The sequence below is a fragment of the Sporolactobacillus spathodeae genome, assembly GCF_016908935.1.
GTDB classification, from domain to species: Bacteria; Bacillota; Bacilli; order Bacillales; family Sporolactobacillaceae; genus Sporolactobacillus; species Sporolactobacillus spathodeae.
Genome location: NZ_JAFBEV010000012.1, coordinates 1 through 57671, shown reverse-complemented (window position 1 = coordinate 57671; position 57671 = coordinate 1). Strand labels below are relative to the sequence as shown.

At 46.8% G+C, this 57671-nt stretch carries 49 protein-coding genes (1 of these 49 running past the window's edge); 31 read left to right on the top strand and 18 right to left on the bottom strand.

Translation table 11 applies throughout. The features are described 5' to 3' along the window. The 15 genes from JOC27_RS07720 to JOC27_RS07650 form a co-directional block, all read left to right on the top strand. Positions 1-360 carry the end of an SDR family NAD(P)-dependent oxidoreductase gene (locus JOC27_RS07720; protein WP_205006705.1) on the top strand. The gene continues 396 nt to the left of window position 1, outside the view, so only the last 360 of its 756 coding nucleotides appear in the window; its start codon lies off the left edge, out of view; the stop codon is at positions 358-360. A gap of 181 nt (positions 361-541) precedes the next feature. Continuing rightward, a complete protein-coding gene (locus tag JOC27_RS13685) occupies positions 542-700 on the top strand; it encodes a Rossmann-fold NAD(P)-binding domain-containing protein (protein ID WP_205006703.1) in 159 nt (52 codons plus the stop codon). Between the two features lie 30 nt (positions 701-730). After that, complete coding sequence (hisD, locus tag JOC27_RS07710; protein WP_205006702.1) at positions 731-1993, top strand: histidinol dehydrogenase; 1263 nt, start codon at positions 731-733, stop codon at positions 1991-1993. A gap of 626 nt (positions 1994-2619) precedes the next feature. Beyond that, the gene (locus tag JOC27_RS07705; RefSeq protein WP_205006700.1) at positions 2620-3507 is read left to right on the top strand and encodes an SIS domain-containing protein; all 888 of its coding nucleotides are present in this window, start codon (positions 2620-2622) and stop codon (positions 3505-3507) included. Beyond that, the gene (locus tag JOC27_RS07700) at positions 3504-4832 is read left to right on the top strand and encodes a hydantoinase/carbamoylase family amidase (RefSeq protein WP_205006698.1); all 1329 of its coding nucleotides are present in this window, start codon (positions 3504-3506) and stop codon (positions 4830-4832) included. The genes JOC27_RS07705 and JOC27_RS07700 overlap by 4 nt, the downstream gene beginning before the upstream one ends. A gap of 2 nt (positions 4833-4834) precedes the next feature. Beyond that, positions 4835-6175: an amidohydrolase family protein gene (locus JOC27_RS07695; protein WP_415641058.1), complete on the top strand. Its 1341-nt coding sequence runs from the start codon at positions 4835-4837 to the stop codon at positions 6173-6175. 18 nt (positions 6176-6193) lie between these two features. Then, a complete protein-coding gene (locus JOC27_RS07690; RefSeq protein WP_205006695.1) occupies positions 6194-7396 on the top strand; it encodes an aconitase X in 1203 nt (400 codons plus the stop codon). Then, a complete protein-coding gene (locus tag JOC27_RS07685; RefSeq protein WP_205006693.1) occupies positions 7396-7800 on the top strand; it encodes an aconitase X swivel domain-containing protein in 405 nt (134 codons plus the stop codon). The genes JOC27_RS07690 and JOC27_RS07685 overlap by 1 nt, the downstream gene beginning before the upstream one ends. 24 nt (positions 7801-7824) lie before the next feature. Next, positions 7825-8790, top strand: coding sequence for an NAD(P)-dependent oxidoreductase (locus tag JOC27_RS07680; RefSeq protein ID WP_205006691.1), 966 nt, complete (start codon positions 7825-7827; stop codon positions 8788-8790). A 42-nt stretch (positions 8791-8832) separates the two neighbouring features. Next, positions 8833-9843, top strand: coding sequence for an ABC transporter substrate-binding protein (locus JOC27_RS07675; protein WP_205006689.1), 1011 nt, complete (start codon positions 8833-8835; stop codon positions 9841-9843). A 336-nt stretch (positions 9844-10179) separates the two neighbouring features. Next, positions 10180-12201, top strand: coding sequence for a urocanate hydratase (locus tag JOC27_RS07670; protein ID WP_239530039.1), 2022 nt, complete (start codon positions 10180-10182; stop codon positions 12199-12201). A 4-nt stretch (positions 12202-12205) separates the two neighbouring features. Next, positions 12206-13450 (top strand): imidazolonepropionase, encoded by a 1245-nt coding sequence (gene hutI, locus JOC27_RS07665; protein ID WP_205006688.1) that lies wholly within the window; start codon positions 12206-12208, stop codon positions 13448-13450. A gap of 21 nt (positions 13451-13471) precedes the next feature. Further along, on the top strand, positions 13472-14299 hold the full coding sequence (locus tag JOC27_RS07660) for an ABC transporter permease (protein WP_205006686.1): 828 nt from the start codon (positions 13472-13474) through the stop codon (positions 14297-14299). A 15-nt stretch (positions 14300-14314) separates the two neighbouring features. Next, complete coding sequence (locus JOC27_RS07655; RefSeq protein ID WP_205006684.1) at positions 14315-15127, top strand: ABC transporter ATP-binding protein; 813 nt, start codon at positions 14315-14317, stop codon at positions 15125-15127. A gap of 553 nt (positions 15128-15680) precedes the next feature. Next, positions 15681-16439 carry a DUF6904 family protein gene (locus JOC27_RS07650; RefSeq protein WP_205006682.1) on the top strand — a complete coding sequence of 253 codons (759 nt, stop codon included), beginning with the start codon at positions 15681-15683 and terminating at the stop codon, positions 16437-16439. Between the two features lie 535 nt (positions 16440-16974). Here JOC27_RS07650 and JOC27_RS07645 read toward each other — a convergent pair. Together JOC27_RS07645 and JOC27_RS07640 are read right to left on the bottom strand one after the other, a co-directional pair. Then, entirely contained in the window at positions 16975-17244 is a 270-nt protein-coding gene (locus tag JOC27_RS07645) for a ferredoxin (RefSeq protein WP_239530038.1), read from the bottom strand. A 5-nt stretch (positions 17245-17249) separates the two neighbouring features. Next, a complete protein-coding gene (locus JOC27_RS07640; protein ID WP_205006678.1) occupies positions 17250-17543 on the bottom strand; it encodes a cupin domain-containing protein in 294 nt (97 codons plus the stop codon). A 162-nt stretch (positions 17544-17705) separates the two neighbouring features. On the opposite strand from JOC27_RS07640, the gene JOC27_RS07635 reads away from it, so the two are divergent. Then, entirely contained in the window at positions 17706-18356 is a 651-nt protein-coding gene (locus tag JOC27_RS07635; protein WP_205006676.1) for a Crp/Fnr family transcriptional regulator, read from the top strand. 55 nt (positions 18357-18411) lie between these two features. Here the strand turns inward: JOC27_RS07635 and JOC27_RS07630 are convergent, their stop codons facing one another. Further along, on the bottom strand, positions 18412-19842 hold the full coding sequence (locus JOC27_RS07630) for a C69 family dipeptidase (protein ID WP_205006674.1): 1431 nt from the start codon (positions 19840-19842) through the stop codon (positions 18412-18414). 446 nt (positions 19843-20288) lie between these two features. Between JOC27_RS07630 and JOC27_RS07625 the strand changes: the two genes are divergently transcribed. Together JOC27_RS07625 and JOC27_RS07620 are read left to right on the top strand one after the other, a co-directional pair. Further along, positions 20289-21626: a GH25 family lysozyme gene (locus tag JOC27_RS07625; protein ID WP_205006673.1), complete on the top strand. Its 1338-nt coding sequence runs from the start codon at positions 20289-20291 to the stop codon at positions 21624-21626. A gap of 460 nt (positions 21627-22086) precedes the next feature. Further along, entirely contained in the window at positions 22087-22743 is a 657-nt protein-coding gene (locus JOC27_RS07620; RefSeq protein ID WP_205006671.1) for a Crp/Fnr family transcriptional regulator, read from the top strand. Between the two features lie 54 nt (positions 22744-22797). Here JOC27_RS07620 and larC read toward each other — a convergent pair whose 3' ends face one another. The 4 genes from larC to larA are packed head-to-tail and all read right to left on the bottom strand — an operon-like array spanning position 22798 to position 26910. Further along, the gene (gene larC, locus JOC27_RS07615; RefSeq protein WP_205006670.1) at positions 22798-24009 is read right to left on the bottom strand and encodes a nickel pincer cofactor biosynthesis protein LarC; all 1212 of its coding nucleotides are present in this window, start codon (positions 24007-24009) and stop codon (positions 22798-22800) included. After that, complete coding sequence (larB, locus tag JOC27_RS07610; RefSeq protein WP_205006662.1) at positions 24006-24773, bottom strand: nickel pincer cofactor biosynthesis protein LarB; 768 nt, start codon at positions 24771-24773, stop codon at positions 24006-24008. The genes larC and larB overlap by 4 nt, the downstream gene beginning before the upstream one ends. Continuing rightward, positions 24760-25620 (bottom strand): ATP-dependent sacrificial sulfur transferase LarE, encoded by an 861-nt coding sequence (larE, locus tag JOC27_RS07605; protein ID WP_205006655.1) that lies wholly within the window; start codon positions 25618-25620, stop codon positions 24760-24762. The genes larB and larE overlap by 14 nt, the downstream gene beginning before the upstream one ends. 18 nt (positions 25621-25638) lie before the next feature. Next, positions 25639-26910: a nickel-dependent lactate racemase gene (larA, locus tag JOC27_RS07600; protein ID WP_205006650.1), complete on the bottom strand. Its 1272-nt coding sequence runs from the start codon at positions 26908-26910 to the stop codon at positions 25639-25641. A gap of 332 nt (positions 26911-27242) precedes the next feature. Here larA and JOC27_RS07595 point away from each other — a divergent pair, with 332 nt between their 5' ends. After that, a complete protein-coding gene (locus tag JOC27_RS07595; protein WP_205006648.1) occupies positions 27243-28523 on the top strand; it encodes an aspartate aminotransferase family protein in 1281 nt (426 codons plus the stop codon). Between the two features lie 22 nt (positions 28524-28545). Continuing rightward, entirely contained in the window at positions 28546-29517 is a 972-nt protein-coding gene (locus tag JOC27_RS07590; RefSeq protein WP_205006646.1) for a C-terminal binding protein, read from the top strand. Here the strand turns inward: JOC27_RS07590 and JOC27_RS07585 are convergent. Continuing rightward, complete coding sequence (locus JOC27_RS07585; RefSeq protein ID WP_205006644.1) at positions 29495-29758, bottom strand: hypothetical protein; 264 nt, start codon at positions 29756-29758, stop codon at positions 29495-29497. The two genes, JOC27_RS07590 and JOC27_RS07585, sit on opposite strands and share 23 nt — an antisense overlap. A gap of 350 nt (positions 29759-30108) precedes the next feature. On the opposite strand from JOC27_RS07585, the gene JOC27_RS07580 reads away from it, so the two are divergent. Both JOC27_RS07580 and JOC27_RS07575 read left to right on the top strand, forming a co-directional pair. Next, positions 30109-30849: a YdcF family protein gene (locus JOC27_RS07580; RefSeq protein WP_205006643.1), complete on the top strand. Its 741-nt coding sequence runs from the start codon at positions 30109-30111 to the stop codon at positions 30847-30849. Positions 30850-31311: 462 nt separating this feature from the next. Next, positions 31312-31533: a hypothetical protein gene (locus JOC27_RS07575; protein WP_205006641.1), complete on the top strand. Its 222-nt coding sequence runs from the start codon at positions 31312-31314 to the stop codon at positions 31531-31533. A gap of 83 nt (positions 31534-31616) precedes the next feature. Here JOC27_RS07575 and JOC27_RS07570 read toward each other — a convergent pair whose 3' ends face one another. The 3 genes from JOC27_RS07570 to JOC27_RS07560 form a co-directional block, all read right to left on the bottom strand. Next, a complete protein-coding gene (locus tag JOC27_RS07570) occupies positions 31617-32627 on the bottom strand; it encodes an LCP family protein (protein WP_205006639.1) in 1011 nt (336 codons plus the stop codon). Between the two features lie 344 nt (positions 32628-32971). After that, positions 32972-34333, bottom strand: coding sequence for a methyl-accepting chemotaxis protein (locus JOC27_RS07565; protein WP_205006637.1), 1362 nt, complete (start codon positions 34331-34333; stop codon positions 32972-32974). Between the two features lie 311 nt (positions 34334-34644). Then, positions 34645-35223, bottom strand: coding sequence for a hypothetical protein (locus JOC27_RS07560; RefSeq protein ID WP_205006635.1), 579 nt, complete (start codon positions 35221-35223; stop codon positions 34645-34647). A gap of 321 nt (positions 35224-35544) precedes the next feature. On the opposite strand from JOC27_RS07560, the gene JOC27_RS07555 reads away from it, so the two are divergent. Further along, on the top strand, positions 35545-37545 hold the full coding sequence (locus JOC27_RS07555; RefSeq protein WP_205006633.1) for a methyl-accepting chemotaxis protein: 2001 nt from the start codon (positions 35545-35547) through the stop codon (positions 37543-37545). Positions 37546-37748: 203 nt separating this feature from the next. Then, entirely contained in the window at positions 37749-38126 is a 378-nt protein-coding gene (locus JOC27_RS07550) for an OsmC family protein (protein WP_205006631.1), read from the top strand. A 212-nt stretch (positions 38127-38338) separates the two neighbouring features. Here JOC27_RS07550 and JOC27_RS07545 read toward each other — a convergent pair whose 3' ends face one another. Continuing rightward, positions 38339-39460 (bottom strand): amidohydrolase, encoded by a 1122-nt coding sequence (locus tag JOC27_RS07545; protein ID WP_205006629.1) that lies wholly within the window; start codon positions 39458-39460, stop codon positions 38339-38341. Between the two features lie 426 nt (positions 39461-39886). Here JOC27_RS07545 and JOC27_RS07540 point away from each other — a divergent pair, with 426 nt between their 5' ends. Beyond that, on the top strand, positions 39887-40861 hold the full coding sequence (locus JOC27_RS07540; protein WP_205006620.1) for an NAD(P)-dependent oxidoreductase: 975 nt from the start codon (positions 39887-39889) through the stop codon (positions 40859-40861). Positions 40862-40871: 10 nt separating this feature from the next. Here the strand turns inward: JOC27_RS07540 and JOC27_RS07535 are convergent, their stop codons facing one another. Further along, complete coding sequence (locus JOC27_RS07535; RefSeq protein WP_239530036.1) at positions 40872-41408, bottom strand: pyridoxamine 5'-phosphate oxidase family protein; 537 nt, start codon at positions 41406-41408, stop codon at positions 40872-40874. Between the two features lie 191 nt (positions 41409-41599). Between JOC27_RS07535 and JOC27_RS07530 the strand changes: the two genes are divergently transcribed. Beyond that, on the top strand, positions 41600-43069 hold the full coding sequence (locus JOC27_RS07530; protein WP_415641062.1) for an NAD-dependent succinate-semialdehyde dehydrogenase: 1470 nt from the start codon (positions 41600-41602) through the stop codon (positions 43067-43069). A 184-nt stretch (positions 43070-43253) separates the two neighbouring features. On the opposite strand, the gene gabR is transcribed toward JOC27_RS07530, so the two are convergent. Continuing rightward, on the bottom strand, positions 43254-44669 hold the full coding sequence (gene gabR / locus JOC27_RS07525) for a MocR-like transcriptional regulator GabR (RefSeq protein WP_205006615.1): 1416 nt from the start codon (positions 44667-44669) through the stop codon (positions 43254-43256). Positions 44670-44769: 100 nt separating this feature from the next. Between gabR and gabT the strand changes: the two genes are divergently transcribed. The 5 genes from gabT (at position 44770) to JOC27_RS07500 (ending at position 50471) form a co-directional block, all read left to right on the top strand. Continuing rightward, positions 44770-46095 (top strand): 4-aminobutyrate--2-oxoglutarate transaminase, encoded by a 1326-nt coding sequence (gene gabT / locus JOC27_RS07520; RefSeq protein ID WP_415641061.1) that lies wholly within the window; start codon positions 44770-44772, stop codon positions 46093-46095. A 56-nt stretch (positions 46096-46151) separates the two neighbouring features. Then, positions 46152-46994, top strand: coding sequence for a substrate-binding periplasmic protein (locus JOC27_RS07515; RefSeq protein ID WP_205006611.1), 843 nt, complete (start codon positions 46152-46154; stop codon positions 46992-46994). A gap of 43 nt (positions 46995-47037) precedes the next feature. Continuing rightward, complete coding sequence (locus JOC27_RS07510; protein WP_205006609.1) at positions 47038-47745, top strand: amino acid ABC transporter permease; 708 nt, start codon at positions 47038-47040, stop codon at positions 47743-47745. Between the two features lie 4 nt (positions 47746-47749). Next, positions 47750-48514 (top strand): amino acid ABC transporter ATP-binding protein, encoded by a 765-nt coding sequence (locus JOC27_RS07505; RefSeq protein ID WP_205006727.1) that lies wholly within the window; start codon positions 47750-47752, stop codon positions 48512-48514. A gap of 631 nt (positions 48515-49145) precedes the next feature. After that, on the top strand, positions 49146-50471 hold the full coding sequence (locus JOC27_RS07500) for an aspartate aminotransferase family protein (protein ID WP_205006607.1): 1326 nt from the start codon (positions 49146-49148) through the stop codon (positions 50469-50471). Positions 50472-50743: 272 nt separating this feature from the next. Here JOC27_RS07500 and JOC27_RS07495 read toward each other — a convergent pair whose 3' ends face one another. The 4 genes from JOC27_RS07495 to JOC27_RS07480 all read right to left on the bottom strand — a co-directional run bounded on the left by JOC27_RS07495 (position 50744) and on the right by JOC27_RS07480 (position 55950). Beyond that, positions 50744-52318 (bottom strand): glycosyltransferase family 2 protein, encoded by a 1575-nt coding sequence (locus tag JOC27_RS07495; protein WP_205006605.1) that lies wholly within the window; start codon positions 52316-52318, stop codon positions 50744-50746. A 180-nt stretch (positions 52319-52498) separates the two neighbouring features. Next, complete coding sequence (locus JOC27_RS07490; protein ID WP_205006604.1) at positions 52499-53671, bottom strand: glycosyltransferase family 4 protein; 1173 nt, start codon at positions 53669-53671, stop codon at positions 52499-52501. Then, entirely contained in the window at positions 53668-55077 is a 1410-nt protein-coding gene (locus tag JOC27_RS07485; protein WP_239530034.1) for a lipopolysaccharide biosynthesis protein, read from the bottom strand. The genes JOC27_RS07490 and JOC27_RS07485 overlap by 4 nt, the downstream gene beginning before the upstream one ends. Positions 55078-55164: 87 nt before the next feature. Next, positions 55165-55950, bottom strand: coding sequence for a glycoside hydrolase domain-containing protein (locus tag JOC27_RS07480; RefSeq protein WP_205006602.1), 786 nt, complete (start codon positions 55948-55950; stop codon positions 55165-55167). Between the last annotated feature and the right edge of the window lie 1721 nt (positions 55951-57671).

Below are 57671 nucleotides of genomic sequence, written 5' to 3'. Positions count from 1 at the left end.
CAGGGACATGGGAAAATCATCAATATTGCCTCGCTTGGCAGCTATCTCGGACTTGCGGCGTCATCCGTTTATTGCGCGTCAAAAGGGGCGATTGTGCAGCTGACCAAGACGATGGCGATTGAACTTGCTTCGGACAATATACAGGTGAACGCCATTGCGCCGGGTTATTTTCTGACCCAGATGACGCAGCCGTTTTTCGATGATCCGGCGCATAAGTCTTGGATAGAAACGCGGATTCCAGCAGGCCGAATTGGCGATCCAGAGGATTTGTCCGGCGCGTTGGTTTTCCTTTCAAGCCACGCTTCGGATTATGTGACAGGCCAGACGATCGCCGTGGACGGTGGCTGGCTAGCGGGATAAACCTTGGAAATGATCCGGCACATAGGGCCTAGGTAGATACGTGGATTTTGAGTAGGTTGAAATGGCAAGCCGTGGGATTTGTTCAAAGTAAAAAAAGCAAAAGATTTTTGGTGGAAAATGGAGCGAAGGAGCGAGACGCCTGCGGGAAAAGCGAGCCAAGTGAGAACCCGCAGATGCTAGCTTGTTTGAGGAGACGCGCGGCGCCCCCGGCAAGCGAGCAGCCGAAGCGCAATTGTTAAAAAAGGATTTGTCCGGCGCGTTGGTTTTCCTTTCAAGCCACGCTTCGGATTATGTGACAGGCCAGACGATTGCCGTGGACGGTGGCTGGTTGGCCGGATAAATTGTAGAGAAGAAGGAGGAACCCAGGAAAATGGAAGTTGTCAAGCAAGCAGTGAAAAAGACCTATGAACGTGATCAGAACTTGACCGAACTGGTTAGCGGCATTATCGAACAAGTGAAAGCGGAAGGTGATAAGAAGCTGCTCGAACTCTCGGAAAAATTTGATCGTGTGGTATTGGACAAGGTTCGCGTCAGCAAGGAGACCATTGCCGCGGCCTATGAACAGATCGACCCGAAAACGGTAGACGCGTTGCGTTTCGCCGCTTCCAATATTTCTTTTTACGCGAAAAAGCAGTATGAATGCCTGCAAGCAATGAAGGTGAGTAGCCCGGTGCCCGGCGTGACGCTGGGACATAAATTGATTCCGATTGAACGCTGCGGCGCCTATATTCCGGGTGGGCGCTATCCGCTGCCAAGTTCTGCCCTGATGTCGATTTTGACCGCGAAGATTGCCGGTGTAAAATCCGTTTGCGCTTGTTGCCCGCCTTCGCGCGAGCATGGCACGATTCATCCAGCAGTGCTGGTTGCCATGGATATCGCGGGCGCCGATGAAATCTATTGCGTCGGCGGGGCTCAGGCGATTGCGGCAATGGCTTATGGCACGGAGTCGATCGGAAAAGTCAATCTGGTCGTCGGCCCGGGCAATCGCTTTGTCGCAGAAGCGAAGCGTCAAGTGCTCGGTGACGTCGGTATCGACAGTATTGCCGGTCCGAGCGAAGTGCTAATCATTGCCGATGAAAGTGCCAATCCGTCGTATGTCGCCATCGATTTACTGGCACAGGCGGAGCATGATCCGAATACGAAGACGATTCTAGTCGCAACCGATCGTGCGATGATTGCACAGGTAGAAGCCAAAATCGACGAATATCTTGGTGATTTGGAAACAAGTGCGATTGCCCGCGAGTCTTGGCAGAATAATGGACAAATTTATCTCGTTGACAGCGAGGATGAAGCGGTTCGTTTCTCGGATGAGGTGGCGCCGGAGCATCTTGAAGTGCAGACAAAAGATGCGCATGCGCTCAGCGAGAAGCTGAGCAACTATGGCTCGCTATTTATTGGTCAATACGCCCCGGTCGCGTTCGGCGACTATGTATCGGGCACCAATCACATTCTGCCAACCATGGGCACGGCCAAATACTCCAACGGTGTTTGGGTCGGCACCTTTATCAAAACCTCGTTTTTCCAGGAGATTACGGAAGAGGGCTGCCAAAATTTATCCGCTGCCTGCATGCACCTGGCTAACGTCGAAGGATTGTTTGCCCATAAGAAATCCGTCGCCATGCGCGTCGAATAAATCAGAAAGAACTTTCCCAAGGAAGATGGAGGGAAAGTTCTTTCTATATTATATGAATGTAAGCGCTTCGAAATTATTAGGATCAAAGTTTTGGCCTTCGATAGAAGTCTACTTGCTGCTGACCTGGCCAACGAAAAGTTAGACCGAACCTCGAAAAAGTTAGACCAAAGCCGTGAAAAGTTAGACCGAACCTCGAAAGTTAGACCGAATCCACGAAAAGTTAGACCGAACCTCGAAAAAGTTAGACCGAATCCACGAAAAGTTAGACCGAACCTATGAAAAGTTAGGCCGAAGCCGTAAAAATTTTGACCTATCCAAAAAAGCTACTTCCGGATTAAGCAAAAATCCGTCCGAAATCGGTCAATCGGCCGAAGTCGGTTGCTCCGAAAAACTTTCTGCTTCACTCCTCTCAAATTGTACCGCTAATACACTGCTTCAGTTGAATTAGAGCAAACTTCTCTTTCGCAAACCTGGCAATTTTTAGATGATTAGCAAAATAGACACTTATAATAATATGCCGTAAAAATTTATTTTACTAAATTTATTGACAATAACAAAAATATAAATATAATTATTCATAAATAATAGTTTATGAATAGAACCATCAAAAAGTTGTGGTGAGCGTTGTGAAGGAACAGTCGGAAATAAAGAAGCTCGATGATTTGTGGGTGCGGATTGCTCAGGTAGCTCAGGGGTCACCGACCTACGAAAAACTGGCGCACTACATTGAGAAGAATTATATGCAGGTGATTTTCATGACCGCGTCCGAAGTTGCGGAAAAGACCGAGGTGAGCCAGGGGAGCGTTTCGCGGTTTTGTATTGGGCTTGGTTACAAAGGGTATAACGATTTTCTGCATAGCCTTCAACGCTTTGCGAAAAAGGAGATGACCGCACCGCAACGACTGCAGTATACGAGCAATTCCGATGAGAATATTGCTAGCATTCTCAGGATGGAGTACGAGAATATGGATCAGCTGACGACGATCCTTCATCAGCCCGCCTATCAGAAGCTGGTTGCGCAGCTAGTCGACGCGGAGCAGGTGCTGCTTGTTTCCGCCCGCATGTCGGCAACTTTGCTCTCTTATACCAGTTATATTCTGAATAAAATCAGAAATAACGTGCGGCGCCTCACACCGCAAAGTCCGGAATGGGACACGATTGATTTGCTCGATCCGAAAAAGGTTCAGGTGCTCGCCATGGTTTTTCCCAGGTATCCGAAGGCGCTGCTTGAAAAATTGAATGAGCTAGATCAGAAGGGCTTTCCGATCGCCGCGATCACGGATAGTATCACATCGCCAGTATACAGCTTGGCCAATCCAGTGCTCAGCGTTCCGATTACCACATCATCAATTTTTGATATTTATAGCACGCCGATTCTGTTTCTTAATTTGCTCTTGCGTGATGTTGCCAGAAAGACGCAAGGGCTGGATAAACGAATGCAGGAAATTGAGCAGCTGGATCGGATGCACAATACCTATTACGAGATTCATAGAAGTGGCCCGAAAGCAACATGAGTGATGAGCCATTTTTCAGGTTTCAAGAAACGAAGGTGCTGAATTTGGAAATTCCCGAGAAGAAAGAGAAAACAAATATTCGCGTGAACGCGGCGCGCATCAGTGAACGGCTGAATCAACTGGCTGCGTTTGGGTTAAATGCTGAAGGCGGCATCGATCGTTCTTTTGGCAGCGATCAGGATATCCGGGCGCGCAAGTGGCTGAGCCAATTATGGACACACGTGTTTGAAGCGCCAGTTAAAATCGATCCGATTGCAAATCTTTGGGTGCGCTACGATAAAGGACAGACGCTAAAGCCAATTGTTCTTGGATCGCATCATGACGCGGTTGCTAATGGTGGAAAATTTGACGGCGCGATGGGGGTACTGCTTGCTACTGAGGTTCTGCAGACATTGAAAGAAGCGGGTTATCCGCTCCGGCATCCGCTGATGGCTGTTTCCTTTTCAGCAGAGGAACCGAATCCCTATAATATTTCAACACTCGGCAGTCGCTCAATCACCGGTGTCCTGACTAAAGAAGATTTGCAGTCCGCGGTTCATGGGAAGACCAATGAAAAGATAACCGAAACAATCCACCGTCTTGGCGGCGATGTCGATCAATTAGCCAGCCACCTGCTTCAGTCCGATGAATTGGCGGCATTTATCGAATGCCATATCGAGCAGGGGAGGAATCTTATCGACTCTGGCAAATCACTGGCTGTTGTTTCGGGAATCACCGGTATTTATCGTGAAAAGCTAACCCTCTCCGGCGAAGCCAATCATGCGGGAACCACTTTAATGCCGGACCGGCATGACGCGCTTCTTGCCGGGGCTGAGATCAGCTTAGGCTTGGAAGAGATCGTGACCGATTTGAATCGCAATGATGTTGTCGCAACGGTTGGCCATTTTGATGTTTATCCGGATTCGGCCAATATCATTCCTGGAAAAGTCGAATTGATTGCTGAAATCAGGACGTCGGACAGAAACGTATTACAAGGCATTATTCAAGCCTTTTCGACAGTCATCGATCAGGCGTCAAAGAAAAGGCAAGTCGGGGTGCAGCGCGATGTGATTCTTGATCAAAATGGCGTGCCAATGGATGCGCATGTTCAGGAAGCGTTGCGGCAGGCGATTGAGACACTCAGCGAGTCGTATCTGACGCTGCCGAGCTTGGCCGGTCACGATTCGGCGCATATGGCGCCGATAACACCGACCGGTATGTTGTTTGTGCCGAGTATTAATGGCAAAAGCCACTGCCCGGACGAAGAAACAAAGATCGACGATATCGTCAAGGCTGGCAATGCGCTGGTTCAGGCAGTTATCGTTTTAGACAAGGAGTTGAATTGACGGTGCTGAAATTGTTTAAGCCGCGTCTTCTATATTGTGCTGGTAAATTTCTGGAAGGTTACGCGGCAGCTGTGGTGGACGGACAAATTAAAGAAACCGGACCCTATGAAGCACTGAAAGAAAAGTATCCAAACGCGGCGGTCATCGACTGGCCAGATGACGTGTTGATTCCGGGAACGGTCAATGCGCATAACCATTCGTTTCAAAGCTTGCTGCGCGGCATTGCCGTCGATCGTCCATTTCTCGAATGGCGTGATCAGTCGCTATATAAATTTTCTCCCTACCTGAAGGCGAAAGATGTCTATACCGGAGCGGTTTTCGCTTTCGGCGAAATGATGAAATACGGTGTCACCACCGTCTGCGATTATTTCTATGTGCATAACGAAGGCGTCGAAAGCGACGAAGCGATCATCCAGGCGGCAAAAGATGTCGGTATCCGCTTGGTGCTCGCAAGAACGATGTATGACTGGGACGGCGCGCCGGCCGGCTATGTCGAAACGATTGCGGACGCGGTAAACAATGTGCGGGCGCTTGCTAAGAAATATCAAGCAGACCCGATGACGACGATTGTTCCGGCGCCGCACAGCTTACATGCCGCTTCAGTTGAAATGGTGCAGGCTGGGCACCGGCTCGCGCAAGAGCTTGACACCTGTTTCCATATTCATGTTGCCGAAGAACCGTTTGAAGTCGATCAAGTGAAAAAGGAACACGGCATCCGTCCGGTTGAATTATTGAAAAAAATCGGCGTCATGGATGATCAGCGGATGGTTGCGATTCACTGCGTCTGGCTGAATGATGAGGAAAAGAAGCTGATGGGCGAGAACAAAGCGCAACTCGTCTACTGCCCATCCAGCAATATGTTTCTGGCTGACGGCGTCACTGATATTCCAGCTTTGATGGATAACGGCGTGCGGATCGGTCTTGGTTCGGACGGCGCTTGTAGCAATAACCGGATCAGTGTATTTGAAGAAATGCGGATGTGCGCGATGCTGCAAAAGGTGCATCAGTTGAATGGTCTCGCGGTCAATTATCAGCAGGTTTTTGATATGGGTACGAAAGATGGCGCTGATTTGCTGCAGCTGCCGGTCGGACGAATTGAAGCAGGATGCCAAGCCGATTTTGTTGGCTTGAATTTGAAAGACATTTCACTGCAGCCAATTTTTCAATCCAAGGAACAAATTTTACCAAATATTGTTTATGCGATGCAGCCGAATGCGATTGCCCATGTGGTTGTCGACGGTAAAGTCACAGTTGACAACGGAAAAATCCTGACTATTCCGGAAGATCGGATTGTCAGCAATGTGCAAACATTGATGAATCGTTTGGAAGATCAATTATCCTAATTTAAAGAGGTGGCAGCAGTGAAACTGACTCAAGAAGAGCAGGAAATGCTCGATGGCAAGTATGGCGAAGGCGCGAAAATCGCCTTGAAAATTCAGGTGGCACTCGGTGATGTATTCAAAGCGGAACGCATGGTTCCAGTTAGTCGCACACATGTTGCGCTCAGCAATCAGGATGCGGATATCTGGTTCGCAGAGAAAATGGTCGAAGCAGGCGCTAAATGCCGTGTTTCGCCGACTGTCAACCCAGGCTTCAATCTTGAATATTTCCAGTGCATCACAACAATTTCTAAAAAAGATGAAGAGCAGATTCGGCGGACAAGAAAGGCTTATAAAGAACTCGGCGCGACGCTAACTTTTGACTGCACGCCTTATCAAGAGAAGAACGTCCCTCGCTTCGGTGAAATCACGGCTTATTCGGAATCCAGCGCCACCCCATTTATCAATTCGGTCTACGGCGCGCGGACGAACCGCGAATCGGCGCAAAGCGCACTGTGCGCGGCCATTACCGGAAGAACACCGCTTTACGGTTTCCTTTTGGATGAAAACCGCAAAGGTGAAGTGCTGGTTGATGTTCAGGCGAAGATCAGAAATGATTTCGACTATCAGCTACTTGGCTACGCGGTTCCGAAAAAATTGAAATTCAAAACGCCTGTCTTTGTCAATGTGCCAACGAATCCGTCGCCGGCTGCTTTGATGAATCTTGGCGCGCAGCTGAATACAGCTGGCAATGTGCCAATGTATCATATTGTCGGCGTGACGCCTGAAGCACCGACGTTAGAAGCCGCTTTCCATGGGGAAGAGCCAAAGAAAATCATTACAATAACTCAGGAAGACCTTGAGAAAGTGCATGAAGAAATCACCGATCCGGGTGGCAAGATTGATTTCGCTTTATTCGGTTGTCCGCATTTCAATATTGATCAGGTGAAACAGGTCGCTGATCTTGTTAAAGGCAAGCAACTGAAAGTGAAATTATGGATTATGACGTCTGCGCTAACAAAGAATCTCGCCACGAAAATGGGGCTGCTTGAAACATTGCAGGCTGCCGGCGGTGATATTGTTGATGATACGTGCATGGATCAGCCATGTTGGGAATTCCTTTATGGCAAGAAAGGCGTGACCGATTCGCCGAAATGCGCGTACTACACGAAACGAAGAAATATGCAATTTGTGATTCGCGAAGTGGACGAATGTATCGAAGCTTGCATGAGAGGTGAAATCTGATGGCTGAAACTTTTTCCTGTCACAAAGTATCAGAAGGTGTGATTGAAGGCGAAGTACTCGTGTCGACGGATGATCTATGTTTCTATCTAGTTGATCCGGAAACGGGCAAGGTGATTGAAAAAAATCACGCGCTCGAAGGTCAGTCGGTCGCGGATAAGATTTTGATTTTTCCGAGCGGGAAAGGCAGTTCAGTCGTTCAGGCGGATGGCATGTATCAACTGAAAATGACTGGAAAAGGACCGAAAGCGTTGATTATTCGCTATCCGGATACCGTTCTTGTAGCGAGCTCGATTATCATGGAACTGCCTGTTGTCGACAAAGTTGATGAAGCGTTTTATGAAAAAATCAAAAACGGCGATCATGTGCTTCTTGACGCGGATAAGGGTCAGGTAACGATTCAGTAAAAGCGTGCAGTTGGAGGTAACAAAGTGAAACCATTGATTTGGATTATTGATGAAGAATGGTCGGATTATCAGACCGAAACAAGCATTTTGAAGGATGCTTTTCCAGATTGTGAGATTCGCCATTCTGGAAATGATTATTTAAAGGATTTAGACGATTTCGGGAAAGACGCCGATGCCATCCTCTGTCAGGTTTATATAGATATGCCGAAAGAAACAATTGAAAAGCTGACACGATGTCAAATTATTGCCGTTTACGGAGGTGGATACGACCGAATAGCGATTGATGCGGCCAAGGAAAAGGCGATTACCGTCACTTTTGTCCCAGGGTATTGCGTGGAAGATGTTTCTGATTATGTCATTGCCGCCATTTATTTCTTTAATAAAAATCTTTCCTATTATTTTGCGGCTGCGGACAAGGGTCCTTGGGGTGCGCAGGCAGCCGGCAGGCTGAATCCGCGCATTCAATCGTCAACATTGTTGATCATCGGGCTTGGCCGAATTGGCCGAACAGTAGCTCAGAAGGCCTTGCGTATGGGGATGACGGTCCTTGCCTGCGACCCGCGGATTGATGCGGCAGCTGAAGCGAAGCAGGGCATTCGCCAAGTTAGTCTTGACGAAGGGTTAGCCCTTGCGGATTTCATCACCATTCATACGAAATATGACGAAAATGTCCATCACTTGATTGCGGCGGAACAATTCCGCCAGATGAAGCAATCGGCACACATCATCAACACGTCTCGCGGCAAGGTCATTAATGAGGCGGACTTAATTGAGGCTGTTCAGGCGAAGACGATTTCCGGCGCGATGCTCGATGTCATCTCGGAAGAGCCGCCAATGGGCAATGAACCGATTTTCCATGTGCCCGGCATCCATGTGACGCCGCATGTTTCTTATCTATCCACTGAATCATTGGAAACCTTGAAGCGGCGCGCGGCAGGGAATGTCGTGAGGATTTTGCAAGGTGAAAAATCAGAAGATGCTGTTTTTTAAAGAAACAATCATAAATAATCCGACAATAAGGGAGGCTTTTCAATGAAAAAACTGTTTGCTCTTGTTATCGCCAGTGTACTTTGCCTGTCACTCCTACTCTCCGGCTGTTCTTCTTCTAGCAGCTCAGACAAATCGAGTGCTAAAAACACATTTAAGGGTCCTGTAAAACTCGGCATTTCCTCATGGATTGGTTTCGCACCGATGTATTTGGCAGAACAAAAAGGTCTTTTCAAGAAAAATGGCGTCAATGTCAAGCTGCAAACCATTCAGAGCGCGTCAGACCGGCGGACGGCGATGGCAGCAAACCGTATTCAGGGCTTCATGACAACGGTCGATACCCACGTGATGACGTCGGCAGCTAATATTCCGGTTTCTCAGATCCTTGCACTTGATACGTCGAGCGGCGGTGACGGAATTGTCGCCAAGAAGTCGATTAAAACATTCCAGGATCTGAAAGGAAAAACAGTTGCAATTGATACAAGCGGCGGTGCTAGCTATTTCTGGTTCATGTACATGCTCGATCAAAAGGGCATGAAATTGAGCGATGTCAAAGTCGTTAATATGAGTGCTGGTGATGCAGGCGCGGCGTTTGTCGGTGGCAAAGTTGACGCTGCAGTAACTTGGCAGCCATGGCTGACCAAAGCGGAAAAAACATCATTTGGTCATGTGCTTCTCTCAAGTGATAAGACACCAGGTCTGATTGTTGATTCGCTTGGTCTGCGCCAGGACTTCATCAAGCAGAATCCGAAACTGGTACAAGGCATTGTCAATGCTTGGTTTGACGCTTTGAGCTACGCGAAAAAGCATCCGGCTGAAGCCAATAAAATCATGGCAAAGAGCATGGGCCAGACGGTCAGTGATTTCACGGCTGAAGAACCAGATGTTACGTTCTACGACAAAGCAGGCAATGAAAAATATTTCGGAACGAAAGCTAAGCCAGGCTTAATCTATGATGTAACCAATAAGGCAGCAACATTCTGGAAAAAGGTTGGTCTGATTAAAAAGCAGCCAAAAGCGACGGACTTGATTGACGGCCAGTTCGTGAATAAATAAACCGAATCTTGACAATCTCATTCTTTCCGCTTGCACGGACACGGATTTTTCGGTAAGCGGAATTTTTTATTCTCAAGTAAAGCATGTATCTAATTTAATGCAAAAATTTAGCGTGCTCTGGCGCCTTGCGGGAAAAGCGAGCCAGGTGAGACCGCGCAGATTCTAGCTTGTCTGAGTAGACGCGCGGCGCCCGCGGCAAGCGAGCAGCCGGAGCGTAACTTTTGCAAAAAATAATTTGGCAAAGCTTAGTTTTTCTTAAGCATTATCGCAGAAAGGCAACCGGAATGCCGCCTTTAATAAGCGCGGTATTAAGGTTTTTATCAAGGAGGTATTGCAATGAGCGTTAACCAAAAGATCTTAGATTCGATGGCAGTCACACTGGATGACCAACTTCCAGAAATGCCTGAATTTGTCCCAGGCATTCGCCGGGCGCCTGACAGAGGCTATTCACTGGATGCGAAGCAAACAGAAGTCGCACTCCGCAATGCTTTGCGCTATATCCCGGAAAAATATCACGAACAATTATTACCGGAATTCCGCCAGGAGCTGGAAACAAGGGGCCGTATTTACGGTTACCGTTTTCGCCCGGCAGGACGGATTCATGGAAAACCAATTGATACCTATAAAGGCAAATGCCTTGAGGGTAAGGCGTTTCAGGTAATGATTGATAACAATCTCGACTTTGATGTTGCTCTTTATCCTTACGAACTAGTGACCTACGGCGAAACAGGAAGCGTCTGCCAGAACTGGATGCAATATCGTTTGATTAAAAAATATCTAGAGATTATGGAAGCCGATCAAACACTCGTCCTCGAATCCGGTCATCCACTTGGCTTGTTCCGGACGAAAAAGGAAGCGCCACGCGTGATTATCACGAATGCGTTGATGGTGGGTATGTTTGATAATCTGGACGATTGGGAAGTCGCCGAACAGATGGGCGTTGCCAATTATGGCCAAATGACTGCCGGCGGCTGGATGTATATTGGTCCACAGGGCATCGTGCATGGCACCTATAACACATTGCTTAATGCCGGACGCCAGAAACTCGGCATTCCAAGTGAAGGCGACTTGGCTGGTCACTTGTTCATCAGTTCCGGACTTGGCGGCATGAGCGGCGCGCAACCGAAGGCAGTTGAAATTGCCAATGGCGTTGGGATCATCGCCGAGGTAGATCCGTCGCGAATCGAAACGCGCCTGAATCAAGGATGGGTCGGGATGTCCTCGTCGGATCTGGCTGAAGTTTTCCGGGTTGCTGACGAACATTTGAAGAATAAAACAACGATTTCGATTGCTTATGAAGGCAATGTCGTCGATTTGCTAGACTATGCAGTGGCACATAATATTAAAGTCGATCTGCTCTCTGACCAGACGTCGTGTCATGCGGTTTACGACGGTGGCTATTGTCCGCAGGGTATTAGTTTTGAAGAACGAACCAAGCTGCTTCATGAAGATCGCGCGGCATTCAAAAAGCTGGTTGATCAAACGCTCATTCATCATTACGAAGCGATTAAAGCACTGACTGATAAGGGCACCTACTTTTTTGATTATGGAAATTCCTTTCTTAAAGCGGTCTATGACGCCGGCGTAAAAGAAATTTCTAAAAATGGTGTCGATGAAAAAGACGGCTTTACGCTTCCATCCTATGTTGAGGATATCATGGGCCCGCAATTATTCGATTATGGCTACGGTCCGTTCCGTTGGGTCTGCCTGAGCGGTACGGATGCGGACTTGCATCAAACCGATTTGGCTGCGATGAGCTGTATTGATCCGGAACGGCGCTATCAGGATCGCGACAACTACAACTGGATTCGCGACGCAGAGAAAAATAAGATGGTTGTCGGTACGAAAGCGCGGATTCTCTATCAAGACGCAGAAGGACGGATTGCAATTGCGCTCAAATTCAATGAAATGGTGCGTAATGGCGAAATCGGACCGGTCATGATTGGCCGTGATCATCACGATGTCAGCGGTACCGATTCTCCGTTCCGAGAGACAGCGAATATCAAAGACGGCAGCAATGTCATGGCGGATATGGCTGTGCAATGTTTCGCCGGTAATGCCGCACGTGGCATGAGCCTTGTTGCGCTGCATAATGGCGGCGGGGTCGGTATCGGCAAGTCGATTAATGGTGGTTTCGGACTCGTCCTTGATGGTAGTTCGCGTGTTGATGAAATCATTAAGAAAAGCATTCTTTGGGATGTTATGGGCGGCGTCGCTCGACGTAGCTGGGCACGCAACGACCATTCGATTGAAACAGCGCTCGCTTTCAATCAGAAGTACAAAGGTGAGAACCAACTGACCATCCCTTACTTGGTTGATGATCGGCTATTCACTGAAAACACTGGAAGTAAGGCGTGATCCCATGACAAAATTAATGCTTGTTCATGCGGCAGAGATTGCCACACCAACAGGAAAAGAGGCAGTCTCGGGTTCGGCTATGAATCAGTTGCAGGTGATTCATGATGGTGCAGTGGTGATTGAAGCTGGTATTATCCAGGCGGTCGGGCCGACTGAAACAATTTTAAAAAATTATGATTCGAGCCAGTATTCAGTGATTGACGCGACGAATCAAAGCATCGTGCCTGGTTTCGTTGATTCGCATACCCATTTTGTTTTTGGCGGCTATCGTCCGGATGAGTTCCTGATGCGTCTCTCAGGAAAAAGCTATATGGAAATCATGGAAGCTGGCGGCGGGATTGAAAATACGGTCCAAGCGACGCGCAGCAGTTCATTCGATGAACTCTATCAATCTGGCTTTGAGCGTCTTGATGAAATGCTTGCATTCGGTGTAACAACCGTCGAAGGAAAGAGCGGTTATGGACTGGATCATGATAACGAGATCAAGCAGCTCGGCGTGATGCAAAAGTTGAATGCGTCGCATCCTGTTGATGTTGTGTCGACTTTTCTCGGCGCTCACGCGGTACCGCGTGAATTTGCAGGGAGAAACAGCGATTATATTGATTTTCTGATTTCCGACGTGCTGCCAGAAGTCGCTAGTCAAAAACTTGCCGATTATTGCGATGCATTTTGCGAAAAAGGCGTGATATCGATTGACGACTCGCGGCGACTCTTGGCTAAAGCAAAAGCGCTCGGGATGCGTCTGAAGCTGCATGCAGATGAAATCGAACAGCTTGGCGGGGCGGAGCTTGCAGCCGAACTTGGGGCAGCGTCCGCTGATCATTTACTTGAGGCATCGGATACCGGTATTGGCCGTTTGGCGGAAGCCGATGTTGTCGCCACGTTGCTGCCGGCAACCGCGTTTTGTCTTAATAAACCGTATGCGCCGGCTCGGAAAATGATTGACCAAGGCTGCGCAGTAGCGCTTGCGAGTGATCTGAATCCGGGGAGTTGCTTCACAGGATCTGTGCCATTAATCTTCTCACTCGCCTGCATCTATATGAAGATGAGCGTGGCGGAGGCGCTGACCGCGTTTACGCTCAATGGTGCCGCCGCGCTGAATCGTGCCGACCGCATCGGTAGCATCGAGGTTGGGAAAGAAGCTGATTTGCTTCTTTTAAAATACCCGAGTTATAGCTATCTTGTGTATAAAACGGCTGTCAATTGCGTCGATCGCGTGATTAAGAAAGGAAAAGTTATTAAGAATTGAAAGAATCTCGGAGGTTTGCCCATGTCCCTCACCAAAGAAAAACCAGAAAAAACCAGTTTCCTAGCTAAGGTCTCCCAGGCCTTTACGCCAAAAGCCGAAATTAAGCATACAACGTATCTCGTGCTTGGTGTGTTCGGTTTTCTTCTTGTTCTTGCTGTCTGGAGTCTACTGACTTACGGTAAATTAGTGGATAACTTCTTCTTGCCCACACCATCGGAAACTTTTCAGTCGGGTATTAGTTTGTTTACCCAACTTGATTTTACCGGAGACGTCGCAGTGACGATCTACCGAGTGATGACTGGCTTTGTGCTTGCCGCGATTGTCGCGGTACCGCTTGGCATTATGCTCGGTGTCTATAAACCGATTGAAGGTTTTCTTGAACCGCTGATGTCTTTTGTCCGCTACTTGCCTGCTTCGGCCTTCATTCCATTGTTCATTCTCTGGATTGGGGTTAGTGAAACACAAAAAATTGCCGTAATTTTTATGGGCAGTTTCCCGCAGTTAATTCTGATGGTTGCAGCAGCGACTAAGAATGTTGCGGATGATTTGATTGATGTGTCCTATACGCTTGGCACCTCAAAAAAAGCTGTGCTCTGGCACGTGATCCTTCCCGCCAGCATGCCAGCGATTATGAGCTCACTGCGGATGATTCTCGGCTGGGCATGGACCTATATCATTGTCGCTGAGTTGGTCGGCGCCTCTTCTGGGATCGGCTATATGATTATCCAGTCACAGCGTATGCTTAATACATCCAATATCTTTGTCGGCATTCTGACAATTGGCGTTATCGGCTTAATCTTCGACTATGTTTTCAAATGGTTATCCCGACTCCTATTCCCTTGGAGTTAAAGGAGTGAAAAGACAATGACAGAAAAAACAACACAGGATAACTTGGTTATCTCCGGTGTCACAAAAATATTCGGCCATGGCAAGGAATCCGTTCAAGCGCTGGATACCATTGACTTAACGGTTAAAGACAAAGAATTTGTTTCAATTCTCGGCGCTTCCGGATGCGGTAAATCGACATTGCTTCGTATCGTTGGTGGCCTGGAACGTCCAACTACAGGTTCGATCACTTTAGGCGGCAAAAAAGTTACCGGGCCAGGACCGGATCGCGGCATGGTTTTTCAGGCATATACGCTGTTCCCATGGCTGAGCGTCAAAAAGAATATTGAATTTGGTTTGAAAGAAAAAGGCGTTTCCGCGGACGAGCGCGCGGAAATGGCCAATCGTTATATCAAGATTGTTGGTCTTGAAGGTTTTGAGAATGTCTATCCGAAAGCTTTATCCGGTGGTATGAAGCAGCGGGTAGCGATTGCTCGAGCACTGGCTAATGACCCTGAAGTGATCTTGCTTGACGAACCGTTTGGCGCGCTCGATATGCAAACACGTGGGCTAATGCAGGAACTTCTGCTGCAAGTTTGGCAGCAATCGCAGAAAACCGTTTTGCTCGTCACACATGATATTGATGAAGCAATTTTCATGGCGGATCGTGTCGTCGTGATGAAATCCCGCCCCGGAAAAATCAAAGACATTATCGATGTAGATTTGCCGCGGCCGCGCGATTATCGGGTGCGCACGTCCACGCAATTCCTTGAGTACAAGGCGCGCGCCGTTGAGCTGATTCGCAACGAAAGCCTGCAGGAACTCGATATTGACAAACTAAATGTGAAATAAATGTTGTTACTCGAATGAGAAAAGCTTCCCTTATTGCAAAGCGCAGGGGGAAGTTTTTTTGTCTAAGCGAAAGTTTAAGCGGAATTAAATTAATGCTCAGCTGTTGCCAAGGCTAGAATGCCAACAGAGTAGGGCGGAACTTCGACAGAGTAGGGTGCGATTTATCCGAAATTCGGTGTGACTTTCCTTGATTTAGGAGCAACTTATCCGAAATTCGGTGTGACTATTGCTCGATTTGGTGCGACTCTCGAAATTCGGTGCAACTTTTTTTGATTTAGGAGTGACTTATCCACGGTTCGGACTAACTTTCACGGATTCGGTCTAATTTTTCGCGGGTTCGGCCAAACTTTCCCTCGGTACGGCCTAACTTTTCTCGAATGCGACAGCGATAGAATAGGGCCTTGTCAGAAGCGCATACGCAACAATTCTGAATCAATGATCCGTTTGCTAGATAATGGGTAAATTTGTGCATCAATGGATAACTTTGATAGCAGACATTAATCAATCATCATGTTATATTAGTAAAATAGCATGAGATTAGGAGATTGATTGGATGTTGCATGCAATGACCACGCCAAAAGCTGCCGGTGTCACACTGAGCGGTGATTTGGATGATTTTAATGAACTTTACGATGCGCTCGCCGAATTAATCGGTGACGAGAATGAATATGAACTTTATGGAGCGGCACGAATTCGTGTGCTCGGTTTCATGTATGATCTGCGTCATGCTTTTCAGGGTGATCGCGAGGTTGTCGCTACCGCGAACGGCATGAACCATGAGATCATGAAATATCAAGGCGTTGTAACACCAGAAAAGAATGTGACGTTCGCTTTTAATACGGTGTGGGTCGAGATGATTTTTGTCGTCGCCGTGCTGAACGATTTCATCTTGCTGCATACGCGTAAAATTGAAAAGGCGAACCCTATCGGGGAAAAGATGCTTCGACCAAAAATTATCTACAATCCTGCGATTGCTTATGTTCGTCATTTTCAGGCGATTGTGATGCGCGCGCTTAAAGATACGGTTTCGGAAAACGCTTATGTGCGGCTTGTTAACGCGATGGTGCATGATTATACGTACTATGGTGGCTATGCGACTCAATTTGTCGATCAATTGGCGATTAAATATATTGGAATGGACAATGAAAAGCGCTTAAATAATTTGACACGGTTCGCCAATCAGATTGTCAATCGTTCTGGCGATTACCGGAAAATGATGACTGATCTGCTTGAGACGGCTGCCCAGTATCATTGCTCGATCGAGGATCTACGCTTGGAAGGATCAGCGTATCCTGAAGAGATTGATTGGTAAATTGATTGATGAGGAATCACAAGTTTTCAATTTAATGCTCATTTTCGGCAGTATTTGTTTGATTAACACCTCGCGCACGCAAAAAATCGGACGCTCTCAGGTTTATTTGACTGGGAACGTCCGTTTTGTGTATTAGAAAATGTGGAAATTAGAACAGGAAAAATTTAGACCAAGCCATTTACAAAGGACTTGGCTAAGCAACTTAAAAGATAAGGATAAGGATTTTTCACAAAAATGCAGCGCAGGTGCTCTGGCGCCTGCGGGAAAAGCGAGCCAAGTGAGACCCCGCAGATTACAGCATGTTTGAGGAGGCTCACGGATCGCCCGCGGCAAGCGAGCGACCGGAGCGCATTTGATACAAATAAGGACCAGGCGCAGCCTGTTTTTCTTAAAGATAAGCATGTCTACGATTTTGTGGTTAAAATGCAGCGTAGGCACTCTGGCGCCCGCGGTATACAAAAAACCGAAGTGTGGTCAAGGTAAGCCGGACGATCAAAAGCCACATTCTAATGGACAACTCGATTTTTCTGCTCACTTATTCAGCTTGTTGTTCTACTGCGTCGGCTGAAAAGGGGTGATTCGAGACCAGGATGGATTCAGTCGGACATCCATCACAAGCGTCTTCAAGATCGTCCAGTAAATCTTCTGGTATGGGTTTTATTCCTTTATTATCGTCGATCAATGAGAAGGACAAGCCATCGTCGTCTTCACCGAATATATCAGGCGCAGCCATTTGACAGGCACCGCACGAGATACACGTCTCTTTATCGACAAGGGTAAAGGTATATTTTTTGTTGCTGCTCATCAAATTCATTCCTTTTTCCATTTTACAACAATGATGTCGCTGTTTTGGGTAGCCTCTAAAGCATGAAGTTCCTGGGCATTTAAACGAACCAGTTTTCCAGGTGAAAGGGTCACGGACTGCTCACGCGTTGAGAAAATCACTTCGCCGCGAACAGGAATTACTGTCACGATTGCATCTGCACCGTGATGTTCTGGTATTTTCTGCCCCGCTTTCAGTGATAAGTGAACAATCGTTTGCGCGCTATCTTGATAGAGCTTTTCTTTCATTGTATCGGTAGGTTGAAAGGTCAATACATCCATTACTTTTTCCTCCTCTATTTGACAAGATTAATCTTTATGATTTAATTGATAATCTCTATCATTTATAATAAGGGTGTTGCGAAACAAAGACATTGATCTCGATCAAGAAACAATCGATCATCTTGGGATGATTTGCTGATACAACAAAGGTGAGGTGGCATCATGTCACGTTTTAAGGCGATTGGCTGGTTTGCTGATTTATCCGAGAAGGAGCAGATGGAAGTTGAGAAGATGGGGGTGTTCCGCGATTATTCGGCTCGAGAGCTTCTCTTTCTTCAAGGGAAGCGGCTGTCGCATTATTATTTTGTATTAGACGGCTTGGTCAGTACGTATCATCAAAACGAACAAGGGAAAAAGTGGGTAGCCAGTTTTTTCTCAAATGGGGATTTTTTTCCGCATGTGGGTTTGGCTACAGAGGGAGGAATCTATCCTGCGAGTGCGGAAATCGTTACGGACACGACTCTTTTTCTGTTACCAGCAGCTCAGGCGCAAAAGCTTTTTGCTTCAGTTCCTCAGCTTCAAACACAATTGACTCAGTTTCTTTTTAAAAAAAGTCAAGAATTAATGACGCGTTTTTCGGCTTCGCTTTTCGATGGGGCGAGTGAACAGCTGCTTGCCTTTCTACAAAATATTGCAATGAAAATCGGACAGCAGCAGACAGATGGCAGCATCTTATTTCATCTGCCTATGAAAGAACGGGATTTAGCGGACTATATTGGACTAGCGCCAGAAACAATCAGTCGCGCGTTTCGTCAATTGTGCGAAGCAGGTCTTGTTGAGAAATTACCCGAAAAAAATTTACTGATAAAATAAGGCATTAAAAAAAGAACTTTCCAGCGTTCGGAAAGCTCTTTTTTATACGTTACGATTACAAATTCTCATCCATTGTGAAACTCAGTTTTGATAGGGCAAGCGAGTCGGTAGTCAATTGCTGCAGCAGCTCAAGTGTTTTTTCGTTCGCGATCGCTGCATTTTGCGCGTTTGCCGCCTCGAGCAACTGCTGGCTGTTTAAGGCTTCGCCCGCTTCAATCTGAGCGTCTGTTTTTGCCAGATTGGCAAGGCATAAACTGTGCACTTTATTTTTGAAATCATTGACCGATTTTTCAAACATCCGGAAATGGGGTTCAGCGATGACCGCGATGATTCGATGCAGCCAGTATGCCGAGTCCATCGTCAATTTTTCCGGAGTAACGGCATAACTTTCCGGTACTTTGCTGATCGATGTATAGAAAGGAACAGATGGCGTAAACACGTTGGTGCCGAATGCCACCCAGTGAATTCCGGCGATTTCATCCGGCACGTTTGGCCGAATTTGCATGATGTGCGAATTCTGCGTCCGGTTCAGTGACACGGCGCGGAAACGGGTCCGGTCTTCCTTCGAACCGTTGCCGAGCGGATCATATGGTGTTTCCTGGTAATGCGAGCTAAGCACGAATTGCACGTCTTCCGGTCCAAGTTTGCGATTAGCTTTACGCAAGAACGGCAGATCGTTGGAAATCGGGCTCTGTTCCACGTCTGGTGTCAGGAATTTCTGGCTATACCAAACGCGCGGTGTGTTGTAATGGTGATCAAATTCGGTCTGTGTTCCGAAGATATTACGGAAATTGAGCGTGCCGAAGCCGGTATTCAGATGATATTTTTCGACAAAATCAACGAGACCAGGCGCGACGAGAAAATTTTCTTGATCATCTGGGTCGATTTCCTGAAGTGCCATTTGATTAGCGACAACCGCGTAGCAATCATCAGGAATCCGCTGCGCCGCCCAGAGATGGCCGGTAGCGATTTCCATATACCAAACTTCGTCTTTATCAGCGAAAAGCATGCCGTTTGATTCGGCCGCGCCGTGTGTTTCGACGATCTTGCCAAGGCGCAGCACGCCGTCGCGGGCTGAGGTGATGTACGGTAGCACAACGGTGTTCATGCTTTCTTCGGCAATGCCTGTTTCTGTGTTCAACGGATCGTAGCCGAGCACGCGCGCGTTGGCGTAGATGCTTTCTGTTGCGCTCATTGCCACGTTATTTTCATTGATGCCAGATCCTTCATAAGTGTCGTAAGCGTCAACAGCGTCTGGTGTTGATGTATAGCGGAAACGCACCTTCGGCAGGTCAATCGTGAAGCCGTTGAGATGTGAATGGTAGGTCTCTTCGTGATCGCGTTCCAGATGCGGATGCACTGCGAAGCGCTGCGGCGCGAGCACGACATAATTGTCTTCATTACGTCCAATCATCGTCGAGCCGTCTAGTGTTGCCTTTTTGCCGGCGAGAAAGCTCGTGCATGATGCATGCGAATTTTTTTTCATTGCCAATCCCTCGAATTCATCAAAAATAAAAGCTAACAGTGATAGTTTATCATAGAAACATGATCATGGCGCAGGCGCCTCACCCCCTTCATTTCTAACATCCCGCTTTTTTAAGAAAAACTTGGTCAAGCCCCTTTTTCATTTTTTAGTAATTTATAAGATTCTGTACAAAAAATGAAACGAAGGTGCATCTGCAGCAAGCGAGCAGCCAAAGTCATTTTTGCCAAACAAGATTTGGTGGGGCAAAGTTTTTCTCAACAAATTATTTCCCAGTTGCTCGCTAAAAAGTGCAAAATTGGTACATTTCGGTAATTCTCAAAACTTATCAAAAAAATCCCATAAGTCCTTTATAATGACAGAGACAGAGAGGGCAACCGGCATTCAAGGCCGATTTTTTTCTCTGAAACTATGAAAAACTCATTTGTATGAGGAGAGGAAAGTGAGTCGTGCGTTTTAAAGGCAAACAAACTGTGGCTGGATTTTTGATTTTTCTGACTATGTTTCTTGCAATCTTTTTTCCGACAGACGGAACGGTTCAGGCCGCATCACCGAGCGCCTATGTGACGTCCTATACGTTGAAAATTCGAAATGCGCCGAGTACGCATTTCAAGACGCTGCGTATGATTGCCATGGCTGATCGGGTGACTGTTCTTGGACGGCGTGGCAAGTACGCACATGTGCGTTACGGCAACACATTCGGCTATGTGCAGATGAGCCATCTGAGCTGGAGACCATTCCGCAGCTATACGGCGTATGTGTCTTCTTATACGCTGAAGGTGCGCAGCCAGGCAAACGTTCACTCTATTTCGCGCGGGATGCTTCGGATGAGCGATCGGCTAACCGTACTTGGCAGAGGGAATAAGTACGCGCTGATTCGCTCCGGTCATGTTTGGGGGTTCGTTCAGAAAAGCTATCTGGCAACCGCCCCATTTCGTACATACGTTGCAACGGTGACTGCTGATTCTACCAATCTATTCCGCGAGGTTGGCAAGCCGGCATCAGCGTTTCAGAAGCTGACAAAAGGCGATCAAGTGACGGTGCTCGGTAAAGGTGCGACCTATGCGCTCGTTCAAAAAGACGGTGCGACGGGTTTTGTCACGTTTAAGTCGCTGCAAGCGATCCAACCGGTTTCTTATGATCAAAAAAAGGTCACACAGCAATACGGCATCGATATTTCCCATTACCAAGGATCCGTCAATTTCAATGCAGTGAAACAAGCGGGCAATTCTTTTATCATCGCCAAGGCGACTGATGGGGCAAGCTATGTCGATCCAACCTTTGAAAAAAATGCGGTGGCTGCCAGTCGCGCGGGACTTGTCGTTAATGCGTATCATTTCTTCAGGGCCAAGACAACGAGCGGCGCGGTAAAAGAAGCCGATCATTTCGCCTCGGTGATCAAAAAAGTCGCTTCCGAGCGCCGCGTATCGGTTAATTATTTGTTTCTTGATGTAGAAACGACGAACGGGCTTTCAAAAAGTTCGGTCAAAGCCGCATTAACGGGGAATGTTCTCACATTCCTGGGCCGCATGCGCAAAGACGGATTGAACCATCTTGGTATTTATTCCAATTTAAGTTTTTTTCAAACCTCGCTTGATTTGAACCGCATCAAACAAACGCAGCCGGCACAACCAAAGTTCCTAATTTGGCTGGCGCGCTATCGCAATGAGGCACTAGGACCTGGTTTTTCTGCGGATATCTGGCAATATACCAGCGCGGGAAAAGTGAATGGGGTCGTCGGCGCCGTCGACAAAAATATTTCTTATTACAATACAAACGGAATGTGAATGATTTTTATTCTGCCTCGGGTGCCATGTGCCCGGGGCTTTTTTGAGAGATAAGAAAGTTTTTCGCATAAAAATGCAGCGAGGTGCGCTGGCACCTTGCGGGAAAAGTGAACCAAGTGAGACCCTGTAGATTCTCGCTTTTTTGAGGAGACGCGCGGCGCCCGCGGCAAGCGAGCAAACGAAGCGCAATTGTTCAAAAAGGACTTGGCTACGTTTAGGGCGCTAAACTAATGAAAGCCGCGCTTAACTTTGACAAATCGCCTTAAAACGATGCATGTGTTCAACACGTGCTGTGTTATCATTAAAAAAGCGTAAAGTGATGTATGGCTTTACATATACGTTAAGAATATAAAAGATTTCAGTGGAACTACGTATAAGAAAAACTAAGGCTTTACTTTCGTTCAGAGAACGGGGGATAACCAAGTTTTTTCAATCCTATTCTGACAGGAGTTTTGGTTTGATGAGGTATCCCGTCATTGTCAATTATTTTATGACGCATAAGGCGCAAATTATCAAGAAAAGCAAGAATGAATATATCACCTATTCGGGATTCAGCACATCTTATGTCTGGATGCTGAAAGAAGGCGTTGTCAAATCAAGTTTGATCCTAAAGGATGGTCGGGAATTTAACGTGTCCTATCTGCAGCAAGGCGAAATTGTCTCCTTGCTACGTGAGGATAATATCGCAGAACCGCTCGCGCCTTATAATGTGCGCGTTGAGACCGATTGTGCCTATCTCTACCAAGTCAATCGAATTGAATTTTGGCAGGATGTTTATAAGGATCAGGAATTGCAGCGGGAGGTCTATCGCTTTTATCGAAAGGAATTAAATGATGCCATTTTAAAAATCCGTGATTTTTCGATGAGCGGCAAGAAAGAGGCATTGTATACGATTCTGCTCCGGTTTACGCGTAAATTCGGCGTGCCTTTTCAAGAAGGCATTCTGATTGATTTTGTGATTACTAATGAAGAATTAGCGAAATTTACCGGCATCAGCACGCGGAACAGTGTCAATCGTATGCTTCACCAGCTTCGAGAGCAGGACATCATTGAGATTATTCAATCAAAGATTTACATCAAAAACATTCAGTATCTTGAAGAAAATGTTGTGAAATAAAAGACGTCTGGCTGCTAAGCAACCAGACGTCTTTTATGATTCTAGCATAGTTGTTTAATCCTTTACTGTTTCAAAAGTTGCTTGCTGCGCCGCATCATAAATTTTTCGCAGTGGCAGTTTATGCTTGCGCGCTAGTCGGGCACAGTCCTCAAACTCAGGCGTGTATTTATCGATCCCGTTGCCAAAAGCATGCTTGATAGAAATCGATCCGAATGGCGTTTCAACCGTCAGAAAATCACGCTTCATCGTATAACGTGCACACGGATAGGTTCGGATACCGAGTGTCGTTGTCTCGTCGAAAATCAGCCGGGCGAGTTTTTGTTCGTCCTCTTTTTTTGCGAGAACGGAGAGTTTGAAAGCTGGCCGGTTTTTCTTCATATAAATCGGTGTAAAGAAGACGTCGAGCGCGCCATTCTCGAATAACCGTGTCATCGAATAGGCGAGACACTCGCTACTTTGGTCGTCAATATTTGCCTCAAGCATGACGGTCTCACTATCTGTGGTCATTGGCCCTGATGATTCGCCGACGATGCCACGCAGCGCGTTTAACTGGCGGATGTCGCGTTTGCCGCTGCCGTAACCGATCTTTTGTATCGCCAGCTCTGGCATTCGACCGAATCCGGAGGCAATTGTTTTGATGAGTGCAAGACCGGTTGGCGTAATCAGTTCGGTCGAAATCGCCTCTTGAATATAGGGAATGGTCGCTTTGCTAGCGGCAAGCATTTGAGCAACCGCCGGCACAGGCACAGGCAAACGGCCATGCGCGCAGGTGATAAAACCAGTGCCGTCATGTAGCGCCGAGGCATAGACGCGCTCAATGCCGAGCATTTCCAAACCGATGCAGGTGCCAACGATGTCGATGATACTGTCTGTGGCGCCGACTTCATGAAAATGGACTTCATGGATCGATTGGCCATGGACATGGGCTTCAGCGACCGCAACTTCCTTGAACGCGCGTGCCGCGTTCTTTTTCACCTGATCAGAGAGACTGCTTTTCTCAATAATTTCCAAGCAATCGGAGAGATTTCGTGAGTGGTGGTGACCGCTGCTGCTCGGGTGTTCGGGGATTGGATCAAGCTGAACGGCGACGTCCGTCGTTTGGATACCGTAATTCTTTTTTGCAGCAATTTTTATCGAGTAGCCGTCGAGATCAAGTTTCTTCAGTTCAGTGATAAACAGATTAGCATCGAGGCCTAAATCAAGCAATACACCGAGCAGCATGTCGCCACTGATACCAGAAAAACAATCGAGATAAAGTGTTTTCAATGATTGATCCGCCTTTCATTCATCTTGAGCATCAGGCATGCTGAATAAGCCGCGCCGAAGCCATTATCAATATTGACGACCGTGACACCGCTGGCACAACTGTTCAGCATTGCGAGAAGTGCGGTGATGCCGTGAAAACTGGTTCCGTAACCGACGCTTGTCGGGACGGCGATCACCGGCCGATCCACGAGTCCGCCGACAACGCTGACGAGGGCGCCTTCCATGCCGGCAATGACGATGACGACATCTGCCTGGCGCAAACGCGGCATTTCGCCAAGCAATCGATGCAGACCTGCTACACCGACGTCATAAATTCGATCGACCGGATAGCCGAATGTTTCTGCTGTTACGGCAGCTTCTTCGGCAACCGGAATATCGGAAGTGCCGGCACAGACGACAGCAATCAACGGCTCTTCCTGTTTTTTCTTTTTTGGATCAATCACGATGCAGCGGGCGTCTTCATAGTACACGGCTTCAGGAGCAATCGCGCGGACGCTTTTGAAGAGTTCTTTAGACGCGCGTGTACCGAGAATTGACGCACCGTCACGGCGCATGACCTGAACAATTCCTTGAACCTGCGTCGGCGTTTTTCCGGCACAATAGATGACTTCGGCAAAACCATTGCGTAGTTCACGATGATTGTCGACCTTGGCAAAGCCAATATCTTCATAAGGCAGATCCTTTAATCGCTCCATTACTTCTTCGATGTCTGTTTTTCCATGCTGCAAATGCTCCAGCAACATCCTCAATTTATCTTGATCCATTGATACGCATCTTCACTTTGTTTTTTGTTTCGTCATCAAGTGTTTCATTCAGGCTACCGGAACGATAACCACTCAGATCGAGCGCGGTGTAGGAAAAGCCGATTTTACGGAAGGCAGCGGCGACTTCATCCATAATTCTCGTGTTGAAAAAGAGAGAGCGTTCGGTCGGACTGACTTCGATCCGGGCAATATTGCCATGGTGGCAGCGAACGCGCAGGTTTTTCAAGCCCAGATGACGCAGCACCTGTTCGCCGGCACTGATTTTTTGCAACTTCTCTCGTGTAATCCGTTCGCCGTAGGGAATGCGCGAGGCCAGACAGCTGCTTGCCGGTTTATCCCAACTTTTCAATCCATAATGTTTCGCTAGAGCCCGTACATCTGCTTTTGTCAGACCAGCATCCTGAAGCGGGCGAACCACGCCGATTTCAGCGAGTGCTTTAAGTCCAGGACGATAATCGGCCGGATCATCGGCATTGATTCCGGCGGCGAGTGTTGTAATCCCGTATACTTTAGCCGCGCGAGCGATCGCGGTGAATTCAATTGATTTGCAGACATAGCAGCGCATCGACGAATTATGACGGAAAGAAGGCGTCTCTAACTGATCAAGCGGAATGATTGTGTGTTGCATATGATTTTGTGTCAAGAAATCGCGGACGTCGGCGAGATCCTGAGGCGGCATCGTTGGCGATTCAATCGTCACAGCGAGCGTGTTGTCGCCAAGTTCTTCTTGGGCAATCTTTAATAAAAGCGTGCTGTCGACGCCGCCAGAAAAAGCGACGGCAATTTTCTGGTAGCCACGCATAAGGGCTTGTAGACGGGCTAATTTTTCAGAGAGCAAAGGCTCCATAATAAGTCCTCCTTGATATTATTTGACGACAACAGCCAAACCGTCGGGAATGACGGTGATTTTCGCGTCCTGACCTTGACGTGCGAAGGCACGCGCAAGCGCGGCATCTAGCGTTTTGGCAGGTTCCATATGCATGTCGGTGACGATTTGCGGATCGACGAGATCAGAGACGATAATGACATGATGTTTGCTTAAAATACGGGCCAGAATTTGCGCGGTCCATTGGTCGGGTATCGTTTCTTGGCGCGCCGTATGTATCGCCTGATTGAGAAACTGTTCCGGGGTCGTTTCCGAGATACTGTGGTAGAGCCCTTCGCCGCCGTGTCCATCGGCGCAGCCAGCGACCATAATGATCACGCCGCCCGCTTTATTCGTGGCTTCCGCTGCGGTCATCCCCTTAACGGCTTGATAGATATTCTGATCGAGTGGATAACCGCCATTTGTGACGACGGCGATATCGCAGGGGATCTTGTTGACTTGAGCGAGACTTTCGACGAAGTGGCAGCCAACATGATGGGCTTCTTCCATGTCACCGGCGAATGAACCGATAATATGTTTGTCGCCGTCAAGTACCACATTCAGGATAAATTTCAATCCGGCCGTACGAGCCGCGTAAACCATATCTTCATGGATCGGGTTGTGCTGGAGATTGCCCGTGCGTGCCTGATTCGAGTTGATGAATTCGCCGCAATGATTGGCCATAATCGTCTTGTAGGAGGCGACCCCGGGAAGCACGGATTTGCGTCCACCGGAGAAGCCAGCAAAGAAATGGGATTCGATAAAGCCCTCAGCAATTAACAAATCAGCTTCAGCAGCGATCCGGTTGATGATGCAGGGGCCGCCGGATGGCAAAGTGCCGATCCGTACCATTGCAGAATCATCAGTTGAGACGTGCATGATGATTTGTTCGTTCTGGACAATTGTTTCACCGTATTTATTAATTAATTCTTCTCTGGTTGATGGTCGGTGAAAGCCCGTTGCCACGAGAATTTTGATGTCAGCATCGGGAGCGACGGAACGGATCCGGCGCAAGAGAATCGGTGTGATTCTTTTCGATGGAACGGGCCGCGTGTGATCGGAGCTGATAATGACGACTTTTTTCTTGCCGCGAGCCAGCTCTTCCAATTTCGGTGAACCAATCGGCTGGTCGAGTGATTGTTCGACCAATTCTTGCTCCGTTTTATCAGTATGGAAGTTCTCGGCTTTGGATGTGAGTATGCCAGCTAAATTTTGATCACGGATAGCTGCCGTGATTGTTGTTTTGTCATAAGGCAATGTAATACGTGCCATATCTTTTTCCTCCCAGTCCTGTGTATTGCACGAGGACATTTTACGCAATATCCTCGGCACTGAGAGCAGTATAGCAGACGGGACATCGGGATGTTGTAACACAGGATGTTACCGAATGTTGTTAACCGAAGGTGTTAACTGGTGATGTTAACATAGGTTACAGTTTTAACAGACGAAAGACGTGCTTAACTAACGAAAGCAACGATCACGATCTGTAGATACAGTTTGAGATGAAGGCCAATCAAATATGATGTATTTTTTTCATGTCCTGCACGTATATAGCTAATAAACGCGGCAAGTGGGCGCGTCTGTTCTGAAGCGGAGGGATGGGCATGAAGTTTACAGATTATCAGCCGTATTTGAGCCCGGCGCTCGCGAAAGCGACAGATTTGATTATCGAAAGCGGTCACGGCTGCTATCTGACTGATGTGGCTGGCAGCCGCTATCTTGATTTTGTCCAGGGCATCGCTGTCAATTGTCTTGGCCATGGCCATCCAGCACTTGTTTACGCGATTAAGAAGCAGACCGAAAAGTTGATTGATGCCTCGTTCAATCTCGTCAATTACCCGACGACTTTGGAACTTGCCAGAAGACTTGCGGAACGCGCGCCGGGAAACTTGAGTTCTGTTTTTTTCTCAAACGGTGGCGCTGAAGCAATTGATGGCGCTTTGAAATTGGCAAGGGCCTATACGAAGCGGCCAGCGATCATCGCCTTCAAAGGCTCGTTTCATGGCCGGACATTTGGCGCAATGTCCGTTACAGGGTCGAACGCAAAGTATCGGTACGATTATGAACCGATGGTTGGATCGGTTTATTTTATTCCTTATCCGTCCAAAGATCTTTGTCCGGCAGGCTTCGATGAAGCACAACGAACGGATTACTGCCTGAATGAGCTCGATCAATTGTTTCGTTATCTCGTTGCGCCGGAACAGGTGGCGGCAATTATTATGGAGCCGGTTCAAGGGGAAGGCGGCTATGTGGTCCCGTCAAAAAGGTTTATTCAGGAGATTCGCGCGCGCTGTATCCGTCATGGCATTTTGCTGATCCTTGATGAGATCCAATCCGGCTATGGACGAACCGGTGAAATGTTCGCTTGCGAGCATTTTGATGTGGTCCCGGACATCATGACTATCGGTAAAGCGATTGCTGGCGGATTGCCAATGAGCGCGATTTTGTCAACAGAGGAAATCATGGCGGAATGGCATCCAGGGAGGCACGGGACGACATTCGGAGGCCACCCAATCTGCGCTGCGGCAGCGCTCGCAGTGCTTAATGAATTTGAGCAGGCACATATTCTCGATCAAGTGATTGAGAATGGTGTTTATTTGAAAAGAAAGCTACTCGAGTTGAAAAAAAAATACAGCTGTATTTCCGACGTTCGCGGTCTTGGCTTGATGCTCGCCATTGAATTGTCACATGAAGACGGCAGCCCGGCCGGTGATCTTTTGGCCGCTGTCCGCAAGCAATGTCTGAACAATCACCTGCTGCTTTTATCGTGTGGGGTTTTCGATCATGTCATCCGCTTTGCGACACCGCTGAACGTAACTCGGACGGAGCTTGATGAAGGCTTATCAATTCTCGATCGTTCATTCGACGAAGTCCTTAACGCCTAAACTCTTCGAAGGGACTGGATCAATGGAAAAAAAGAAAATTTTATATTACCAGATCGACGATACGTTAGACTATGAGAGCGATTTGCTCCGACAATGGGGCATCACTGATCTCGAATTGGTTCAGGCCAAGGAAGGCGATTTTGTGGAAGAAGCGCGGGATGCAGCAGGCGCTGTCGTCGAATACCAACAGGTGACGCGTCCAATCATCGAGCAGCTGCCTCAGCTGAAAATCGTTGCACTGCAATCTATCGGTGTTGATAATATCGATTTGGACGCGGCGACCGACCATGGCCTCTGCGTGACCAATTGCCCCGGCTTTTGTTCAGAAGAAGTGGCACTTCATACGATCGGTTTGATCATTGATTTAGCACGAAAAATTACCGCGCTCGATCGGTCGGTTCGCGCGGGCAGCTGGGACCCTTTATTGGGCTATCCAATTCATCGTTTAAGTAATAAAACGATCGGTCTCTATTTTTTCGGAAGCATTCCGAAAAAAATGATTCCGATGCTTCGTGGGTTACAATTATCTATCTTGGTTTATGCGCCGACTAAAACTGCCGAATACCTCGCCGGTTTTGGCGCGGAAAAAGCGAATTCATTTGATGAATTGCTGCGGCGCTCGGATATCTTGTCGTTGCACTGTCCACTTATTCCTGAGACTGAACATTTGATTTCTGATCGAGAACTCCAGCTTATGAAAAAAACGGCTTTTCTGATCAATACGGCACGCGGTCGGGTGGTGGATGAGGCGGCTCTCGTCCGTGCACTGAAAAGCGGTGCTATCCAAGCTGCGGCCGTTGACGTGATTGAGGATGAGGTTGGCGCGAAAAGTGAACTTTTTACTCTAGAAAACGCAGTGATTACGCCGCATGCCGCGTTTGTTTCCGAGGATTCTTTTTATGGTGCGCGAAAAACAGCTTTGGCGCAGCTTGTTCAACGGATTTGCCGTAATGGACGGCCGGAACATCTTGTCAATTCGGCTGTGCATTTTTGATGGCATCGACATTTAGCAAGCAGCATAAGTTATGTGACCATTCAATGACGTCACTGATGACGTGAGCGTAGGTTAAATATTGATTCATAACTAAACGGATGGTTTCTTCGATGCAGCCGAGGCGGATTGTACCGTTGTCAGGTATGAGATAGAAGCCAGCTTGAGATTTTATTGATTTTAAAATAACGGAGATGATGATCGAAACATGCATGCCAAACGGAGGAAGTTTTCGATTGTTCAAATAAGCAGCACCGATAGATGGTGCATCAGAGACAAAGGAAAAGTGGTTCGCATGCTGCGTTTTGCCCGGCGAGAAAAACAGAAACAAGTTGACTGAGGGTATGCTGTAGAAATCGCTGCCCAATCGCCAGTGTATTGCGCATTTATCTAATTAGAAGGACCGATTGGCACTGATTGATTGGTCAAGGTGTGTGACAAATTATATTCCTAATAAATTCGTAGCGTTTGCCTTAGTATTTCGGGCGAACGCTTTTTTTTGTAAGGAAATAGTAACGCTTTTGACCGAGTAGGAAAAGCGGTAAAATAGGATGTAATCTGGCTCGTAGTCCATCAAAGAAATTGGAGACTGTCATGGAATACATTATCAAATTTATTTACGGTTTTCTTTTACCGCCCGGATTAATCGTCACACTGCTGATGCTTTTGACTATCGGCCTAGTACGCCGCCGAAATAAAGCATGGCGTTGGACAGGCGGTCTGTGCATTTTCATCTATGTACTCTGCCTGCCGCTTACTGGTATTTTGCTCATTCATCCGCTGGAAACGCGCTACACGTTGCCTGCACAGCCACATGGTGATGTGATTCTTATGCTTGGTGGCGGGGCAACACTAGGCACGCCGGATATGAATGGTCGCGGCCAGCTTTCCGGCGACGCGGCCAATCGACTGTTGACGACTTATCGTCTGTACAAGGGGACGCATTTGCCAGTTCTTTTGTCAGGTGGAAAAGTTTATCCGGACAGCGGGGTGGAAGCGCGAATTGGTCGTCGGCAGCTGATCGCGCTCGGCGTTCCACCAAATAAAATTTTAATTGAGGATAAAAGCATCACAACACGCACGAACGCGATTAACTCGAAGAAAATTATTGACGCGCACCATCTAAAACAGCCCATTCTTGTCACATCCGCTTTTCATATGCCGCGTGCGGTTCTGAATTTCGATAAAGTCGGCATTCACGTGCAGCCTTATCCGACAGACTATCTGGTGAGTCGCCAACTCGCACTCTATCCGGGTCAATTTGTTCCGTCATCCGGAGATGTGACGTTCACCGCGCTTAAGGAATATGTGGGACTTCTCGCTTCTGAGTTTTAATCGTCTTCGCCAGTGAATTAGCGCGCATAGGCAAGCGAGCGACCGGAGCGCAATTGATTCAAAAAATGACTTTGTAAAACCAAGCTTTTCAAGCCATTTAAGAATGTATATGATTTTGAGCGAAAATGCAGCGGAGGCGCGAGACGCCTGCGGGACCAGCGTGCCAGCGAGACCCCGCAGATATTTGATTGTTTGAGGAGGCTCGCGGTGCGCCCGCGGCAAGCAAGCGACCGGAGCGCAATTGATCAAAAAAGAACTTGGCAAAACCAACTTTTTCTAGTACTTAAGTAGCAACAATGGTAAACAGCCTATGGTATATTTAAAATAGATACAAATGAGACGGCACGGACTCGGGGGAATATATTCGGATATCTTTTGATATTCTGCGAATGTATTTCCCCTTGTTTTTACAGGCAAAGGGAAAAAGATAGATTCAACCTGATTGAAAAGGGGGTCACAATGATGGCCAAAAAGAATCGCAGCAGTGACGCGCAGGCAGAATTGACAAAGTTATACCAGAAAGAGGCGGACCTAGAACAAGAATTGATTCAAGTCCGTCACGAAATTGATCGTTTGGAACGGAGCAATGACGATTTTAATCAGCGCCATGAAGCGGATATGAAAAAATTGGCTGAGATTGAGCAGAGTCTTTCTGAACTACTCAATGGATGGAAACTGTCTTGAGGCTATTCCCCAAGTGTTTCTTTCTAGCAAAAAAAGGACCGAAGCGTCATGTGAACGCTTCGGTCCTTTTTCTATCAAAGGTCTTAATTGGTGAAATAGTTTTTAATAACATTTTGCAATTGATCAGGTGCGAGAATAATTTGATCGTTTTTCGCTTTCAGTATATCGTCATACATCTTAGCTCCGTTACCTTTTACTTGGCGGTATTTAAATTGCGTTTCCGGATGGAAATCGCCTTTCACGCCGAGACCAATGCTGACCATGTCATCCGTCGTCATATTGGTCGCGATAAGGAACTTGGACATCGATTTGGAGAGGGCAGGGAACCGTGTGACGTTTTGCGGCTGCATCATTTTCTTGGCGATGCCGACAAGCGCGGCTTGCTGCAATTGTTGACGACCATAATCGGTACCCGGAAGCGAATAGCGCTCGTGCGTCACTTCAGAAACCATTTCACCATTAAAATGGTGGACACCGGCTGCAAAAACTTTACCCTGGTTACGCGCGTGCCATGCGTGCGTTAGCTTGACTTGGAACGGCAGATTCATGTCAATCCCGCCAATCGCGTTCACCATGTCTTGCAGACCCCAATAGTTCGTTTCCGCATAGTAGTTGATCGGTACGCCGGTCAGTCGGGAAATAGCCTTAACAGCTTCAACAATCCCAGCTTTTGTGCCATGCGCAGACTGAGCCACGTATTGGACACTGGTCAGCTTCGTGTAGCCATAGCCGTCCATATAGACGCGTGTATCACGAGGAATGCTGAGCATATTGTACGTATGTTTTTTTAGATCGGCATGAATCAGAACCATCGAATCCGTATGGCTAGCCGTATCGCCTGGGCGGGCATCGGAACCGATCAGCAGGGCGTTGAATGTCCCTGCTTTTTGTTTATAATGACTGTTTGACGAGCCGCCGATCGCTGACAGATGGGCGAAGTGATTTTCCGGATTCAGCTGATGCCATTTATAAAATCCGGCGATAGCTGCTGCAAGAATAATAATTAGCAGCGAGAGTAAAACGTAGCGCAGAACGCGGTGCTTTTTCTTTGTCTTTCGGAACGCACGGCGACTTGGCGTGTTTTCGTTAACCATAATCCGCTCCTTCTCTTGGCTGCCCGGATGCTTGTTCGGATAAAATCCCTAAAGAAGTTATGTACAAAAGATAGGGACAGCTAAGTATTACTCTATTCTTTTTTTTAGGTTGAACCAATACAGGACTATTATACTGGAATGGTGAGCAACTGTTCAATACTGTGCGACAAATTGATTTCTTTTTCGCGTTCAAAAATGAACTTGATCCTTATTACTGGCAAGGTACTTAGGGGCTCGCTTGCCGCGTCCAGGACGGGAACCCCTGCGGATACAGCAGAGGTTCCCGTCCTTTTTTTCTATGTTTAGACAACGTGCTTTTTCCTATTAGTATCTGTTTGACTCGATTAAACTTTGAAAGAGGTCACGAGTTTGTTCAGATCTTCTGCGATGATCGCTAGAGCAGTTGCACTATTTGCCACTTCTTCCACGGCCCCGGCCTGTTCTTCAGTTGCGGCGGAAATGGCTTGCGTCTTAGATGATGTTTGATGGGCAGACGCTTCGAGCGCTTGATAAGTTGAAGCGACTTTAAAGGAAGAAATCGAAATCTTATTGACGTCACTATCGACAGAGTCAATTTGCTGCTTGATCGAATGAAAATAGTCTTCAACCTGTTTGAAAGACTGATCGGTTAATTGCACAGCTTCCATACCTTGGTCCACTTCAGTAACCCCGATCTGCATCGAATCGACGACCTGATGCGTTTCATCCTGGATTTTTGTCACGATCTGGTGCACTTGCTGCGCGGAGTCGGCCGATTGATCAGCCAGTTTACGGATTTCCTCGGCAACAACTGCGAAACCACGTCCTTGTTCTCCGGCGCGTGCTGCCTCAATCGCTGCATTAAAGGAAAGAATCTGAGTTTGATCGGCAATTTCATTAATCGCTCGGATAATCTTGTTGATTTCGTTTGTTTGATTACTCAAATTTGAAACCAATCCAGATAATTTAGTGACAGTGCCCTTTATTTTGTTCATCCGATCGGTAGCCAGATGCATATTTTCTTGACCTTTGGTTACCGATTGAGCGGATTCGCCAGCGGCACTTGCGAGCTGGATGGTCTGCATGGTAATCGAAGCGATTGCCTTTGTGATTTCTTCAGTTTCTCGGCTTGCTCCGTTGACGCGTTCCAATTGTTCGACAGCCCCCGCTGCTACGGCCTGCAGGGAACCCGTGATTTCATCGCTGACTGCTTTATTTTCTTCTGCAGTGGCAGTTAGTTCTTGGGAAGACGTCGATACGTTTCTTGATTTCTCTGAAATTGTGTCAATAATTGATCGAAGCGATTGCGTCATTTCTTCCAGACTATTTTTCAACAGTTGAAATTCTTTATTGGTTGCATCGGTCTTTTTCAGCTTTCCCGTCAGCATGCGCTGACTGATTGCTTTCATATGTTCGTTAAAGTGAGCCATTGGCGAAAGAAAAATAATTTGTACGGCAAACCAAATACAGACAATGACCACGATGATCGAGATCAAAGCAATCAAAGCGACATTGCCGATGATTGGAAAGGCGATGGCATTAATACCGGCCTGGCTGAGGTGCAGCTTCGTTTGGCACAGTTTTTCGATGCCTCGGTAAATCGTGAAAAAAACAAAAATATTCGGAATAAGAAAAACGAGAATGATGAGGGGGATAAAAAGCGCTCGAATATGTATTTTGGCCGTGAATGCGAGCACAGATTCTAATGATTTATTAATCGCTTTCATAATGATGTCTCCTCTATGATAATCAGATGCGATGAAAAGCTACTGCCAACAGTTTTATCGGCGCTCGGCCTAATCTTCTTTAATTGTTTTTCAGCATTTTCTAAAGATAGGGCGCTGTTAAATTTTAATGTTGATTTTCCTGAAAAAAATGCGCGAGATGCCCGCGGCAAGCGAACACATGGCAAATAAATGATTGAAAACAACAACGGGCTATAAAGGATCCATAGATAAAAGCGGCTTTTTGAGGCATTCAAGCCTTGGAGAAAACGTATTCCTATAGAATAACGTATCACGGTGAAAAGAGGAGACACCTATTCGTCCTCATCTAGGTAGAGTTGCATCCACTCCCATGCTATTTTTTTGCTGATCCGTTCCTTTCTCGCTTGAACTTTTTCAAGCGTGATACCGAGGAATACAGCTGCTTCCTGTTCAGACATTTTAAATGTACGGGTTAGGTGGTAACATTCATACTCTACAGGCGATAACATTGATTTCATCGCTACGCCGTCACGTTTATGATTGATTAATCGCACAGGCAGACAAGTAGGAGAGACGCGCCGCTCATGAATGATTTGCCCACGTGTTTCGCTACGCTTTTCAATATAAATGTCCATTGCAATACCAGCCAGTTTACGCAAATATTTGCGAAAGGCACTCTCAGCCTTTTTTGGGTCTGATTGCATGTCAACTTGAAAAATATCATCAACGATGTGCAATGTTTCCCGAGCTTGCTGATACATACAGTGAATATCAAACTCGAACAGAAAGTCATAATTTTGAAAGCGCTTTACAATTAGCCCGTAAAATAATTTTTGATAACGCTTGTAAAGAAAGTCATAGACAGCGCCGTTTTGACAAATTTCAGGAAAGGCTATCTCAGAATACTTCATCGGACCAGTCACCTCTGAACAAGTTTTGAAACACGTCAGTTGAGTCATCGTTTGATTGAAGAGAGTGATGCATTTTGTGGACAAGTGAGGAAAAACGGGGAAGCAGAAGCTAACATGGTTACATCCTCTAGACTGTAAAATATTAAAAAGATGGAAAATAATAGGAACAAAGAACTTGAGACTATAATACCACCAAATTAAAAAGTTAACAATTCGGTAACAATAAATTTATTAATCGTTTGATATGCTGCTTAATCTTGCCTTAATAAATACCGATAAATGGTTTAGATTTATAGATGAAAAGAAAATTGGTGATTCGACTTGAAAGAAAGCAAAAAGAAAAAAAGAAAAAGTCTTTCGCTTAAAAGGGTATTGATTGTCTCAATCCTGCTTTTTACGCTTTTGCCAGCAACGATTGTAGGTCTTATGTCTTATATCAATTCCGAAAATGCCCTGAAGAATCAAATGGCCAACAGTGCAGAAATTAGCGTCAAACTGTTGAATGAGAATTTGTCTCAGGACATGCTTAAAGAAGAAGCACGCCTTACATATTTGGCCAAACATATTTCCGCACAATCCGTAAATACAGGGAAATACAATACGGCTACTTCTGTTCTTTTGTCTCAGAAGGATTCGGATAATAGCTCCGCGCAAGTTTATATTGGGACGAATAAAGGGATTTTTATTAATGAGCCGCAGCCAAAGGATCGAACAGCGACTCTTGATCCACGAGAGAGGCCTTGGTATCAAGCCGCAATGAGGCATCCGAATCAATTGACTGTTACCGATCCTTATCGGTCCATTATACTGAAGAAAACGGTTGTGACGCTCTCGATGACAACAGCCGATGGTAAGGGTGTTGTCGGTATTGACTTAAAGTTGGACGCGCTAAAAAATATGGTCAAAAAAGTGGAAATCGGGCAGCATGGCTACAGCTTTATTTTGACAAGGTCAGGCACCATTATCGCGCATCCGCTACTCAACGCAGGTGCGCAATCAACCAATAAAAATTTGATACAGAGGTTAGGCGTATCAAAAGGAATGGCTGACGGCGTTTATAAGGGGCTTGCTTTCCATGATGCCTTCGATACCAACCAGGTAACGGGTTGGAAAGTTGTTGGCTCAATGGCAAGTATAGATATAGAAAATTCGACACGTGCGATTTTAGTTAAAACATTTGTAATCACCTTAATCACGACTTTGATTGCTTTCTTTATTGCGCTTTTTGGTGTTTTGTTCCTAATTCGTCCGATTCGGCAGTTAATCAATGTTGCCAAAGATGTTGAGCAAAAGAAGTTGACGTCGCGGGCAAATGTTCATAGTTTCCAAGAATTCGAACACCTCGGTGAGGGTTTCAATCGGATGATCGATGAGCTGCAACACGTGCTCACTCATGTCGATGAAAAGTCCGCCGCGCTTGCCGCGTCGTCTGAAGAACTGACTGCTTCAACCGAAGAAAATAAAGCAACAGCTGACGAAGTCGCGCATGCTATTCAGGAAATAGCGATTGACGCCCAGGATCAAGCCCAGGAAGTCAGTCAATCGCAGAAAAACGCTGAGATAATTAATAAAGAAATAGCAAGTTTGAAAGGACAGACGAATGTGCTCGAGTCTGAATCATCGGATGCGATCACGAAAGTTGCAAGCGGTAAGCAATCACTCGGGCAACTCATTGGCCAGATTAAAACCATTCGTACAACAAACGACCAGGTGAATCAATCGCTCGATGATCTTGTGACGCAAATGCAACTGATTGATGAGACTAACCAGATGATCAGCGATGTTGCCGGACAAACGCATCTTCTGGCACTCAATGCCGCGATTGAAGCAGCCCGCGCCGGCGAACATGGAAAAGGCTTTGCGGTTGTCGCTGAAGAAATTCGCAAATTGTCTGAGCAGTCGGCAGGATCGACCCGCCAGATTATGGAGGTTGAGGAGACGGTCTTTGCAAAGCTGCATGAATTGTCGGCTTCGATTGAAACGAGTGATCATGAAGTGAAGAAGGGCATGCAGGTCGCCGATCAGGCAGGCGAATCTTTCACTGCAATTGAAAATACAGTGTCGCTTGCCGTGAAGTCTACAGGGCAAATGACAGGATCAATCAAAAAGATCGCTGATGAAATCAGCCAAATTGTTGGGACGATTGAACACATCGCGCAACTTTCAGAGAAGACAAGCTCGCTGACTGAAAATGTTTCAGCGGCAGCTGAGGAACAGTCCGCTTCAATGGAGGAAATCGCTAATAATGCGACACAGCTCTCTTCCATGGCTGATGAACTTCGGCAAATCGTCAATCAATTCGAGATGAAAAAAGAAAAATAAAAAAACATTGCCGAAAATTGGCAGAATTTAAGGTATCAATGAGCGGGACCAAACGACACTTGTCGATTGGTCCCGCTTTTTTCGTGCACTTATATACTAAAGATTAATCGGGGTCCGAGAACGTACGCGCTTAAGAACATATTCGAGCAGGCCTGTTCATATAGTTGATAGAGAAGATTTTTACTAGAGAAGAGGGAGTTTATTTGGAACTGATTCAACGATCTGAAACAATTGAACTCGTCCATGAAAATGGCAATTGGCTGCTTGGTAGAAATGCCGGCTTTTCTCCGGTTCAGCTGATTGCGGCATCCGCGGCTGCCTGCACCGTGTATACACTTGAGACCTTGCTCGAGCAAAGGCAGATTGTGTGCCGCATGCATCGCGTGATTTTTGACTATGAAGAAGATCCCTATTATCCAAATCCGATTTCGCAAATTAATGTCCTGCTTTACTTAAAGGCGCAAATGCAAAATCGTGAAGCCATACGTCAAACGTTTCTGGAGATTCCGCAGAATTGCCCAGTACTGCAGGCTCTTCATCCACGGATTCAAGTCAATGAGTCGATCATTTTCGTTGATTAGCACGAGACATTGCATGATGCTGCACAAGTGTGGAGCTACTTTTCGGGATTCGGAGCGACTCTTGAATTTTGAGCGACTCACCGATGACCGAAGTGTTTTCAGAAATGAAATAGATAATAGAAGGGAGATAGTGATGCAGCAAATGGCTGACTGAAATCACTATCTCTTCTTGTATTTTGGTTATTGTTTTTGTCTATCTATGCGCCATGTGCTCACTCGCTTTTTTTAAGAGCCAGCAATATGGCGGTAGTCAGAATACGTACACCATCAAAAATTGCATCGTGGTTAAATTGCATCTGTGGATGGTGCAGACCAGGTGTCAGATCGCAGCCAAGCGCGAGCATCGTTGTTTTGAGCTTGGGAAATCGTCTGGCATAATGATTGAAATCATCACCACCACTGCTTGGAAGCGGCGGCTTGCAGCATTCATTGCCGAGCTCTTCCCGTATTGCTTCTGTCATAATCGTCATTGCATCTACTGAGGCAGCGGACGCCGGGCTTCCTTCCGGTACAGTTAATGTGACGGTTGCGCCAGAACATGCGGTGGCGTTTTGCACTGCGCAGCGGGTCTTTTCAGTCAGATCGGCCATTGCTTCATTAGTTTCTGCCCGCAGGTCGAGCGTGAACGAAGCCTGTCCCGGGATGATATTGGCGGCCGTACCCGCGTGTAGCTGAGTCATCTTAACACTATAGGAAATCATTGGGTCAAGATGAATCTGGTTCAGGGCAGTAGCGATCATCGCCGCCGCTTCGATCGCATTTATGCCAAGGTGCGGCCGAGAAGCATGAGCCTCAAGGCCGGAGATAGTCCCAGTGATTGTCCGGCAGGCACCATGAAAAATGGCTGGCCGCGCCAATCCGTTTCGCGTTTCCTGCTGCGGGCGCAGGTGGACACCGAACAGGTAATCCAGATCACCGGCCACGCCGCGATCACAGAATGCAAGCGCTCCTTCACCTGTTTCCTCCGCTGGCTGAAAAAGCAAACGTACCGTTCCTACGGCGCGCGGCAGCCGCGGGAGTAAACGAGCGGCGCCGAGCGCCATTGCCATATGCGCATCGTGCCCGCATGAATGGTTGGCGCGCAAACTGCCGCCTACATGCTGCCAGAGTGCGTCCATATCGGCACGCAAACCAATGATCGGGCGTCCAGAGCCAATTTCGCCGATCACACCGGGACAATCGGCAAATCGCTTCGTGTTCCAGCCGAGCTGTTCCAATTGCAGTTGCAGATAATTCGTGGTCTGAAATTCCTGCATGCTAATTTCAGGATGTTCATGCAAATGATTAAAATAGCCGATAATCTGCTGCTTCGTTTCTTCCTCTAAAGCAATCACGCTGCTTCCTCCTCCAAATGGCTGCCTATTAAAAATGGATGCCGGGGCAGGCCATATTATACGTTAAGAAAGTATAAAGATTTCAAAGGAATTAAGTATAAGCCTAAGACTTCGCCACAAAAAATAGAGCGCAGGCACTCTGGCGCCTTGCGGGAAAAGCGAGCCAAGTGAGACCCCGCAGATTCTCACTAATCTGAGGAGACGCGCGGCGCCTGCGACAAGCGAGCAGCCGGAGCGCAATTTTTGCAAAAAAAGACTTGGCTTGCCAAGTTTTTCTAATGCTTCGTTAACGAAACAGAAGTACTGGATCAAGAAAAAGTCTGTTAAATTTGTAGAAATGAACGGAACTGATAAAATAAAAACAGAAGGAAAAATCCGTCACCGTTGGAAATGAACAATTGGCCAATCCAGAAAGAAGGATGATTTATGCATGTACTTTTTTGTGTCGGAAAGTCGTATTATCCGGTACATCATCTGATTGTTGAAAAGCTGGAGGCATACGGCGCCCGAGTAGACTGCCTGATGTATGATCAGGCGACAAAAAAGAATATTATCGATAAAATTCATGATGCGGAAATTTATATAACAGCTGTCGCACCCGCTGATCGCGAGATTATCGACGCGGCAAGCCGTTTAAAATATATTTTGAAGACGGGCACAGGTCTTGATAATATCGACATGGACTATGCTTCGGAAAAAGGGATTTATGTCAGCAACGCGCCTGGCGGCAACGCGCCGGCTGTTGCGGAACTTGCCATTGGTTTGATGATTGCTGTGTCGCGACAAGTGCCGCAGCTCGACCGAGCGACGAAGAAGGGTATTTGGACGCATAGCAACGGATTCGAGCTGAGAGGCAAAACACTCGGCATTATTGGTTTCGGTGCGATCGGGATTTCAATTGCGCGGATCGCTTCAGCCTTTTCAATGGAACGGATCGCCTATGGCACGCACCGCAATGATCAGGCAGCAAGCGAACTTGGCGTTCAATTTGTCACGCTTGACCAACTGCTACAGGAATCCGATTATATTGTGATCTGCACGGCGCTGAAAAAATCGAATTACCATCTAATCAATGCCGAAGCGCTAGAAAAAATGAAGCCGACATCTTTTCTGATTAATGTCTCGCGCGGGGCAGTTGTCGATGAGAAAGCCCTGCTACAGGCACTCCGTAGTGAAAAAATCGGTGGTGCGGCGCTTGACGTCTTTGAAACAGAGCCTCCCGAAGACATGCTTCCCGCGCTCGACAATCTTGTGGTCACACCGCATATCGGCGGCACAACGAAAGAAAGTGTGCGCCGCGTGGCGATGGTGACGGTTGACAATATCCGCCGCTATATTCAGGGGGAGCCGCTGAATCATGTGGCCAATCAGCAAGCGCTCGCCGAAGGCGGATCCAACTAAAAAGGTCGGCTTAGTCAGCAGTAGGAAAGGCGCGCGCTGGATCGATCGGATATTCCTTAGCAGCGATTTCTTCGGGTTCCAGACAATAGATCACCGTGCGGCTGCCGAGAGAGGAGCGGTATCTCGCCAGATGCTGAGCGGCGAGCGGCTTTTGGAAAAAACCGGGCACGAATTTATCAAGCAACTGTTGCATCGCTTCTCTTTGTTCATCGAGCGGTTCGACCGCTCTAACTCGGCCGAAGAGCATGACACTAAAATAAGCAGTCGTGGTGTGAGCCGGGATTGGGCTGGTTAACGTGGCGAGTTCTTCGGCTACTGTAAAACAGGCGAGCGGTGATTGTTCCAAGATCGCTGCTTTTCGTCCGCTGTCTGCCCCGTGGAAATACAGCTTTTCACCCGACCAGTAAAAATTAAGCGGGACAACGTATGGCGAGGTCTGATCAGACAGACCGAGGTAGCCGATTCGTTGCTTTTTTAAGAACTGATCGATTCTTTCTCTATCAGTTACCCGGCGATTACTTTTGCGCATCGGTACTTTTTGATCCATGGCACACACTCCTCATCACTATTTAGAAGTTATAATTCACTTATTATAGGACGATTTGAAATAAATTGACAATATAGATTGAGACGTCTGATCGGTTTCTATTTTCTTATGGCGGCAAAGGCAAAATTGCGTTATGCTAAAAATTAGATGGAATTGTGATAAAAGTTTGACTATTGAGGGGGATAGCAATGATTGCAGAGATGGAACAATTAATTGAGCGTGTGCCAAAGAAATTATTTATCGGTGGTGCATGGCTGGACGCGGCTAGTGGTAAGACTGACACGGTGATCAATCCAGCAACTGGAGAGAAGATCGCTGAGGTAGCGAGCGGCAGCACAGAGGATGCGAAAAGAGCGGTTGTCGCCGGCCAACAAGCCTTTCCGGCATGGGCCAGTCTTGACATCGACAAACGGGTAGCTATTCTGCGCGCAATGGCGGATGCAATTATCAGCCATGCGGACGAACTGGCGCGTATCATGACAATTGAGCAAGGCAAGCCGGTTGCGCAGGCAAAGGGCGAAGTGCTGGCAGGGGCTGAATCGGTGCGTTGGTACGCCGAAGAGGCACGACGGGTTTACGGCGAAACGATACCTGGACCAAATGGTCATTTGCTGCTCGTGCAAAAAGAACCACTGGGCGTTATCGGTGCGATAACCCCTTGGAATTTTCCTTCGTCGATGATCACGCGGAAAATTTCGCCGGCGATTGCAACGGGCAATACGGTTGTTCTGAAGCCGTCACCGGAAACACCATTGTCGGCATTGGCACTCATGGATTTGTTTGCAAAAGCGGGTCTTCCGGACGGTGTTGTGAATCTTGTGACAGGCGACGCGCCAGCAATCGGCAAAGTATTGACGGAAAGCAATGTGATTCGCAAATTGACTTTCACGGGTTCAACGGCAGTCGGAAAATTATTAGCGGAACAATCCGCCCAAACGGTGAAAAAAGTATCGCTTGAGCTCGGCGGACACGCGCCTTTTATTATTTTTGAGGACGCGGATCTTGATCGTGCTGCAGCCGATCTGGTCGCGACAAAATTCAGGAATAACGGACAGGTCTGCACCTCACCAAATCGTATCTTTGTGCATGAATCCGTCTTGCAACCATTTACTGAGAAACTGGTTACGCTTGTGAAACAAGTGAAGGTTGGCAATGGCTTGACCGAGGACGTCGACGCCGGTCCGCTTATCCGCGAAGACGCGATTGTGAAAATTCAGCGGCAAATCGCTGATGCTGAGGAAAAAGGCGCGGTGATCCGGACAGGTGGTAAACGGCTGACCGAAGGCGCGTATGCAAACGGCTATTTCTATGCGCCCACCGTGCTTTCTGGGGTTACACGCGAGATGAAAATATTTTATGAAGAAACGTTTGGTCCAGTGCTACCGGTTATTTCTTTCCATGATACAGATGAAGTGCTAGCGATGGCTAATGACACTTTGTATGGATTGGCCAGCTATTTCTATACCGCAGATTTGAAGCGGATCGCTAAAGTTAGTCAAGGCTTGCAATACGGGATGGTCGGTGTCAACAGTGGCGTTGTGGCTTATCCGCAGGCGCCGTTCGGCGGCACCAAGCATTCCGGATTCGGACGTGAAAATGGCCATCAAGGCATTGAGGATTACGTCAATATTAAATTCGTCAATCTGAACTATTCGCTGTGAACATTGAACGATCATATAGAGAATCAGAGAAACGAGGCTCCTTGAAAAAAAGGAAGCCTCGTTTTTTTTTAGAAAGTATAAAGATTTTTGCACAAAAAATGGAGCGTAGGTGCTCTGGCGCCTTACGGGAACAGCGTGCCTCAAAGCAACTCGCCAGTAAAAAGGGTCAGTATGCTAATGCGCTTCACTGATAAATAGCTCGGTAGAGAAGCTGAACAGCGCGATCGATAGACCCATTCGCCAGATTCGCAAAACCGATAATGAACGTTGGTTTTTTCGTGAAATAATGCGCTTTCAGCACGCAGCGTTCCAGACTATACAATTCCAATTTTTCCTGTGCCGCACGATTTAGAATCTCATCCATCGAACGTTTGGTATCAAATTCTGCTAGAAAATGAAGACCGGCATTGATCCCATAAATCTTGATAGCCGCTCCGAATTGCACGCGCATGGCTGCAATCAGCCGTGTCCGTCTTGTTTCGTAAATTTGGCGCATGCTTTTAATATGCTTGTGATAAAAGCCGGAATCGATAAATTGCTGTAGTGTAATCTGAGTCAGAACATTGCATGTCTGCATCAAAAAAGAGAAGCGTGTCCGAGCTATCCGAAGCAGTTGCTCTGGAAGAATCATATAACTGATCCGCAATCCGGGCAGCAGCGATTTTGAGAAAGTACCGAAATAAATCACACGTTTATAGGTGTCGAGACCTTGCAAACAGGGGATTGCATCGGTTTGATATTTAAATTCACTATCGTAGTCGTCCTCAATGATATAGCGATCTGCTTGTTCAGACGCCCAGTTCAACAATTGGATGCGCCGGGATATCGGCATGACGATACCCGTTGGAAATTGGTGGGAGGGCGTGACGTAAACAACTGAAGGATTGATCCGCCTAATCGCTTCGATCGAAATGCCTTTTACATCCAAACGAACGGTCTCAACAGGCCGCCTTAATGTTTCCAACAGACGGTAAACACGCTGATAACCGGGTTCCTCAAGAGCGAAAACCTTGTTCTCCTCAATCAGACCGTCAAGTATTTGCAATAAGATTTGCGTGCCGCTGCCGAGGATAATTTGTTCCGGAAAGCATTTGACACCACGTGTAATCGAAAGGAGCCGGGCAATTGTTTGGCGGACGGAGCGGATGCCTTGGGGATAGCGCGATGAATCGTCATCCAGCATGTTCTGTCGCATTTTCAATGCCTGATGCTCGCATTTTAGCCAATTTTCAAATGGGAAGAGCGTTCGGTCGATCGACATGTGAGAAAAAGAAAGCCAACCTTTCCTTGACTGCGATTTTTCTTCGAGATCGGGACTGATTGTTTCAGGCGATCGGGCGGATAAAGGAAAAGCGTCCAATTTCTCAACAAAAAATCCTTTTCGCTCCATCGCGTAAATATAACCTTCGGCAAGAAGCTGCTGATAAGCGGCGTTAATCGAATTGACACTGACGTTGAGCGTTTTTGCCAGTTCTCTTTTTGATGGAAGTTTTTGATCAGGGAGAAAGTGACGGAGCAGTATTTCTCTTTTGAGATTTTTATAGATTTGCTGATACTTATAGTCCATCGAATGAACCGACTGAATCCGCGTCTCTACCATGATAGCAATCTCCTGGTACCAAAATATTTTGAAAATTGATACTATACATAATACCAAAAAATATTCAAAATATCTATTAAAGGGGAGATGATATCACATGATTAAGGAAAATATCCTGACATCAGAAACGGAAGAATGGCAGAAGAAACGGCAAAAGTATGTTTCATCGGCCGTTGGCAATGGCAACACCCATATAGCGGTCCGTGCGAAAGGGGCACTTGTCACAGATAGCGATGGCAATACGTTTATCGATTTCGCTGGTGCCATTGGCGTACAGAACGTTGGTCATTGCCACCCGAAGATTGTTGACGCGGTTAAAGAAACCTTGGACAAGTATATTCACCCCGGATTTAATGTGATTATGTATCCTGAATATATAGCGCTGTGTGAAAAAATTTGTGAAGCTGCACCGGGTTCATTCGAGAAAAAAGCGATTTTGCTCAATTCCGGTGCGGAAGCAGTTGAAAATGCAGTGAAAATCGCTCGCCGTTATACCGGACGATCAGCAGTTGTCTCGTTCCAACGCGGATTTCACGGACGAACGAATTTGACGATGAGCATGACGAGCAAAGTCAAACCTTATAAGTTTGGGTTTGGTCCTTTTACCTCTGAAATTTACCAAGCCCCGTATCCGTATTACTATCGCAAACCGGAAGGGCTGAGCGATGAAGCCTATGATCAGCAGGTGATCGCTGAATTCAATGACTTCTTCCTCGGTACTGTCGCTCCCGAATCAGTGGCCTGTCTCGTAATGGAACCGGTTCAGGGCGAGGGCGGCTTTGTCATTCCTTCCACAACTTTTGTTCATTATGTACGTGAGTTCTGTAGCAAACACGGTATTGTCTTCATCGCCGATGAAATTCAGGCAGGTTTTGCGCGGACGGGTAAAATGTTTGCGATTGAGAATTTCGATGTCGTACCCGATTTAATGACCATCTCCAAATCACTTGCCGCCGGTTTCCCGCTTAGCGGCGTGGTCGGGAAGGCAGAAATTATTGACGCCTGTGATTTAAAAGGCTCACTGGGCGGCACCTACTGTGGAAATCCGCTGGCGTGCGCAGCCGCACTTGCTGTTTTTGAGGTGATAAAAGAAGAAAATTTGCTTGAAAAAGCGGAACATATCGGCCACTTGTTTGAAACAACTGCTCGCGAGTGGAAGGAAGCATACCCATTTATCGGTGATGTTCGCCGATTGGGCGCGATGGCTGCGATTGAATTCGTCACCGATCCGGTGACGAAGACGCCAGACAAGGCGCGTACGAGCAAAATTGTCCGTTACGCCAATGATCACGGACTGCTTCTGCTCGATGCCGGATTGAAAGGCAATTGCATTCGCCTGCTTTGCCCGCTTGTGATTACGGATGAACAATTGACTGAAGGACTCGCTATTATTCAGGCAGGCATTGAGTCGACCATTAATAATTGATAAAGAATGGATAATAAAGTAAATTATAAATATTGAAAAAATTAGGAGGCTTGTCCATGAAAAGACTATTTTGCCTATTTATCGCTGTTGTTCTCCTTGTCGGGGTATTGTCTGGATGTGGCTCGCAAGCGAGCAGTTCGTCGAGCAAAAGTTCCTCAACTGATACATTAGCGGCTGCCAAGAAGAAAGGGGTGCTTGTCGTTGGTTCATCAAACGATGCCCCATTTGCCTACATTGACCAGAAAACACATAAATTTTCTGGAATTGATGCGGATATTATCAAAGAAGTTGCCAAACGATTGGGCATCCCAAAAGTCGAAATGAAGCAGACAAAATTTGAAAACTTGCTCCTTGAATTGAACAATAAGAATATTGATTTGGTCACCGATGGCATGTACATTAACCCGCAGCGCCAGAAGATTGCTAAGTTCACAACCATCTGGTATACGGAAGGCGAAGCAATCCTGATTCCGAAAAATTCATCGATAAAAAGTGTCGCCGATTTAAAGGACAAGACGATTGGCGCTCAGAAGGGCACAGCATTCTATGATTTGGCCGTCAAAATGCAGAAGGAAGGCAAAATCAAGCAAGTTGATACATTCGGTTCGCAGTCCGATCTTGAGCTGGCGGTGAACACTGGAAAAGTCGACGGATGTATTACGGATGGTGCCGTTGCTGCCTATAGTTTAAAGACTGATCCGACCTTGAACCTGAAGATTTTGAGCCCGTATAAGCCGGAAGCTTCTGGAATGATCGGAGCCGCTGCACGAAAGAGCGACACAAAGCTTGTCACAGCGATTAATAAACAAATCAATATCCTGAAGGAAAACGGATTTATTAAAAAGGAATTGAAAAAGTGGGGCATGCCGGATAATTATTATGTGCCTGTTGTCAAATAATGAGTTTGCCAAAGCAAGGATGTTATGAGATAGAGGTGTCTTAATGAACATACTAAATAACCTTGATTTTGGGACAGCCATTCACCAATTGACGCCGCAGCTTCTGCAAGGTTTGGTGATCGCACTTGAAGCTACCATTTTTGGCTTTCTGCTCGCTTTGGTTCTTGGCGTATTAATTGCGGTTGGGCGATTGTCCGGTCGCAAGTTCCTGAATGGTGTGCTTGTTGTCTTCCTGGAAATGATTCGTGGAACACCGCTACTCGTTCAATTAGTTTATATGTTTTATGTTGTTCCGCTATTGATATCGCTTGTTTTTCAGTTTTTCATTCCGGATTATCAATTCCGAATGAATCCGTTACTTTCAGGTGTTCTCGGACTGGGCATCAATTACGGCTGCTATATGTCGGAAGTTGTTCGCTCATCGATTGTGACGATTCATAAGGGACAGACTGAAGCAGCGTTGGCACTTGGTTATACGCATCGGCAGACGATGTGGTCGATCATCATTCCGCAGGCAACAAGAAATTCAATTCCGGTTTTTGGAAATTATTTGATCATGATGATCAAGGATACTTCACTTCTGGCCTTTATTACCGTGAACGAATTGCTGCTGCGGACACAGGCGTACGCGTCTCAAACCTTTTTGACAATTGAATCGTATACGTTGCTCGCTGTTGCCTACCTGATTCTAAGTCTCCCATTATCGCAAGTGGTGCGGCTGCTCGAGAAGAGGTTGAGAAAACATGCCTGAGAAAATGATTGAAGTGATTGATCTTCATAAGTCCTTTGGTAATCAAGAAATTTTGAAGGGGATTGATCTCAACGTTCGTAAAGGTGAGAAAGTAGTCATTATCGGTCCTTCGGGATCCGGAAAATCAACTTTACTGCGTTGTCTCAACTATCTTGAAGTACCGACTTCGGGAGCGATTAAGATCGAGGGAAAAAGCTTTCTTGATGAACAAGGCAAATACCATGAAAAAAGAGTCGCCGAACTCCGTACGGAAATTGGCATGGTCTTTCAATCATTTAACCTATTTCCAATGATGACTGCGATTGAAAATGTCATGGCGGCCCAGATCAAAATTAGAAAGAAAACGAAAGAGGACGCTCGAAAAACTGCGGAATTGTATCTGGATAAAGTGGGTTTGGCGGATCGAATGAATCACTACCCCAGCCAATTATCTGGCGGACAGCAGCAGCGTGTGGCGATTGCCCGTGCCTTGGCGATGCGACCAAAGATGATGCTTTTTGATGAGGCAACATCTGCCCTTGACCCCGAACTTGTTGGCGACGTGCTACAAGTTATCCGCCAGCTTGCTGATGAGGGGATGACGATGGTGCTGGTCACTCATGAAATGCGTTTCGCTGAGGAAGTTGGTGACCGAATCATTTTTATGGATCGTGGCGTGATTGTTGAGGAAGGCAGTCCGGAAGACATATTTGTCCACCCCCAGCATAATCGGACGAAAACATTCATTCAGCGTGTCCTGCATCCAGAAAGTCTAGAAGGTGTCCAATAATTTATGTTGATGGAAAGAGCCGGCTTGCGTTCCGGTTCTTTTTTATACACTTCAGAAAATAGAAGCTTTCAGAAGAATTAAGTATCAGAAAAACTAAGATTTAGCCGTCGTCCAAAGGACTTGGCGGCGCCCGCGGCAAGCGAGCAGCCGAAGCGCATAGTTACAAAAAGAACCGGTCAAAGCCCAAGTTTTCTCACCATTAAAGAAAATATAGAGCTTTTGCACAAAAAAAGCAGCGCAGGTGCGAGACGCCAGCGGGAAGAGCAGGACAGGGGAGACCCCGCAGGTAACTGCCTGTTCGAGGAGGCTCCCGTCCTGCCCGCGGCAAGCGAGCAGCCGAAGCGCATAGTTACAAAAAGAACCGGTCAAAGCCCAAGTTTTCTCACCATTAAAGAAAATATAGAGCTTTTGCACAAAAAAAGCAGCGCAGGCGCGAGACGCCAGCGGGAAGAGCAGGACAGGGGAGACCCCGCAGGTAACTGCCTGTTCGAGGAGGCTCCCGTCCTGCCCGCGGCAAGCGAGCAGCCGAAGCGCATTGGTTACAAAAAGAACCGGTCAAAGCCAAATTTTTCAAAGACGTGCACGGAGACGGAGAGCATATACCATTTTTTCTAAAGGATGGATGAGAAGGATGAATCCGATAACACATACAGAACGTTCGCAACAAAACTACCACCAGCTCTGTGACCATTTGGTAGACGGCGTCGCAAGCAGTTTTCATAAAGATCCAAATCAACCGTATCCGATTAGTTTTGAACGCGGAGAAGGTGCCTATCTCTACGATTTGGACGGCAATGCTTATATTGATTATGTCGGAGGAATGGGTCCAATGATCTTGGGCTATGCACCACAAGCAGTTAACGCAGCCGTTACCAAGCAGATAGAGAAAGGGACACAATTTGCCGCCCCATTCTCGAACTTGCTGCGCCTAACAGAAAAGCTAACTGCAATCATTCCCTGCGCCGAAAAACTTGCGTTTCAAAATACAGGAACAGAAGCCAATATGCTGGCTTTTCGTCTTGCCCGCGCCTATACAGGCAAATGGAAAATTGTGAAATTCGAAGGACAATACCACGGCTGGTCTGATGAGCAACGAATCAGTTCCGATGCTTTGCGTGCCGCGCAATTTGGGAGGCGCGAACAGCCGAATAAGTTGCTCGAAGTCAGCGGACAATTACCAACAGCCGCCGATCAAATTCTCACGCTTCCATGGAATGATGGCGATTTATTCGAACGGGTACTGACGAAACACGGTGACGAAATTGCTGCAGTGATCACCGAACCGTTCATGTGTGATTCGGGACCGATTGTTCCGAAAAATGGTTTTCTGCAAAAATTACGCGAAGTGACCCGCCATCATCAGGTGCTCCTGATTTTCGACGAAGTGATCACCGGCTTTCGATTGGCACTCGGCGGGGCACAAAGCTATTTCGGCGTGACGCCTGATCTGGCGGTATTTGCCAAGGCAGTTTCAAACGGATTTCCCTTATCTTTTGTTGCTGGAAAAAGAGAAGTCATGAACTGCGGAGTGCATCCATCTGGAACTTTCAACGGCAATCCGATTTCTGTAGCAGCTGCATTGGCGACAATCGAACAATTGGCGAACGATCAGGTTTATCGTCGATTTGATATGCTGGGACAGATGTTCACTACGGGACTTAACAAATTGGGGGAGGAATATCAACAGCCGCTTCATGCTGCGCACTTTGGCGCAATTATTGTCCTTCATTTCGGACGCTGCGATTCACCGGCTGACTTTCGCGACGCGCTGAATACTTTGGATCAGCCATATTATGATCGATTTGTCACAACCGCGTTGCAGTACGGTGTTCGTTTGACACCGAAAAGAGGAAGACTTTATTTGTCTACTGCGCATACGGAACGCGAGATTCGCCGGACACTCGAGGCATTCGAGCAAGTCTTCCAGTTGTTAACAAAAAATCGTGAGCATAAATAGCTGCATCAAGTCGGCTTTAGATCTAACGAATAAAAACGCAGGCGCCATCTCCGACAATTCAGAGGTGGGACCTGCGCTTTTTTCTGTTTGGTTGACTGATATTTTTCGGTAATCAAAAGTTAATTAGCAAGTATGACTTAGGCTCTGTTACAATTTAATGTTGATTTTTATGAAAAAAAGCAATGTGTGAAACGTCTGCGGGAATACCGTGCCAGAGAGACCCGGCAGATTATTACCTGTTCGTGGAGCCAAAAATTTTTTTGAATGGCAACTCAGGCTTTATAAGGTGTACGTAGTTGCCAGAGTTGGTACAACATAGCAAGGGTCTGGAAAATGGTCAGGATCGACAATACGGTAAAACCAGCTTGGAAATATGGATGAATGAATTGGATAAAGGCATCACTCTTGAAATAATCGTTCATTTTGTAACCGAGATAGATGACCGATCCGAAGAAGCCGAGAATAAAAAGGATAACATATGAAAGCTTTGAGCGTGTCAATCCTTTTTCCGCCGCGTATTGATTCCCCCAACCGTCAAACTCTTTTACGCTGAAGTGGCGCATCCAGGCGCGAATCCAAATCAACAGATTGACCCAGAGATAGATTTCCGGACTGATCAGGAGCGCTGACATGATCACGTCTATCGGACGAATACGGTATGTTTTTATTGCAAGCACCGTATTCAGGATACAGGCGACGGCTGGGGGAATCGCCCAGACCCACGACCAATAATATTGATTTGTATAGATAGCGAGAATCACCATGACAACAAACAAAACGCGTGTTAACAAATCAAGGCCCATTTTTATTTGTTCTCGCCAGAGCTGTCCGGTATGCTGGGTGCGAATTTTATCGCGATTGGCAAGCAACTCGATTAGCCCGCCTTTCCATTTATCTCGCTGCGCAACGTAAGATTTGTAGTTGCGCATTCCATCAACATAGCAGCGAGCGGTTGGTGAAACAAGTGCTTTATAGCCACATTTCTCGATCATCCAGGTCAGCGCCATATCTTCGACTTGTGTATCATCACGTAAATAAGAGACAGTGCCTTGCGCGATGCGCACCGCTTCAAGGGCGTCGGGATTGAACATAGACGTTTGACCGCCGAGAACGTATGTCCGGCCACGGCCTTTTGTGAAAAGTTGTAGCGTCCAAGATGCCATATCAATTTTCTGGCGGGCAATCCACCAACGCGCAATCGGTCCGCCGTATGCGCCGCTCTCCATTTTGTCCTGATAATGTGGGTCGTCTTCAAGTATTTTTCGCTTGCTAACTGGGTAGAGCATCGTGTATTTTGCCATCACACCGCCGATATTGCTGTCTGATTTCAGCCCTTCCCAGAGCTCAATCATGCAACCTTTTTCCATACGCGTATCCGCATCAATCGACATGATCGCTTCAATAGAAGCGACATAACGCTGCTGGCGTCGGCTAATGTCTTTACCGGCAACGCGTAGACTGTTTCCGTGCAAGAGCGAATAAAGTTGCGTCAGGCAGCCGACTTTTTTCTTGGCATTGTTCTCCGTTTTGTAGATAATCAGGTTAAGATTATGCTTATTTGCCGTATAGATTGCTCGTTCTTCTGTCCGGTCTGTGCAATTGTCAAGGCCAAGTAGAATGTCGACCGACTGGATTCCTGAAGGCAGCTTCTGGTCGGCGATTCCCTCAAGACAACTCGAAATAGCCATCTCTTCGTTATGTGCCGGCAACAGGATGACAATACGCGGCGCGATCAAATCACTTTCGAACCAACTGTCCTTCACAACATCTTCGTACGTGACGTAGCGAATATTTTGTTTCTCCACGAGATAGTACTGGGTTTTCTCACTTGCACCGTTTTGACTCATACAGAATTCATCCCCTTTAAAAGTGTCAGCACGTAACCAATCGATTGATTTATTTTTTTGATTGTAGCTATCCTACCGAAGGGGGCATGACAAAATCATTACAACGGGGCAGATAATGAGAATTTCCTCAAATGTCTAATAAAAAAAATCCCATTTCCACAGGATTTTTATTTACAGAAATTAATTTTTCTGAAGGATGGCGATTAAGTCTTCAAGATACGTTTCGGATTGAAAATGTTCTAATATCTTGCGCCGGGCATTGCGACTGAGACGACTGCGCAGTTCTTGATTTTCCGAAAGGAGGAGGATGGCTTCTGAAAGCTGCTTAATCATTAGCGGTCCGGTTGGAACGAGCAAACCGCAATCGCCGGCGATTAGTTCAGGTATGCCGCCACTCGCTGTTGCAATAACAGCCTTTTCCATACACATGGATTCGGCAATCGTTAAGCCGAACGCTTCGTGGCCGAGCGACGGTAAAACAACGAGATCAGCAGCGTCAAGATAGGCCGGTATCTGTTGATGGTTGACAGACTCAATCCACGTGCAACGGTCGCTGGGCAGCGCGTTGCGCGCCCATTGCAACTTTTGCTGGTAATCTTTGTCTGACGATTGGCCAATCAATAAAAGATGAAGGTTCGGGTTCACGCGAAGGGCAAGAGCAAACGCATTAATCAATTCCAGAACGCCTTTGCGCGGAACGATCCGACCGTAATAGAGAATCTGAATGCCTGTTTGAGCAGCTGCATCAGCGGGTCTACGTGCATGCGGCTGAAAAAGCAGGGTATCAATTCGGTTGTAAAGGACGGTGGTTTTCTGCACTTCAGCGCCAGATTTTGCCACCTGGCCAACGCGATCGGCGATGAACGCACTGACACCGATGACCCGATCACAGCAAGACAGCACGCGCCGGGCATACCAATTGTCTGGCGATAGGGTATCATTGTGCAAATGAAGCGCGAGGCGCGCACGCTTCCCCAGCATACGCCTTGCAGCGAGCAGAAAAAGCGGCCGATTCTCAATGATGATCCAATCATAGCGGCGCGACCGGATCTGTTTGAGCACGCGACGGAGGTACGGAGCGGCAATCGGTGTGAGACGGCACTTCAGTGCAAACCGGTTATAGAGCTGAATTATGCGGCTCAGATGGTGTGGCACACGCGTATAGTAAAATTGTGTATTTCGCAGGCAAAGGGCACGACGTGCTGCAAGCGGTTCGAAAACAGAATAAACATCGAGATCGGTTCGCTTCATCTTTTCATTATTCTGAATGAGCAATTCGATCAGTGTTTCAACCGCGCCACCGCTCACCGCCGGTACCGGCAGAAGCTCTGGGCTAATAATGGCGATTTTCATGATCGGATTCCTTCCTGATGCCGGAACCATTCAGCTAAATTTTTAATGGTGCGCCATTGCATTCCCAGAAGTACAGCGAGAACAATCAGATTAAGGGTAGTTAAGCCGCTTACGGGCAAAAGGTTCGCAAGGGCGGCGAGAAAAAGCAGTAGAATAACGGCATAATGTCTGACGAGATGCAGTCGCTGCCAGCAACGCGCGGAAAAATAAGAACGGGCGGCGAAGAAAAAAAGATAGGAAACAGCGGTGGCGATCGCTGCGCCGACCGCGCCCCAGCGTGGGACAAGCAGAATATTGAGCAATAAGCCAGGAATCAGCGCAATGACGGAAACCCAAATACTGAGCGTACTGCGTTTGCTGAAAACAATGCCTAATCCGGTCGTCTCACTGAGCGTATAGATGAGCGGCTGCAAGCAGAGAAAGCCGATCAACAATCGGGTATCGGCATAGCGCGCTGAAAGCAGCGCGACAATCAAATTTTTGAAAATGAAAATCAACGAAGCAAGCACAGATAAAATAAGCAAAACACCTTCGCTGACTTGCTGGAAATCAGCGGCTTTCCGTCCCTCGGAGAACCAGCGATAGGCGGTCGGCACCCAGAATGTGGTGAAACTGGTTTGGATAATCGCTAGCAGAGCCGCGATTTTGACTGTTGCGGTGAAGATACCAAGCTGGGCAAAGTCGCTCCAGAGCCGCAGCGCAATTCGGTTAAAGCCGTTTAGCAGACCGGAGAGCGATGTGGCAATAAGAATCGGAAGCCCAAAGCGGAGCATGGCGCCAAGCAACGCCCGATCAAGCGCAAAATGGCGCAGATTAAAAAGCTGTCGGTAGCGAATGAGCAGATAACAATCGCCGGCGATTTGACCGAGGATGGTTGAATAAACGACCGCGAGAAAATCGCGGCGCACCCAGAGAACGAAAATCAAAGTCAGCACGAGCACGGTGAATTTGACGAAAATATTCAACAGCGAGTATTCCAGCGCTTTCTCTTGCATACGTAGCGACAGCAGGATAAATCGTTCCAAGACCATGAAAACTATCATTAAGCCGAAAAGAACGGCGGCAAGCAGCTGGTTTTTCTGGCCGAAAAGCGTCTGAGCAATCCATTGCGGCATCAAAAGTGTGATCAAGAAAAGCAGAAGCGCAAAACCGAGCGGAATCAGCAGGGCATTTTGAAAGAAAGTTGTTTTATCGCGTGCTTCATGGTAATCACGCGTATAGGCCTGGTCGATCCCAAGAAATAAAAAGCTGCCAATCAAGGATTGAAGCAGCAAAAAAAGCCCGGCTTTTCCGTACTCCTCCGGGCGGATGAACAAGGTTGTCAGTGGAATTGTGAGAAATGAAAGTGCCGCTCCTGCGACCGGTCCAATTGAAAATCCGATCAATTTCTTTAAAAATGGGTGCATGCGCGTTCTGCCTTTCCGCTGGCCGTAGATTTTTTTACCATTATGCCAACAAGCAGCCGCAGGCATACGCGACATTTGGACCGCTTTTTAAAAGAGTGCCGCCCATGTTTGCGGACCAATGACGCCATCGACTTGGAGCTTCTTGATTTTTTGGAAGTTTCGGACGGCACGTTCGGTTTCCGGTCCAAAGAGACCGTCCGAGCGGATACCAAGTGTTTTCTGGATTAGACGGACAGTGTTCCCGTGGCTGTTTATTCGAATCAGGTGCCCAGGATAGCGATTTTTGCACACCGGAAGTGGCCAAAGCACGGCGTCATTATAAATTTCATTCCAATCAACGATCAAACCACCGGCATGCTGATTGTTTTTAAATTGATAGATATCGGCATGCGCTGATTTTTGGCCTGCCGACCAAGCCGCTGTCTGAAAAAAGCAGTCAGCAGCTTGCCATAAATGAAGCGCGTTGATGACACTGAGCGACCCATATGCGCCGATGGTGTAAGCGCTCAGGTATCGGTGAAGTTGAAAAAAATACGAGCGGATAACCGAGAGCTCTTTCGGTGAAGCGTTATAGTCAACAGTGAAAAAAATTGGCGTTCCGACGGGCTGACCAAGTAGTCGTGCCCAATAGGCGGCTTCGCGCGCATCGATTGACGCCTGAGTCCGTGTAAAATATGCGGCGTCAGTCGGTGCTTTTTCCCAAATGCTGAACAATCTCAAGCCGGCGCTCGTCGCTGCAGAGACTTCTTCCTTCGTTAAAGTCTTCCACGAGTCGGGCGGTCCAAGGTAACGCCCGATCCCATCAAAGCCAGCTGCCTTTAACTTTTTTGCCGACACCGGTGTCAGCCGGCGAGCACAATCTACACCTTTCAATCCGTTCACCTCTGCATGTTTTAATGCCTATCACCCTATCAGTAGTACGCATTCAGATTCCCGGTGAGATAGATTTAAAACAATTCGAATGGATATTAAAAACCCAATTCTATCTGAAAGCTTTCAAAAAAAGTGAGATCAAAAAGGAGCTGCACAATGCAGGCTCCCATTCTATAAGTAGCGGTCTTTCAGAAAAGCGGTTAGATCAAAATAAAAATATTTAAGAGTTGCGCAAAACTGGCTCCATCCTATAAGTAGTGAGCTTTCAGACGGTTAGATCAAAATAAAAATATTTAAGAGTTGCGCAAAACCGGCTCCATTCTATAAGTAGACAGCTTTCAGAAATCCGGTGAGGCAGATATTAAAAAAATATAATATGATACTAAATACCTATGTCCATCTGAAGCCTTTCAAAAAAAGCGGTGAGATCAAAATAAAAAAATTTAAGAGCCTCACCATGCACAGCTCTATTCTATAAGTAGAAGGCTTTCAGAAATTCGGTGAGATAGATTTGAAAAATCGTTGTTTGCTGCTAAATACCTATCCTCATCTGAAGGCTTCCCCAAAAAACGGTGAGATAAAAATAAAAAATTTTTAAAAGCCGTAGAATGTCTAGTTCCATCCTAATAAGTAGTGGGCTTTCAGAAAAGCGGTGAGATCAAAATAAAAAAATTTAGGAGCCGCAAAACTTCGTCTCCATCCTATAAGTAGCAGGTATTCAGAAAAGCGGTAAGATCAGAATAAAAAATATAGAGCCGCACAAAGTTCGTCTCCATCCTATAAGTAGAGGGTTTTCAGAAAAGCGGTGAGATCAAAATAAAAAATTTTTAAAGCCGCACAAAGTTCGACTACATCTTATAAGTAGTGGGCTTTCAGAAAAGCGGTGAGATCAAAATAAAAAATTTAGGAGCCGCATAAAGTTCGTCTCCATCCTATAAGTAGAAAGCTTTCAGAATTCCGGTGAGTTCAAAATAAAAAAATTTAGGAGCCGCAAAACTTCGGCTCCATCCTATAAGTAGAGGGTTTTCAGAAAAGTGGTGAGATCAAAATAAAAAAATTTAAGGACCGCACAAAGTTCAGCTCCATTTTATAAGTAGAGGGCTTTCAGAAAAGCGGTGAGATCAAAATAAAAAAATTTAAGCGCTGCACAATATCAGCTCCATCCTATAAGTAGACAGCTTTCAGAAATCCGGTGAGACAGATATGAAAAAATTATAATATGATACTAAATACCTATGTCCATCTGAAGCCTTTCAAAAAAAGCGGTGAGATCAAAATAAAAAAATTAAGAGCCTCACCATGTACAGCTCTATTCTATAAGTAGAAGGCTTTCAGAAGTTCGGTGAGATAGATTTGAAAATTGTTGTTTGCTACTAAATACCTATCCTCACCTGAAGGCTTCCCCAAAAAACGGTGAGATCAAAATAAAAAAATTTAGGAGTTGCGCAATGCAGGCTCCATCCTATAAGTAGTGAGCTTTCAGGAAAGCGGTGAGACAGATTTGAAAAAATTATAATTTGCTACTAAATACCTATGTTTGTCTGAAGACTATCAAAAAAAGCGGTGAGAGCAAAATAAAAAATTTTTGGAGCTGCGCAGTGCAGGCTCCATCTATAAGTAGTGAGTTTTCAGGAAAGCGGTGAGACAGATTTGAAAAAATTATAATTTGCTACTAAATACCTATGTTTGTCTGAAGACTATCAAAAAAAGCGGTGAGAGCA

Bases quoted from the DNA above. Each gene is read 5' to 3' on its own strand.
- hisD (WP_205006702.1), top strand. From the start codon at position 731: ATGGAAGTTGTCAAGCAAGCAGTGAAAAAGACCTATGAACGTGATCAG.
- JOC27_RS07700 (WP_205006698.1), top strand. From the start codon at position 3,504: ATGAGTGATGAGCCATTTTTCAGGTTTCAAGAAACGAAGGTGCTGAAT.
- JOC27_RS07685 (WP_205006693.1), top strand. From the start codon at position 7,396: ATGGCTGAAACTTTTTCCTGTCACAAAGTATCAGAAGGTGTGATTGAA.
- JOC27_RS07675 (WP_205006689.1), top strand. From the start codon at position 8,833: ATGAAAAAACTGTTTGCTCTTGTTATCGCCAGTGTACTTTGCCTGTCA.
- JOC27_RS07670 (WP_239530039.1), top strand. From the start codon at position 10,180: ATGAGCGTTAACCAAAAGATCTTAGATTCGATGGCAGTCACACTGGAT.
- hutI (WP_205006688.1), top strand. From the start codon at position 12,206: ATGACAAAATTAATGCTTGTTCATGCGGCAGAGATTGCCACACCAACA.
- JOC27_RS07660 (WP_205006686.1), top strand. From the start codon at position 13,472: ATGTCCCTCACCAAAGAAAAACCAGAAAAAACCAGTTTCCTAGCTAAG.
- JOC27_RS07655 (WP_205006684.1), top strand. From the start codon at position 14,315: ATGACAGAAAAAACAACACAGGATAACTTGGTTATCTCCGGTGTCACA.
- JOC27_RS07650 (WP_205006682.1), top strand. From the start codon at position 15,681: ATGTTGCATGCAATGACCACGCCAAAAGCTGCCGGTGTCACACTGAGC.
- JOC27_RS07645 (WP_239530038.1), bottom strand. From the start codon at position 17,244: ATGAGCAGCAACAAAAAATATACCTTTACCCTTGTCGATAAAGAGACG.
- JOC27_RS07640 (WP_205006678.1), bottom strand. From the start codon at position 17,543: ATGGATGTATTGACCTTTCAACCTACCGATACAATGAAAGAAAAGCTC.
- JOC27_RS07635 (WP_205006676.1), top strand. From the start codon at position 17,706: ATGTCACGTTTTAAGGCGATTGGCTGGTTTGCTGATTTATCCGAGAAG.
- JOC27_RS07630 (WP_205006674.1), bottom strand. From the start codon at position 19,842: ATGAAAAAAAATTCGCATGCATCATGCACGAGCTTTCTCGCCGGCAAA.
- JOC27_RS07620 (WP_205006671.1), top strand. From the start codon at position 22,087: ATGAGGTATCCCGTCATTGTCAATTATTTTATGACGCATAAGGCGCAA.
- larB (WP_205006662.1), bottom strand. From the start codon at position 24,773: ATGGATCAAGATAAATTGAGGATGTTGCTGGAGCATTTGCAGCATGGA.
- larE (WP_205006655.1), bottom strand. From the start codon at position 25,620: ATGGAGCCTTTGCTCTCTGAAAAATTAGCCCGTCTACAAGCCCTTATG.
- larA (WP_205006650.1), bottom strand. From the start codon at position 26,910: ATGGCACGTATTACATTGCCTTATGACAAAACAACAATCACGGCAGCT.
- JOC27_RS07595 (WP_205006648.1), top strand. From the start codon at position 27,243: ATGAAGTTTACAGATTATCAGCCGTATTTGAGCCCGGCGCTCGCGAAA.
- JOC27_RS07590 (WP_205006646.1), top strand. From the start codon at position 28,546: ATGGAAAAAAAGAAAATTTTATATTACCAGATCGACGATACGTTAGAC.
- JOC27_RS07580 (WP_205006643.1), top strand. From the start codon at position 30,109: ATGGAATACATTATCAAATTTATTTACGGTTTTCTTTTACCGCCCGGA.
- JOC27_RS07575 (WP_205006641.1), top strand. From the start codon at position 31,312: ATGGCCAAAAAGAATCGCAGCAGTGACGCGCAGGCAGAATTGACAAAG.
- JOC27_RS07570 (WP_205006639.1), bottom strand. From the start codon at position 32,627: ATGGTTAACGAAAACACGCCAAGTCGCCGTGCGTTCCGAAAGACAAAG.
- JOC27_RS07565 (WP_205006637.1), bottom strand. From the start codon at position 34,333: ATGAAAGCGATTAATAAATCATTAGAATCTGTGCTCGCATTCACGGCC.
- JOC27_RS07560 (WP_205006635.1), bottom strand. From the start codon at position 35,223: ATGAAGTATTCTGAGATAGCCTTTCCTGAAATTTGTCAAAACGGCGCT.
- JOC27_RS07540 (WP_205006620.1), top strand. From the start codon at position 39,887: ATGCATGTACTTTTTTGTGTCGGAAAGTCGTATTATCCGGTACATCAT.
- JOC27_RS07535 (WP_239530036.1), bottom strand. From the start codon at position 41,408: ATGGATCAAAAAGTACCGATGCGCAAAAGTAATCGCCGGGTAACTGAT.
- gabR (WP_205006615.1), bottom strand. From the start codon at position 44,669: ATGGTAGAGACGCGGATTCAGTCGGTTCATTCGATGGACTATAAGTAT.
- JOC27_RS07515 (WP_205006611.1), top strand. From the start codon at position 46,152: ATGAAAAGACTATTTTGCCTATTTATCGCTGTTGTTCTCCTTGTCGGG.
- JOC27_RS07510 (WP_205006609.1), top strand. From the start codon at position 47,038: ATGAACATACTAAATAACCTTGATTTTGGGACAGCCATTCACCAATTG.
- JOC27_RS07505 (WP_205006727.1), top strand. From the start codon at position 47,750: ATGATTGAAGTGATTGATCTTCATAAGTCCTTTGGTAATCAAGAAATT.
- JOC27_RS07500 (WP_205006607.1), top strand. From the start codon at position 49,146: ATGAATCCGATAACACATACAGAACGTTCGCAACAAAACTACCACCAG.
- JOC27_RS07495 (WP_205006605.1), bottom strand. From the start codon at position 52,318: ATGAGTCAAAACGGTGCAAGTGAGAAAACCCAGTACTATCTCGTGGAG.
- JOC27_RS07490 (WP_205006604.1), bottom strand. From the start codon at position 53,671: ATGAAAATCGCCATTATTAGCCCAGAGCTTCTGCCGGTACCGGCGGTG.
- JOC27_RS07485 (WP_239530034.1), bottom strand. From the start codon at position 55,077: ATGCACCCATTTTTAAAGAAATTGATCGGATTTTCAATTGGACCGGTC.